We start from the raw sequence: 57671 nt of genomic DNA on the forward strand, positions 1-57671 counted from the left end.
CTGGATGGGGCGCTGCCCACCGCCAGCGGGTACCGCACCCTGCGCTCGGTGCCCCGCCAGGAGGTGCGCCAGCTGCTGGGGGCACTGGTGGAGCACGTGAACCAGCACCACAACGTGTCCTGGGTGGCGCAGCTGGCGCAGCAGGACGGGCGTTGGCGCGAACGGGTGGACCTGGTCCACCAGGCCGGGATCGATGCCCTGGTCCTGGACCCGGTGGGCCTGGATCATGCCGGCTGGGAGCGGGCCGCGGCGCTGGTCGAATCCGGGGGCCGGCTCTTCCTGCAGGTCCTGGAGCCCGGGCAGAAGCCGCCGGGGGTGGTGCAGGCGGTCAAGGACATCCTGCGTCCCTGGCGGATGCTGGGGCTGGGGCTGGAGCGGCTCGGGGCGCTGCGCCTGATGCCGCGCGGGGACTTCTCCGCCTCCGGGGCCGCCGAGGTGATCAGCTGCCTGCAGGCGCTGACCGGGTACGCCCAGGCGCTGGAGCAGACCCGTGTGGACGCCTAGGCCCGCACCCGGGAGTACACGCCCGGGGTGCGCCCTGACCGGGAGAAAGGCCCCGGAACTCATGTATCTTAAAGAGCAGCGGGTAAGTTTGCTGCCTGCCGTTTCGCTGGGCCGCGCCAGTAGCCGGCTTGTCGCTATTCAGGGGGAAATGTATGAAGGCTAAGATCCTGGTCGTCGATGACGATGAGGCGCTGTCGGAGATGATCGGCATCGTGTTGCAAAACGACGGGTTCGACCCGGTGTTCTGCTACGACGGTTCCGGCGCGCTGGAGGCCTTCCGCGAGGCGAACCCCGACCTGGTCCTGCTGGATCTGATGCTGCCGGGCATCGACGGCATTGAGGTGTGCAAGCAGATCCGCGGCGAATCCGATGTGCCCATCGTGATGCTCACCGCCAAGTCCGACACCGCCGACGTGGTGCGCGGGCTGGAGTCCGGGGCCGATGACTACGTGCCCAAGCCCTTCAAGCCGGCCGAACTGGTCGCCCGGGTGCGGGCCCGGCTGCGCCCGGCCGAAACCCACGCCCCGGAAATGCTGAACGTGGCCGATGTGACCATCGACGTGGCCGGCCACCGGGTCACCCGCGGGCAGAGCGTGCTGTCGCTGACCCCCCTGGAATTTGACCTGCTGGTCACCATGGCCCGCAAGCCCTGGCAGGTCTTCAGCCGCGAACAGCTGCTGGAGGCCGTGTGGGGCTACCGCCATGCGGCGGACACCCGACTGGTGAACGTGCACGTGCAGCGGCTGCGGTCGAAGATTGAGAAGGACCCGGAGAAGCCCACGATCATCCAGACCGTGCGCGGCGTCGGCTACAAGGCGGGATCGGCAAGTTGAGTCAGCGCACCACGACCGGAAGCGAACTTGTCCCGGTCGACGTGCGCGACTCGGCGGTTCCCAAGGCCCCACCCTTCTACCGGCTGCGGCTGTGGCTGCGCCGTCCGCTGGCGGCGGTGCGCCGACGCTGGAACCGCCACCTGATGTACCGCACCGTGGCCTCCACGCTGCTGTTTTCCTCCCTGGCGCTGCTGGCGGCCGGGGCGTTCCTGTCCAACCAGATCGCCAGCACCCTGTTCACCGAGCGCTTCAACCAGGTCGCCACCGAGTCCGAGCGCGGGCTGTCCCAGGCCCGGTCCATCTTCGAATCCGCGGCCACCACCGACCGGGTCTCCACCCAGTCGCTGGTCAACAGCACGCTAAGCACCCTGGAGGGCGACGGGGCCAGCGTGGTGCGCGACTTCGTGCTGATGCCCTTCCCGGGCGATGAGAACATCTATGTGGCCCCCACCGCCTCCGGGCAGCTGACCAGCCGGATCATCCCGGCGGACCTGTCCGAACGGGTCATGAACGATTCGGGGATCTACTGGCGTTCGGTGGAGATCCCCACCGCCGGCAGCCAGGCGCCGGGGATCATCTTCGGCACCAAGGTGCTGCTGCCCCCGGGCCGGGAATACGGCCTCTACCTGGTCTATGACCTCTCCAGCGTGCAAAGCACCCTGGAATTCATCAACCGCGCCATGGTGCTCACCGGCATGATCCTGCTGCTGGTGGTCGGGGTGATCTCCTGGTCGGTCAGCCGCACCGTGGTGCGCCCGGTCGCCGACGCCGCCTACGTTTCGGAGCGGATCGCCGCCGGGGACCTGGACCGGCGCATGCGGGTGATCGGCGAGGACGAGGTCGCCCGCCTGGGCACCGCCTTCAACCACATGGCCGCCTCCCTGCAGGACCAGATCACCCAGCTGAACCAGCTCTCGGCAATGCAGCAGCGCTTCGTCTCGGACGTGTCCCATGAACTGCGCACCCCGTTGACCACGGTGCGCATGGCCGCCGAGGTGATCCATGATGCCCGGGAGTCCTTCGACCCGCTGACCTCGCGTTCGGCCGAACTGATGTACAACCAGATCGAACGCTTCCAGAACCTGCTCAATGACCTGCTGGAGGTCTCCCGCTTCGATGCCGGGGTGGCGGTGCTGGACCGTGAATCCACGGACCTGAACGTGATCGCCCGCAAGGTCATCGACACCGCCACCCCGGTCGCCGACGAATACGGTTCGGTGCTGCGCCTCTCGGCCCCCGCCGAGGGCTGCGTGGCCGAAGTGGACCCGCGGCGGGTCGAGCGGATCCTGCGCAACCTGGTGCTCAACGCCGCCGAACACGGGGAGGGCAACCCGATCGACATCAGCATCGGCCAGGATGAGGACGCGGTGGCGATCTCGGTGCGCGACCACGGCATCGGGATGAGCGCCGAGGCAGCCTCCCACGTCTTTGACCGCTTCTGGCGCGCCGACCCGGCCCGCAAGCGCACCACCGGCGGCTCCGGGCTGGGGCTGGCCATCGCCAAGGAGGACACCGCGCTGCACGGTGGGCGCCTGGAGGCCTGGGGCGAGGAGGGGGTCGGGTCGAACTTCCGGTTGACCCTGCCCCGTACCGCCGGGCACACGATCTCCAGCTCACCGCTGCCGCTGGAGCCCACCGTGCTGCCGGATTTGGGTGCCGCCGGAATCCCGGAACACTTCCCGCTGACCGGGGAGCTGCCCAAGATCGGCTTCGTGCCGCTGCTGCTGGATGAACCGCTGGACGATGACGTCATCGACCCGCGCGGGGCCTTTGGCACCCAGAAACCGGGCAGTGAACGGCCCGGCACCGACAAGCCGGGCAGGGACCTGCCCGGCGCCGCCAACCCGGATGCGGGGGATCAGTCATGAGCACACCGGCACCCCGCACCCCGCGGCCGAGGGGCACCTTGAGGTTCCCCGTCGCCCGGCTGCGCTTCGCCCTGGGTCCGGCCCGGCTGCTGCACGCCCTGGTCCTGGCCCTGGCCGGGGTGCTGGTGCTCAGCGGCTGCGCCTCCATCCCGCGTTCCTCCCCGGTCCAGCAGATCCAGTCCCAGCCCGATGATGAAAGCGATGAGCACTACAGCTTTGACGCGCTGGGACCGCAGCCGGGCTCCAGCCCGCGCGGCATCGTGGAGGGCTTCTTAGAGGCCGGGGTGTCCCTGGCCCAGGACTACGCGGTGGCGCGCGAGTTCATGACCCCGCAGCTGCAAAACGCCTGGAAGGGCAGCAGCCGCACCCTAGTGTACGACGCCAGCTCGATCATCGAGGCGGGGGCGGAAAACCGCTACACCATCCAGCTGGAAATCACCGCCGAGGTCGACGCGAACGGGATCCGCACCGAATACCCCTCCCATTCCACCCGGGCGGTGGACGTGGAGCTCAGCGAAATCGACGGGGAATGGCGCATCTCCAAGGCCCCGGATGGGATCATGCTCGAAAGCAGCTTCTTCGAGCGGATCTTCACCCCGCGCACCCTGTACTTCTACGACGCCAGCTACAAGTACCTGGTCCCGGACATCCGCTGGTTCTCCTCCCGCAGCGGTGCGGCGACCTCCGTGGTCGAGGCCCTGCTGGAGGGCCCGGCCCCCTACCTGGAAAACGCGGTCGTCTCCGCGTTCTCCTCGGCCAGCTCCCTGGTGCGCCCGGCGGTTCCGGTCAAGGACGGCACCGCCACGGTGGACCTGAACGCCGAGACCTTCGTGGACAGCACCGACCTGGCCAAGCAGCTGATGCAGCAGCAGCTGGTCGCCTCGCTGGACGAACTGACCTCCGTGGAACGCGTGCAGATGCAGTCCGAGGAAGCGGACGTGAACCTGGAACAGGTGCCGCCGGAATTCGAGAAGGCCGAACGCAACCCCAGCACCCCGGACACGCTGATCGGCATCGACGAGGGGTCTCTGGTCTACGTCAAGGGCGGCAGCGTGATCCCGGTGGGCGGGGTGCCGGACCTGTCCGAATACTCGCCCCGCGGCCCGGCGATGTCGCCGGTGGGCAACCGCTACGCGTTCCTGAACGGCAAACGCAGCGCACTGATGACCGTGGATGAAAACGGCCGGGTCCGCCAGGTCGCCACCGGCACCAATTTGCTGCGCCCCTCCATGGATGTGGCCGGGTGGACCTGGACCGCGGATAATTCCGCCAAGACCCCCATCCTGGTGGCCCCCGCCGATCCGGCGGTCTCCGGGGAAACCCGGCCGATCAGCGTGGACTGGCTCAAGGGCCAACAGGTGCAGTCGCTGCGGATTTCCCGGGACGGCGCCCGGGCGCTGCTGGTGGTGCGTGATGGTTCACAGACCCGGGTTCTGGTCAGCGGCGTGGTGCGCGACGCCGACGGGGTGCCCCGGGGACTGAGTGAGCATCCGATGGAGATCTTCCCCAGTGTTCCGGTGAACACCGCGCTGTGGAACTCGGACCAGTCCATCATCGTGGCCAGGTTCAGCCGCACCGAATCGGTGGAAGCCGAGCTGCTGACCTTCTCCTCGGGCTCCGAACCGTTCTCCCCGCTGCTGGGCATGGTGTCCCTGGCCGCCGGCCCCGGCGATCGCCGCCCGGTCTACGCCGGAACCCCGGAGGACCTGCACACCCGGGTGGGCAACACCTGGCGCAAGCTCGATGACTTCGCCGCCGACGTGTCCTACCCCGGCTAGCATCCCCAACCGGCCGCCGTGCTGGCACCTGCCGTGCCCGGGCAATGCACACTGGGCGCCATGGGTTCCCCGTTGGCGGCCTGGGTGGACCGGGCCCTGTCCTTGACCCCGGCGCGCGCCGCCGCCTTTGGCCTGCGCGAGCTTGCAGCCCTGCTGCTGCCCACCAGCTGCGCACTGTGCCAAGCCCCCGATCACCGGCTCTGCCCGCGGTGTGCCCGGCAACTGGTCGCCCAGCTGCATTTGCCTCCGCTGGGCCCGGCACTGCGCTGCCGGCTGGAACTGCCCCAGCACCAGGAACTGTTCCTGGTCTGCGCCGCCGGGCTCTACGCCAACGAGCTGGCCCAGGCGATCCTGGCGTTCAAGAACCGCCAGCGGGTGTTCCTCGCCGCGCAGTTCGCGCCCTACCTGGCGGCCGTCGCCGCCGCGCTGAGCCCACCGTGCGTTCCGGGGGAGCAGGTGTGGCTGGTGCCGGTTCCCTCCTCACCGGCCGCCCGGACCCGGCGCGGATACTGGCCGGTGCAACGAATCCTGTGCCGGGCCCAGGCCGACGGGCTGATCCCCGCCCGGCTGAGCTGCCGGCCGATCCTGCGTCACCGGTTCTCCCTGCGTCCTGCCGGGGCCCAGAAGGGCAAGAGCCGCTCCCAGCGGCGCAGCAGCGGTGGGGCACTGTACGCCTTCGACGCCGCCCGGCCGGGACAGCAGGTGCTGCTGGTGGATGACGTGGTCACGACGGGCGCCACCCTCATCGCCGCGGCAAACGCCTGCCGGGCGGCCGGGTACCGGGTGATTGGAGCGGTCGCCCTGGCCTTGACACCGCCACCGAGCACCGAAACGAAGTAGCCGCTGAAGCGTCGGTTTCGCTGAACGCGATAAGAAATCTGGGCAGTAAGTAGTGGAATCCACACGAAGTGGCATATGGTGAAGTATGGGTTGCATCGCAGATGCAGCGTAAGGCCCATCTTCAGTCCAGGGGCTGGAAAATCCCTGGATTGTTGTGTCACCCGACTCTATTTTGGAGGACACCATGGAGCTGAACTACAGCGGCCGTAACGTCACCGTTTCCGATCGTTTCCGCGAATACGTGGACGAGAAAATGGTCAAGATCGAGCAACTGACCAACAAGGTGCAGCGGATCGACGTCAAAGTCGTGAAGGAACCCCACGCCCGCAACCAATCCACCGCCTTGTCCGTGGAATTGACCGTGGTTGGCCGAGGACCGGCGATTCGCGCCGAAGCCACCGGCGCAGAAAAGTTCGCAGCATTCGACGTGGCCTTCTCCAAGCTGCTGGAGCGCCTGCGCAAGGCGCGGGACAAGCAGAAGGTGCACCGTGGGAATCACACCCCGGTCGCCGTCCACCAGGCCACCAGCGGCTTGCCGACGATAGGCGCCGGAAAGACCCTGGTCGAACAGGCCATGGAAAACCAGGCCGCCGAGGAAGCCGCGCAAAACAGCGAGGATTCGCAGTACACCCCGGTGGTGATTCGCCGCAAGGTCTTCCCTGCCGAGGTCATGAGCATCGACGACGCCGTGGACCGCATGGAACTGGTGGGACACCCGTTCTACCTGTTCATCGACGAAGCCAACGGGTCACATTCGGTGGTGTACCGCCGCCACCAGTACCAGTACGGCGTGCTCACCCTGGATCCGTCACTGAACGAAGACGATGAGCTGCCGACCGAGGTCCGCGGCTACCGTGACTCCGAAGTGTCCACCGACGCCTAGCAGGCGGTGGAACACCACGTCATTATGACCATGGGCGGCCACAACGACCTGAGCCTGCAACAGGCTCGACGGATCGCCGTGGCCGCCCAAGGCCTGTCCGGGACACGTAGCCCCGCACGCAGCGGACGGGCAAAAATCCTGCAGGTCTACCAGCAGATCGCGCAAACCCAAATCGACTCGGTCAACGTCGTGGCCCGCGCCCACTACCAGCCGGTGTTCGCCCGGCTCGGGGACTACAGCCGCACCCAATTGGACCGGCTGGTGGCCGGAGCGGCCAGCCCGGTCACCGAGTACTGGTCCCACGAAGCCAGCTACGTGCGCAGCGACCTGGTGGGGGACCTGCGGCGCTGGCGTCCGCGGCACTGGGCCGACGCCTCCCACCGCTTCACCCCCGAACAGCACCAGCTGGTCGCCCCGGTCCTGGAATTCCTGGACTCCAACCCCGGCTCCTCTGCCCGCCAAATCAGCCAGGCCCTGGATATCCCGGCCACGACGGACAAGGACCACTGGGGATGGAACTGGAACGACACGAAACTGGTCACCGAATCACTGTTCTGGCAAACCCGGATTCTCTCGCTGGGGCGCAACCAGCACTTTGAACGGCGCTTCGCCCCGGCCAGCACCGTCATCCAGGCACAGTACCTGGAGCCAGCCCATTCGGCGCAGGAATCCCTGCGGCGCCTGGTGCTCGCCGCCGTGGACGCGTTGGGGGTGGCCAGCCTGCACTGCGTCAGCGAGTATTTCCGGCTCCCCGCCGCCCCGGTCAAAACGATGGTCCACGAACTGTTGCATGCCGGTGAGCTGCAACGCTGCCGGGTTGAATCGCTCACCGAAGACTTCTACCTGCGCCCCGGGCTGGTGATTGCCTCCCGCCGGTCACGTACCACCCGCATCCTTTCGCCGTTTGACTCCATGATCTTCAACCGGCGCCGACTGCAGAAGCTGTTCGGATTCCATTACCGCATCGAGATTTATGTGCCCGAACCCAAACGCCGGTACGGCTATTACGTCTTTCCCATTCTGCACGGCGACGACCTGGTGGGCCGGGTGGATCTGAAGGCGGACCGCAAGCTCGGGGAGCTGCAGGTGAAATCCGTGCATTTCGAAGCGGCCCCCACCGAATCGGTGTTGCAGGGGACCGACGCCGAACTGTGGCTGATGGCACGGTGGCTTGGACTCTCATCGGTTACCGTGGGAACTGAGCGGGTGCTGTGCAGCCCATGGCGGTTGTCCGCGAAACACCAGGCCTCGGTCTGAAATGAGTTTGCAGTTCAAATTACTCACGTAGACTGTAAACCGCCAGAATTTACTGTGCTTGAGATATTGGGAGCTACCACGTGGCATCATTGCTAGAACGTATTCTGCGTACCGGCGACAAGAAGACCCTGAAGAAGCTGCGGGTCTACGCCGACGCAATCAATGCGTTGGAAGGCGAATTTCGCGACATGTCCGATGAGGAACTGCGCGGGGAAACCGATAAGTTCCGGGCACGGTACGCCGAAGGCGAGACCCTGGATTCGCTGCTTCCCGAAGCCTTCGCCGCGGTGCGTGAAGCCGCCGACCGCGTACTGGGGATGCGCCACTTCGATGTCCAGCTGATGGGCGGTGCCGCCCTGCACCTGGGCAACATCGCCGAAATGCGCACCGGTGAAGGTAAGACCCTGGTCGCCACCGCACCGGCCTATCTCAACGCCCTGACCGGCCGCGGCGTGCACGTGGTGACCGTCAACGACTTCCTGGCCGAATACCAGTCCGACCTGATGGGCCGCGTCTTCCGCTTTTTGGGCATGAGCACCGGGTGCATCCTGGCCAACATGGATCCTGCCAAGCGCCGCAAGCAGTACGCCGCGGACATCACCTATGGCACCAACAACGAGTTCGGCTTCGACTACCTGCGCGACAACATGGCCTGGAGCAAGGAAGAACTGGTCCAGCGCGAACACCACTTCGTCATCGTCGATGAAGTCGACTCCATCCTGATCGACGAGGCCCGTACCCCGCTGATCATTTCCGGCCAGGCCTCAGGCGATGTCAACCGCTGGTACACCGAATTCTCCAAGATGGTCACCCGCCTGGAGCGCGAATCCGATTACGAGGTCGATGAGAAGAAGCGCACCGTGGGTGTGCTGGAGCCGGGCATCGAGAAGATCGAGGACTACCTGGGCATCGACAACCTCTACGAGGCGGCCAACACGCCGCTGATCGGCTTTTTGAACAACGCCATCAAGGCCAAGGAGCTGTTCAAGCGCGACAAGGACTACGTCGTGGTCAACGGCGAGGTCATGATCGTGGACGAACACACCGGCCGTGCCCTGCCTGGACGACGCTACTCCGAGGGCATGCACCAGGCCATCGAGGCCAAGGAAGGCGTGCAGATCAAGGCCGAGAACCAGACCCTGGCCACGATCACCCTGCAGAACTATTTCCGCATGTACGAGAAGATCTCGGGCATGACCGGCACCGCCCAGACCGAGGCGGCCGAGTTCATGGGCACCTACAAGCTCGGCGTGGTGGAAATTCCCACGAACCGTCCGGCGATCCGCGAAGACAAGTCGGATTTGATCTACAAGAACGAGATCGCCAAGTTCGACGCCGTCGTCGCCGACATCGCCGAACGCCACCAGAGCGGCCAGCCGATCCTGGTGGGCACCACCAGCGTGGAAAAGAGCGAATACCTTTCCCGGCTGTTGGCCAAGCAGGGTGTGCGTCATGAGGTGCTCAACGCCAAGAACCACGCCCGTGAAGCGGCCATCGTGGCGATGGCCGGTAAGAAGGGCGGCGTCACCGTGGCCACCAACATGGCCGGGCGCGGTACCGACATCATGCTCGGCGGCAACGCCGAGTTCATCGCGGTGGCCGAAATGGAACGCCGCGGACTGGACCCGCAGGAGAACTCCGAACAGTACGAGGCCGAATGGGACGAGGTGTTCGCCAAGGCCAAGGAAACCGTGGCCCGCGAAGCCAAGGAAGTCGCCGAGCTGGGCGGACTGTACGTGCTGGGCACCGAACGCCACGAGTCGCGGCGCATCGACAACCAGCTGCGCGGTCGTGCCGGGCGCCAGGGCGACCCGGGTGAATCCCGCTTCTACCTGTCGATGACCGATGACCTGATGCGCCGCTTCAATTCCGGCATGGCCGAGCGGATCATGAACAATCCCTCGATGCCCGATGACGTGGCCCTGGAATCCAAGATGGTCTCCAAGGCCATTGAATCCGCCCAGGCGCAGGTTGAAGGCGTCAACGCCGAACAGCGCAAGAACGTGCTGAAGTACGACGACGTGATGAACCGCCAGCGCGAGGCGATCTACACCGACCGCCGCCGCATCCTGGAAGGCGATGACATCCACGAGAAGGTGGAGCACTTCCTGGAGGACGTCGTCAAGGCGATGGTTGTCGAAGCCACCCAGTCCGGCAACCCGGATGACTGGGATCTGCGCCGGTTGTGGACCAACTTCAAGCAGCTCTACCCCATCTCGCTGACCGTTGATGAGGTGGCCGAGGAAGCCGGCGGCGTCTCCCACCTGACCCCGGCGTTCATTGAGCAGGAAGTCCTCTCCGATGCACGCCTGCAGTACCAGGCCCGCGAAGAGGCGGTCGGTTCGCAGACCATGCGCGAACTGGAGCGTCGCGTCGTGCTCTCGACCATTGGACGCAAATGGCAGGAACACCTGTACGAGATGGATTACCTCAAGGAGGGCATCGGGCTGCGTGCCATGGCACAGCGTGACCCGCTGGTGGAATACCAGCGCGAGGGCTACACCATGTTCCAGACCATGATGGAAGGCATCCGCGAGGATTCCATCGGCACCCTGTTCCACCTGGAACTGCCCGCCGGGCAGAAGGAACCGGAGGCGATCGGCGAGGCGCTGGGCACTCCGGCGCAACCGCAGAACCTGCAGTTCACCGGACCGGATGAGGACGGGGAGGCCAGCACCACCCGCGAGCAGGCCAAGTCCTCCAAGCCCAAGGCCGCTGCCGGGGCTGGGACCGGAAAGTCCAAGAAGAACAAGAAGCGCCGCTGACCTAGAGCACTTCCAGTTCCGTCACCTGCCAGCGTCCGTGCCAGGGCTCGATTCGAAGAGCCACGGCACGGACGCGGTGCTTAAAGGCCAGAACCGCAGCGCATTCATAGGCCCCGGACTGGGTTTGCTCCATCCGGATGGTGCGCACACAGCCGTGGGTGGTTCCCGGCTGCGCGGTGGTGGTGAAATTGCGGGTCTCGATGAGCATCTGCCGTTTAATCTTTTCAACACAGCCTGGCTCCATCGCGAAATTGAGCTGGCGGATGCTGCGGTACCCGGAAAGCACCTCGAAGACGGCACGGGCCACGGCGTGGCACAGCTGGACCGCGGCCATTCTGCCGGTACGCGGTGCCGGAGCCCGGTGGAAGATCCAGTTCATGGGTTTGGCAATGGCCTGCGGGCTTTGATGGCGCGTCGGATGTGGCAACGCCGGGCCCTGCAGGCGCACCGTCAGGTGAGCAGCGGGTCGTTGCAGCCAGCTCACCGAGGTGACGCTGGGGTGGAGGGTGGTGGTGGACATGGCGATGACCTTTCAAGAGGATCAACCCGTGGGGCCGGGGCTGATCTGGGTATCAGGGCGTGGGCAGGTGCAGCACCATGCCGACCTGTAGAAGATCCGGATCGGCACCGATCACGTCCCGGTTGCGTTGATGGATGCGTGGCCAGTAGGCGGCCACGTCACCGATGGAAGCGCTTTCGCCCAGCCGGGTCCGGGCGATGTCCCACAGGGTGTCTCCGTGCCGGATAATCACTTCCTGCACCACGGGCCGGGACTGCGCCGCGCCCGGGGGAGTACCCAGGGTGCGGCCGAGGGGAATTGCGGTGCGCTGCGCGTTCCAGGTGGGCACCGGTACGCGCGGTTCCCTCTGGTCATCCGATGTTCCTGCACCGACAGGGAAGCCGGGACCGGGGATGGTATTGGCGGCGGCCTGAGCGGTCACGGCCTGCCCGGCCACGGCAGCGGTCCCCAGCGGCAGGGCGGTCACCAGTCCAACCCCCAGCCCGGAAATGTAGAGGCGTCGCAAAAACCGCGGACCCACCCTTCCCAGCATCAGCGCCAAGCGCTGATGACCTCGACGGGCCGCCGTGCGTGAGAGCAAGTGCGCGAGCCAGCCCAGGCAGAGCCAGAGCAGGTAGCCAATGAGGAACAAGGTCAGTGCGCGCAGGAACAGGCCGCAGGAGACGGGCAGGTGCCAGCTGCTCCACCGTTGCGGCTCAACGCCAGAGAGCATCCGCTGCAGCCAGAGCAGGCTGATCAGCGCCGCCGCCACAGCCACGGTTACCAGCGAGGCAGCCAGCCGTTTCTGCCACATCCCAAACACATCCTTTGTTGTTTGATAGCGTTTGATGTTATTTGAATAAGATGATGACACTTGAAGCTGATTAAGGGAAGGCTCTTGTTGAAAATTGTGGAGGCCCGTAGGGTGTGGACATGCGATGGGAATCCTTGTTTGCGGATCTTGAATCCCAGCTGCAGGCACAGCTGGCAGAGGACCTGCGAGCGGAAATCGCCGAATCGGTTCGGGTGGAGCAGGCGCGGCAGACACTGGCCGAACGGCTGCTGACCTGCCAGGGCCGGCGCTTGTCGCTCCGGCTGGCCGGGGGCGAGGAACTCACGGCACGGCTGGGGCCGGTTGGCAATGACTACCTGTGCCTGGAAGAGTCCGCGACCCGCTGGCTCATCCGCGCCGCCGCCGTGCAGACGGTAGCCCTGCCGCCCAAGCCTTCCGCGCACAGCGAGACGGTGAAACTTGCGGCCGCAAGATTCGCGGCGGTGTTGCGTGCCCTGCTACGCGACCGGAACCCGGTCCAGGTGCACGGAATTGATGGCCAACTCCTGGGGGAGGGGACACTACTGCAGGCAGCCCAGGACTTCATCGTGCTAGGCACCCACGCGCGGGACGAATATGCCCGCCCGCGCAGCATTACCTCCGAACTGCTCATCCCGCACACCGCGCTGGGCTGGTTGATGCTGGAACACCGGCACTGAGGCCCCGCCAGGTTCCTGCCAGCGCCCACGAAATCCACAATCCTGGATTCGCCCCTTCACAGTTGCCCGTTCTTCCATTAGGCTCACCGCACAACATGCAGGTTCTCAAATGAGGTGAACGCCGTGGTTGCCGAGGCGCGCAGCAAGCACCAGCCGGTACCGGTCAGCCCCCGGGTGCGCCGTGCCAGATGGAAGGAACCGCGGCTGCTGCTGGGCCTGCTGCTGGTGGCGGCCGCCGTGACCGGCACCGTAGTGCTGGTCAACTCCATGGATGAGCGCACAGCGGTGTATGTGGCCAAGCAGGACATCACGCTGGGTGAGCCGCTGGGTGAAGAGAACCTGGAAGTTGCCCACGTGCAGCTGGGGGACTCCATGCAGCACTATGTGCCGGCCGAGGCGCAGCACCTGCAGGATGCGCGGGCGAACACCTTCATCGGCTCCGGGCAGCTGATCGCCCAGGACTTCGTCACCCGCAGTGAACTGGGTTCGCGACGGCCCATCAACATTGACCTGCCGGTGGACCTGTCCCCGGCCATCACCCCCGGCAGCAGGGTCGACGTGTGGATCGCCCAGCGGGAGCCGGGTACCGCCAGCTATGGAACCCCGGAACTGCTGGCGAACCTCGTGGAAGTTTCGGCACGCACCGAACGGGCCGCTGGACTGGTCGGGCAGAGTGCCGTCAACCTGGAGCTGCTGGTGGAACCGGCCTATCTTGAACCACTGCTGCAGGCATTGGCCAATGAATCACGGATCATTGTGGTGTACAACCCGGCCGGTGAATCCTCATGAGCATCTCGGTGGTGGTCCTTGGCCAAGACCCCGATCTGGTGCGCCGGATCGAGAGCTACCGCGGGGAGCTGATGGTGGTGCGGGTCTGCCAGGAGATCCCCGAGGCGGTTGCGGCCTGCACCTCCAATCGGGTGGACGTGCTGCTGGTTGCCGAACCGGGCCTGATGCCGGCCATGGAGCAGGTCGACTACGTGCAGGAACGTGACGTGGTGCTGGTGCTGCTGGACACCGAGGTCTCCCCGATCCCCGGGGTGATTTCCGCCGCCCCCAGCGGCAGCGCCGCCGAACTGGAAACCCTGATCGCCCAGGGGTTGCGCGAGCGGGAGCTGGACCGGCCCTCTGGCGGCGCCCTGGGCCAGGGCCTAATGGGAGCGGAGTCAGGGCGCGAACCGGGAAGGGTGAGCACCTTCTGGAGTGGGGCCGGCTCCCCGGGGCGCAGCACGCTGGCGCTGAATTTCGCGGTGGAGGCGGCAGCCGCCGGCGAATCGGTGGTCCTCATCGATGCCGATACCTACGCCTCATCCCTGGCCATCCAGCTGGGAATGCTCGATGAGGCGGCAGCGGTGGCACAGTTGTGCCGGGTTGTGGACACCGGGCACTTCGATGCTGCCCGCCTTGAAGCGGTGTTGACCACAATCCAGGTCGGATCCTCCACCTTGAAGGTGGCCAGCGGAATCCCGCGCGCCAGTCGTTGGCCCGAGGTGCGGGCCGCCTCGCTGCGCCGGGCCGTGGCGGTACTGAAGGAACACCATGACCGGGTCATTCTGGACGTGGCCGCCCCGGTGGAAACCGACGAACAGCTCAGCTTCGACACCTACGCCCCGCAGCGTAACGGGGTCAGCGTGGAGGCATTGCGCTTTTCCGACGAGGTGATCATGGTCGTGGCCGCGAACAGTGTGGGCATTCCCCGGGCCATCCGGGCCCTGGATGAACTGGCCGAGGCGCAGCTTCACCCACAGTTGCGGATCCTGTTCAACAAGGTCGGCTCGGCTTCCTCCGGCAGGGCCCCGCGCCGCGGCATTTCGGAGGCTTGGGAGCGCTTCGGGCCCTCCTATCCCATCCTCGGATTTTTGCCTGATGACCACTCGGTTTGCCAGGCTGCGGTGCTGGCCGGAAGCTCATTGTTGGAGTTGGCGCCACGTTGCGCACTACGCTCAGAAATCCGCGCCCTGGCCGGCAAGAAACTACCATTTCGGGCAACCACACCGAACCCGAAGCCGGGGCGCGAGAGAGTGTAGGAAAACGGCGGGAAAAACGCGATAGGCTGGTAGACATCGTGCATTCGCAATGGGGCGAATCGTTGATCTTCACTCTTGGAGGCGTTCAGTTGAACTCGTCGGAATCGGCCGTGTCAGAAGCATTTATGAATGCGACACTCACCAACGACCTGATCAGTGAGTACTATAGTCAAATCGCCAGGGAGGACTTTGCCGCCTACCAGCCCGGAGAGCTGGAGGAGCGGGTGGCGGCCCACCTGGATATCGGGTTCGTTAGGCAGCCGAAAACCGCGAATGTCGTGGTGAAGTCCACTGCCGGCAGCTCCGTGGTCTACATCGTCACCGACGACATGCCGTTCCTGGTCAATTCCGTGACCACCGAGCTGGTGCGCCAGAAATGCCCGATCCACCTGGTCGTGCACCCCACCTTCGTGGTTTCCCGCGATACCGAGACCGGTGAAATCAAGTCACTGACCCCCACCGACGCCCAGCATGTGGCCAGCGGCGACACTGCCGCGCTCGCCGACCTGAGCACCCTGAATCTGGCCGGGAGCAACACCGAGGTTGAATCCTGGATCTCCGTGGAACTGGACCACGAGATGAGCGAGGAGCAGGCCGAGGAAGTCACCACCGGCCTGCAGTCCGTGCTCAGCGACGTGCGCATGGCCGTCGAGGACTGGCCGAAGCTGATGGACCGTGCCCACGAAATCGCCGCCACGCTGCCCCAAACCGTGGGAGCCGAGGACATCCCGGACCTTGATCAGGCCGTGGAACTGCTGAACTGGATGGCCGATGGCCGCTTCACCTTCCTGGGCTACCGCGACTACGAGCTGGTCACCGAGCACGGCGAGGACGTGCTGCGCGCCCGCCCGGGCAGCGGCCTGGGCCTGATGCGCGACGCCGATGACCGCGGCCCGCTGCACCTGACCAAGCGCGGCCGGGCCACGGCACGCGACAAGCGCGCCCTGGTGATCACCAAGGCCAACGCCCGCTCCACCGTGCACCGGGGCACCTACCTGGACTATGTGGGTGTCAAGAGCTTTGACGCCAATGGGGAGGTCAACGGCGAACGCCGCTTCATCGGCCTGTTCTCCTCCAGCCTGTACACCTCCAGCGTCACCGCCGTGCCGCTGGTGCGCGAAAAGGTCGCCGCAGTGCTCAAGCACGCCGGCTTCGCCCCGGACTCGCACTCGGGCAAGGACATTGTCACCATCCTGGAAACCTACCCACGCGATGAGCTGTTCCAGATCTCCGTGGAGGACCTGACCAACACCGCCATGGGCATCCTGCGCCTGCAGGAGCGCCGCCGCACCTCCGTCTTCCTGCGCCCCGATGACTACGGCCGGTTCATGTCCGTGATGGTCTACCTGCCGCGTGACCGCTTCTCCACCCTGGTCCGCCAGCGCATCGAGGATGTGCTCAAGCAGTCCTTCAACCCGGATTCCATGGAATACGACGTGCTGATGAGCGACTCGGCTCTGATCCGCCTGTTCTACCGGATCCGTCTGCAGCGCCACGGCCTGGCCCCGGTGGTGGACCGCAAGCACCTGGAGACCCGCATCGCCAACGCGGTGCGTTCCTGGGGTGAAGCGGTGCACGATGCGGCCCACGAGCGCCTGGAAGCCAACGAGGCCCGCAACCTGGCCCGGTCCTGGTCCGAGGCCTTCCCCGAGTCCTACAAGGTCCAGTTCGAGATCGAGGATGCGCTGGCGGACATTGAACGCCTGGCCCAGCTCGATGAGCCGGCCCAGGAAGGCCCGGTCGTCTCCTTCTACGCCCCGACCGACGAGCATGAGGACAGCCCGGTCAGCGTCCGGATGAAGATCTACGTCAACCGTCCGCTGATGCTCTCGCGCATCCTGCCGGTGCTGCAGGACCTGGGCCTGGAAGTCGTGGACGAGCGGCCCTTCGAGCTGCAGCCGCAGGACGGCGAACAGCGCTACATCTACGACCTGGGCCTGAAGGTCGATGAGGACATCGACTTCTCCGCCGTCCAGGACCTGCTGGCCGAAACCTACTCGGCGGTGGTGCGCAACGCCGCCGAATCCGATGAGCTGAACGCCCTGGTGCTGCGCGAGGGACTGCACTGGACCGAAGTGGCCATGCTGCGCGCCTACGCCCACTACCTGCTGCAGCTGGGGGTTCCGAACTCCACCGACTTCATCGCCAGCACCCTGGTCTCCAACGCCGAGGTCACCCACGGGATCGTGAGCCTCTTCCACGCCATCTTCGACCCGAAGCTCTCGGCCGAGGAGTCCGAGGCGGCCCGCGAGGAAGCCCACCAGAAGATCAGCGCGGCCCTGGAAAGCGTGCCGACCCTGGATGCCGACAAGCTGCTGCGCCGCTTCGTGAAGGTCATCGAGGCGACCAAGCGCACCAACTACTATGCCGCCGGGCACGCGCTGGGCTTCAAGCTGGCCCCGAACGAGATCGACTTCGCCCCGTTCCCACGCCCCAAGCACGAGTTCTGGGTGTACTCCCCGCGCGTGGAGGGCGTGCACTTCCGCTTCGGCGCCGTCGCCCGTGGCGGCCTGCGCTGGTCGGACCGCCGCGAAGACTTCCGCACCGAGGTGCTGGGCCTGGTCAAGGCGCAGATGGTGAAGAACTCGGTGATCGTGCCCACCGGCGCCAAGGGCGGCTTCTACGCCAAGCAGCTGCCGAACCCGGCCGTGGACCGCGGCGCCTGGATGGAGGAGGGCAAGGCCTCCTACCGGATCTTCATCCGCACCATGCTGGACCTGACCGACAACGTCATCACCGATGAGCAGGGCCAGCGGGTGGTGCCGCCGGTGGACGTGGTGCGCCGCGACGGGGATGACACCTACCTGGTGGTCGCCGCCGACAAGGGCACCGCGAGCTTCTCCGACACCGCCAACGCAATCTCCGAGGAAAAGGGCCACTGGTTGGGCGACGCGTTCGCCTCGGGCGGCTCGGTGGGCTACGACCACAAGGGCATGGGCATCACCGCCCGCGGTGCCTGGGAATCGGTCAAGCGCCACTTCTTCGAAATCGGCGTGGACTCGCAAAGCGAACAGTTCACCGCCGTGGGCATCGGAGACATGTCCGGTGACGTGTTCGGCAACGGCATGCTGCGCACCAAGACCATCAAGCTGGTGGCCGCCTTCGACCACCGCGACATCTTCCTGGATCCGAACCCGGAGCCCGAGGCGGCCTTCACCGAACGCCAGCGGCTCTACGACCTGCCGCGCTCCAGCTGGGCCGACTACAACAAGGACCTGATCTCCGCCGGCGGCGGGGTATTCTCCCGGTCGCTGAAGTCGGTGCCGGTCAGCGCCGAAGTCCGCGCGCTGCTCGGCCTGCCCGATGACACCACCGCGATGGCGCCCAACGACCTGCTCAAGGCGATCCTCTCGGCCAAGGTCGACCTGCTGTACAACGGCGGCATCGGCACCTACATCAAGGCCAGCACCGAAAGCCACGGCCAGGTCGGGGACCGCGCCAACGACGCCATCCGCGTGGACGGACGCCAGGTGCAGGCCCGCATCATCGGTGAGGGCGGCAACCTGGGCATGACCCAGCGTGGCCGCATCGAGGCCGCGGCCAATGGGGTCATCCTGAATACCGACGCCATTGACAACTCGGCCGGCGTGGACACCTCCGACCGCGAGGTGAACATCAAGATCTTCGTGGACCGCCAGGTCAAGGCCGGGGCCATCGACCCTGCCGAGCGTGCGGACTTCCTGATCTCGATGACCGACAACGTCGCCGACCTGGTGTTGGAGACCAACTTCAACCAGAACGTGCTGCTGCTGAACGAAAAGCACGCGGCCAAGACCTGGACCCCGGCCTACGAACGGCTGATGGACTGGCTGGAGGAGCACGCGGATCTGAACCGTGAGCTGGAGTTCCTGCCCTCGAACAGCGAACTGGAGGCCCGGCGCGCTTCGGGCGGATCCATGACCACCCCGGAACTGGCAGTGATCACCGCGTACGCGAAGATCCAGTTGGCCCAGGCGCTGGCCGAATCGGACCTGACCGAGGACGACTACTTCTTCGCCACCCTCAAGCGCTACTTCCCGAGCCAGCTCTCCGAGCGGTTCGGGGAAGAACTGGACAGCCATCCGCTGCGCAACGAGATCGTGGCGACCGTGGTGGCCAACGAAATCGTGAACATCGGCGGCATCACCTACATCTTCCGCGCCATGGAGGAAACCGGGGCCACCGAGGCGCAGATCGCCAAGGTCTTCTGCGCGCTGCGGGAGATCTACGAGTACGAACGCTGGTTCCAGGAAATCAACCTGCAGCCGGCCGGGCAGGACATCGGTTATTGGTCGCGCCAGCACCACGACCTGCGCCGTCTGCTGGACCGCACCACCCGCTGGTTCCTGAACCATGTGGACCTGGAACTGAGCGTCGGGGAAATGGTGGAACGCTACGCCGCCAAGGTGCAGAAGCTGCGCGCCCAGCTGCCGCAGCTGCTGCGCGGGGTGGATGCCGCCCGCTTCGCCACCTGGCGTGAAGATGCCATCCAGCACGGGCTGACCGAGGAGCAGGCGATCCACTGGGCCGGACAGTTCGAGTCCTATGCCCTGCTGGACATCGCCGACTACATCTTCCGCAACGACGCCGACACCGAGCAGGTGGCCACCACCTACTTCGCGCTGTACGCCAAGTTCGAGGTCGACGCCCTGCTGAACCGGATCACCGCGCTGCCGCGCACCGACCGCTGGAAGGCACTGGCCCGTGCCGCGCTGCGCGATGACCTGTACTCCACGATCATTGACATGACCGGGGACGTGCTGGACGCGGCCGGAGACCTGCAGGACGCCGACGCGCGTGTTGCGGCCTGGGAGGAAGCCAACACGGCTAACCTTGATCGTGCGAAGAACATGTTCCAGGAGGTCAACAACCTGGAACGCGACGACATGGCCTCGCTGTCCGTCGCACTTCGCCTGCTGCGTTCCATCGTCCGGAGGAAGTAACACACCATGGCCCTCATCACCGAGCAACTGCGCGAAAATTCTCAGCTCGGGCCCGGTGATGAGGACTGGTTGCATCTGCTGGTGGGGGACTGGCAACTGGTCGCCGATCTTGCGTTCGCCGACCTGGTGCTCTGGTTCCCCACCGGGGACGGGTCCTACGTGGCCCTGGCGCACGTGCGGCCCTCCACCTCGCACACCGCGTTCCACACCGACTTCGTCGGGGAGCGGATCCGCAAGGACCTGCGGATCATGGTGGACGAGGCCTGGGCCACCGGGCAGTTACAGCGTTCCGTGCAGCACCCGGCCGACCTGGCCGGGCAGAGTACAGTCCAGGCCGTCCCCCTGGTCCGCCAGGGACGGAAGGTCGCGGTCATCACCTCCCACTTCGACCTGGCCTCCAGCCGCACCCCCTCCAACCTGGAACTGGTCTACCGGCAAAGCGCCGATGACCTGCTGACCATGGGCACCCTCGGGCTCTGGCCCGACTTCGCCAGCCCGACCGGGTCACGGCGCGGCGCCCCGCGGGTAGGCGACGGCTTCATCCGGATGGACGCCGCCGGGGTGGTGGAATACGCCAGCCCCAACGCGGTGTCGGCGTTTCGCCGGCTCGGAGCCGCCGAGGTACTGCAGGGCCAGTCGCTGTCGGACCTGACCATGGCACTGGTCAGCGACAGGCGGGTTATTGACGAAACCCTGCCGCTGGTGGTCCAGGGCAAAATGCCGTGGCGCACCGAAATGGAGTACCGCGGGGTGAACATTTCGCTGCGTGCCATCCCGCTGCGCGACGAACGCCGCCGCTGGGGATCCCTGGTTTTGTGCCGGGATGTGACCGAGCTGCGCCGGCGGGAAAAGGAACTGGTCACCAAGGACGCCACCATTCGCGAAATCCACCATCGGGTGAAGAACAACCTGCAGACGGTGGCCGCGCTGTTGCGCATGCAGTCCCGGCGCATGAACTCGGCCGAGGGCAAACAGGGTCTGGAACAGGCCATGCGCCGGGTCTCAACCATCGCCTCGGTACACGATTTCCTGTCCAAGGGTTTGAACGAAACCGTAAAATTTGATGACCTGATGGACCGACAGTTCCGGTTCATCGTTGAAATCGCCAGTCCGAGCCAGCGGGTTCGCACCGTGCGCGAAGGGGAATTCGGGATGCTGCCGGCCGAACTGGCCACCCCGTTGTCCCTGGTCATCAACGAACTGGCCACCAACGCAGTGGAACACGGGCTGGCCGGCCGTGACGGGGAAGTGCGGCTACTGGCCGAACGATACCTGGGCCGGGACGGCCACAAGTGGTTGCGAGTCACGGTCAGCGACAACGGCCATGGGTTGCCCGAGGGGGAGTACAGCGAGGGTCTGGGACTGCAGATCGTGCGCACCCTGGTTACCAGCGAGCTGCGCGGCGAAATCCACTGGAACCAAGCAGCGAACCAGGGCACCGAAGTGGTCATTGAGATGCCGCTGGACTTGCGCAGCAACGCCCACTAACGCTGCGAGCCGATACCGCGCATGACTAAGGCGGGTGAATCCATAATGGATTCACCCGCCTTAGTCATGCGGCGTGCCGGTTAGCCAGGCCCCGTGCCCCCGTTCTGGCAGAACACGGCACCCGGCCACCGACTAGCGGTACTGCTTCATCAGGGATTTGACGTTGGCGACATAAACCTTGGTGTCGGAATACATCCCGTACTTCCGCACCCCGCCCAGGCCCTGGTAGTACGCGGCGATGGCGTGGTCCAAGCTCTCGGCGTTGTCGAGGTTGTACTTGATGGTGGCAACGCCGGCCGCGACGTTGTCCCGCGGATCCAACAGGTTCAGCTTGCGCCCCACCATGCCCGACATCCATTCACCGGTGCTCGGGATCACCTGCATGGCTCCAATGGCGTTGGCGGGGGAGACCGCGCGCTGGTTGAAACCGGATTCCTGCTGGGCGTGGGCCAGGGCCAGGGCCGGGTCAACCCCCATGCTCTTGGCAGTGCTGCGGATCAGAGCCTGCATCTCGGAGCGGCTGGGAACCGAGATCGAATCCAAGTAGGCCTTGTTCTCATTGGCGCTGCGCACAGTGGCATCAGGATAAGTGCGCCCGGCGAAGGTGTTGCCGATCTTCTGTGTCGGCTTCACGCCCGCGTTCGGCTTTACCGAGGAACCAGAAATCTTCAGCTTCGTGTTGATCTGCAACGGAGTCTGGGTGCTGACCTCTGGGTTCAGATCCAGCAGACGGCTCAGCGAAATCCCGTGCTTGGCAGCAATGCCGCCGAGGGTATCGCCGGACTTGACGCTGTAGCTGCTGGTGCCGCTCGACTTCGGGGCACTATTCGACTGCGAGGTCGGCTTCGGCGAGGAGGACTGGGCCGAGCCGCTGAGCTTGAGCTTGTCACCAGGGAAGATCAGCGACTTGGAGGACAAGTTGTTCATGCTCATCAGCTTGCTCAGGCTGATCCCGTTGCGGGCCGCGATCGCACCCAGGGTATCCCCGGACTTCACGGTGTAGCTGCCGCCGGTGGTCTTGCCGCTGTCCTTCTTGGGGCTGCTCTTGGATGGTGTTGAGGAGCCGCCGAAGTTCAGCTTCTGTCCGACGTAGATGCGGTCGCCGGAGGGGTTTCCTGCGGCCTTGCGGACCTCGGGGAGGGAGATGTCCAGGCGGTGGGCGATGTGGCCCATGGTGTCTCCGGCCTTCACGGTGTAGCTTTCGCTGCTGGCCGCGCCGCGGGTGTTCTTCGCGGTCTTCTTCTCAGACGAGGAATTCTTGCCTGGAACCTTCAGCTTCTGGCCCTCGCGGATCAGGTCGCTGTCTAGGTCATTGATCTTCTTCAGTTCGGAGACCGAGGAATCGTATTCGCGAGCCAGGCTCCACAACGAAGCGCCCGACGGCACCTTAATCTCCTTGACCTGCCGTTGCGCGGGCAATCCCAGGGTAGGGATTCGCGAGGCCAACAGGTGGGCCTTGATGTGTTCTTCAGCGATCTTCACCGTCTGGGGGGAAACGCTCTTGGGCGTCAAGACGGAGGATTTGGTCAACTCTACTTGCGAGGCCTGGGCCGGGGCTGCGGCAAGGCTGCCCAGGACAACCGCCGGAATTGCTGCACCAGCGACGGCACTCAACGCATGCTTGGTGACACGAATCGAATCTTGGGGCATGTATTTTTCCTCAATTGAAGGAGTCGATGAGACCTGAGCAACCCTTTCCACGACGAGCATGATGTTGTTGTGGATTGTGTTGCAATTGTTATCAAAGTGATATCTGAAAATTTACACTACTAGTGGGGCGCAAGGAAACCAATGGGTCAGGTTTTCCTCAAGTTTTCATTATGCGAACACAACTCCCGTGGAGTGTGCGACCCTTAAAGCGTGAAAGAACTAGAGAATCTCATTGGGGAATGGCTGAACCTGCCGGACATGGCAGAGGCCTTGGACACCGATATTCGTCAGGTACACCGGCTCATCGACGATCGAAAAATCATCGCGGTTCGCATCGGGGAACCTCCGGTGCGTTCGGTTCCCGCAGAATTTGTCATGGACGGGCAAGTTGTAGACAGCCTAAAGGGAACCCTAACGGTGCTGCGCGACGCTGCCTTCTCGGACGAGGAAGCTCTCCGCTGGCTTTTTACGCCGGACGACACCCTGCCCGGGACGCCGATGGAAGCACTGCGTCAGGGACGCAAGACCGAAATTCGTCGTCGTGCCCAGGCCATGGCCTGGTAATCACGCCGAACAGAACAAAAATCCGTTGCCCCGAGGAGGGCAACGGATTTTTTATGCTCCTCAGGCATCCGTAGTTGTATCAGTCGGCCTTTATCGAATAGTAATCACTTGATGCGTTTGGTCACGGCATCGCTAAGCAGGGCCATGCCAGCGACCGCCAGGGGTGCAACCGGGATCCGCTCCATCGCGGTCAACGCGGTGGCGGTCAACTCCTCAATGCTCTGTTCGGTGGCCTTCAACGCACCGCATTCCTTGAGGATTGAGCTGATGTGCAGTACCTCATCGTCGCTGAGGTCGGGCGCGCCAAGGCGCTCGGTGATTAGTTGGCGTTCCGCATCGGAGGCCAGGAGCATGGCGTGCGCGATCATTTCCGTGCGCTTGCCCTCGCGCAGGTCGTCGCCTGCCGGCTTGCCGGTGATCGAGGGATCACCAAATACGCCCAGGACGTCATCCCGCAACTGGAATGCCTCACCCAGGGGTAGCGCGAAGGCCTGATAGGAATCCAACAAGTCCGGGCTGGCGCCGGCAAGAGCCCCACCCAGGAGGAAGGGATTCTCCGTGGAGTACTTCGCCGACTTGTAGCGCACGATCGTGCGCGCCCGCTTGACCGCTTCGGTCGGGTCGTAAGCCGACCCAGCCGATTCCTCCAGAATGTCCAGGTACTGACCGGCCATGACCTGGGTGCGCATCCGATTGAAAATGCGACGAGTATCGGCAGTTGCGGAGGCTACCGAGGCGAACACCTCTTCGCTTAGCGACAGACACAGATCTCCCGCCAGGATTGCGCTGGCCCCACCGTAATGGGCCGCATCACCGCTCAGTCCGGCCTCACGGTGCTGCGCCTCGAAGCGCTTGTGCACGCTGGGCTGTCCCCGTCGTGTATCGGAACGGTCAATTAGGTCATCGTGGATCAGCGCGGCCGCCTGAAAGAGCTCCAGCGAAACACCCACCTTCACGATGTCATCGTCCATCGCGTCCCCGCCAGCTCCAATGAATCCCCAGAAGGCGAAAGCCGGCCGCAGTCGTTTGCCCCCGCGGGTTAGGGCCTTAATGGCGTCAACCAAGGCCACGGCGCTGGCGGTAATGGAGCCTACCTCGGCCGCTTTGGCCTCAAGGAATGAGTCCAATTCTGCGGTTAACCGCTGCGTGTAAGTCCGGGTGAGCTCTTCAGCTTCAGGCGCTTGGGCAACAATGGACTGGGGCAGCGACATTCGGTTCCAATTCTCTGTATGACGAGGGAAAGAGATTACATCCACTCTACCGTCTCGCCGGGTTGGCGCACGTTGCGGGTGAGGAATTCACGGCCAGCGGAAAGATGCTGGACGGGCACCGGAAGAACTCGTCAATTTGTCGGTACGCACCGGTAAACTTAAGCCATGACTGATAAGGCTGAGCGGGCGATTTTGCACGTGGACATGGACGCCTTCTTCGTGTCAGTGGAACTGCTGTCTCGCCCAGAGCTAGCGGGCAAGCAGGTGATTGTTGGGCACCCGCAGGGGCGCAGCGTCGTGCTTTCAGCATCCTACGATTGCCGGGCCCTGGGAGTTCATTCGGCAATGCCGATGTCCCAGGCGATGGGCCTGGCCCCGAATGCAACCATCGTGGAACCGAACCATCACAGTTATTCTGCGATTTCCGCCAAGATCATGCAGTACTTCTCCACGATTACCCCTCTGGTCGAACAGCTGAGCATTGACGAGGCGTTCCTGGACGTGACCGGCAGCATGCGGCGCCTGGGCGGCCCGGTGCGGATCGCCCAGCAGATCAAGCAGTACCTCAAGGATGAGCTGGGGCTTCCGGCCAGCGTCGGGATCGCCCGCAATAAGTTCGTGGCTAAGTTGGCATCGGAGCATGCCAAGCCCAACGGCCTGGTGGTCGTGGCACCGCAGCGCACCGTTGAATTTCTGCATCAATTGCCGGTCTCTGCGCTGTGGGGCGTGGGGAAGCGTTCCCTGGAGCAGCTGCATCGGGCAGGGATTGAAACCGTGGAGCAGCTGGCCCAGTACCCGGAAAATGTCATGGTGCAAAAATTTGGCGAGCATGGCCGCAACCTGCACCGCTTGTCCCGGGGGGTCGACGACCGCGAAGTGGTTCCCGTGCGGCAGGAAAAGTCGCTCTCGGCCGAACACACCTTTGATTCGGACCAGAGCGAGTTAAAGCTTTTGGAAGATGAACTGGTGGTGCTCAGCCACAAGGTTGCCCAACGCCTGCGCCGCTCTGGAAAGCTGGCCGAGGCGCTGGCCATCAAGATCAAGTACCAGGACTTCACCACGGTTAATCGTTCCAAAACGCTGGCGGCAGCCACGGATTCTCCCTCGGCTCTGACTAACGGCGTGCTTGAACTGTTCCGCCGTCTGCTGCCACTGCCGCAAGCAGTGCGTCTGGTGGGGGTTAGGGCAGAACGGCTCGGGCAGGAAACCCAGGGAGTGCAGCTGTCCTTGGATCCGATTGACGAGAAGACCCGTGAAGCGGAAAAGATCGCTGACAGCATCGCGCTGAAGTTCCCATCCCAGCGGCTCACTCCAGCGCGGCTATTGCGACCCAAAGGCCCGTCTTCAACTGACTCATGACACCTGGACCGCATCGCTGAGACTAAGTCTTATTAACAGCGCAACGGCTGAACTAGCAGCCTCGAGTCTAAAAAGACTATCCTTAGAGATACGTAGGAGATTTCCCGCGGGGAACAAAATCTTGCGGTAAACCGTTCTACTGGGTGAGGACGGAGTCGGTCGTCACGCAGGGACTTGGAAGGAGAAGACGATGCCACTATCTGAGCATGAGCAACGTCTGCTGGAGCAGCTTGAAAAGCAGCTGCATGAAGATCGTCGCTTCGCTTCCAACATGAAAGCTCCCGGCAATAGCGGACGCCTGTCGACCCGCAACATCGCTCTTGGCGCCCTGATCTTCATTGTCGGATTGGGGGCGCTGATCTTCGGAATCTCCCAACAACTGATCGTGGTGGGCGTGATCGGTTTCGCGGTCATGTTTGCAGGCGTAGCCCTGGCACTGAAGAAGTCCGCCAAGGGTAAGCTGGGAGGAAATCCGCTGAAGAGCGGATCAAAGACCGCCAACCGCGGCAGCTCCCAGTTCATGAGCGGTCTTGAAGAAAAGTGGAACCAGCGTAAGCGGGACCAGCGGGATAGCTAGAGCTTCCCGAAGCAATTGGCACGATCCAATGGATCGTGCCTTTTCGTTTTAACCCTCTTGCTGGGCGGCTCTGACCAACTGCGCCGGCGAGGCTGCACAAACCCCAATGCCATGGCCGTTGCCGGCGCCGTGCCGGCGGTCCTGCGTCAGCTAGCGAGTAACGAACTCTAAGTAGATTCCAAGGTTGTCCTAACCCGCCGTGTTTCGCGTGTTCTGCACCACTCTCCACCGCTCCGGGTAATCTTCCCCCACTTTCCTCCACTGCTCCTCCGGGCCAGCGAATTTCGCGCGAAATCGGGGTGTGAGAGGGGATAGGAGCCACGCCCTGGGTCAAAACAGCCCAAATCCCTCCACCGTCCACCCCTGCGAAACTAGCCCGAAATCCCGCGGATTATTTCTCTATTACTGAGCTAAAACACTTCCGCTCGCGTTGACAGTGGGGAGTGGTGGAGTAAAGTGGAGGACAGTAGAGGAAGATGGCGGAATCACCACTTCATGCGAAAGGCGGTGTGTATGTTCCTTGGAACTTATACACCGCGTCTCGATGACAAGGGGCGGTTGATTCTTCCTGCTAAATACCGCGAGGAACTGTCATATGGACTGGTTCTGACCCGCGGGCAGGAACGGTGCATCTACGTCTTTAGCCAACGGGAATTTGAGAAGCAGCACGAGCAGCTCGCGCAGGCATCTCTTTCATCCCGGCGGGCTCGAGACTATGCACGTGTATTTCTGTCCGGGGCGTCGGACGAAGTGCCGGATAAGCAGGGCCGGGTCACCATTCCTTCGATGCTGCGTTCCTACGCCGGGCTGGACCGTGAGGTCACGGTCATCGGTGCAGGCAACCGCGTGGAGATCTGGGACACCACGGCGTGGCAGGACTACCTGCAGCAGCAGGAAGAGGCCTTCTCCGATACCGATGAAGACGAACTTCCAGGACTTGGATAAGTAGTTTTACGAACCATGGGGGCACAGCTGGGATGAGATCTCCAGCCATCTCAAGGCGGTTCGGCCCTGGCTTCACTTCCCCGGAGCCAGAACCGAACACCGGCTTTTGGGTTGGAGGGGGATCTGATCCCAGCACACGACACGGCGAAAGGGGGCACTATGCCGGTTAGCGGCGAAGAACGTCCAACATCCGAGCGGCATATTCCCGTCCTTAAGGACCGTTGCCTGAACTTGCTCGCTCCGGGTATTGAGCGGGCCAATGCGGAGAACCGCCGCGCCGTCGTCGTGGACTGCACGCTGGGCATGGGAGGGCATTCAGAGGCCATCCTGCAACGCTTCGAGAACGTACACCTCATTGGGCTGGACCGTGACGAACAAGCGCTGGCCTTGGCCGGAGCCCGTCTTGAGCCCTTCGCCGACCGCATCGACCTGGTCCACGCGGTCTACGACGAAATCGCGGACGTGGTCCAGGACCTTGGCTTTACCGGCATTGACGGGGTGCTCTTTGACCTCGGTGTCTCTTCACTGCAGCTGGACGAGCGGGAACGCGGATTCGCGTACTCATACGACGCCCCCTTAGATATGCGCATGGACACCTCTGTGGGACCCACCGCGGAGGACCTGGTGAACGACCTGGACCGCGGTGAGCTGCAGCGGATCATCCGCCAATGGGGCGAAGAGAAGTTCGCCGGGCGTATTGCCTCGGCCATTGTTCAGCAGCGCCAGGACGCGCGCATCAGCACGACAGCCCAGCTGGTGGAGGTCATCCGCTCAGTGGTTCCCGCAGCCGCTGCCCGCAACTCCGGTCATCCGGCCAAACGAACCTTCCAGGCGCTGCGCATCGCGGTCAACGAGGAGCTTGATGTGCTTGAGCGCGCCATTCCGGCCTCCATGCGCGCCCTGAACGTGGGTGGCCGAATTGTGGTCATGAGCTACCACTCGCTGGAAGACAAGATCATCAAGAGATTTTTTGTGCAGGGTTCAACGTCCTCGGCACCCCCGGGGTTCCCCGTTGAGCTCGAAGAGCACAAAGCGGAATTCAAGGTCCTCACCAAGGGGACCGAGAAGCCAAGTGAACAGGAAATCGCTGAAAACCCTCGCGCCGCCTCGGCCCGCCTGCGGGCCGTGGAGCGCATCCTGAAGAGGAGCTAGCATGAGCCAACGTGCCCCGCGGCGTCTGCCGAGGACCGCAGCTATGACTGCCCAACCCGTGGTTGAGGGCGCCACTGCCAAATCGGCGCGCCCCGAACCGGTGGCCGCCAGCGAAGTTCCGTTCGTTGATCCGAAACAGCGCACGACGTTGTCCCTGGTGCCCAATACCAGCCCGAAGCGCCGTCGCCCGCTGGTGGTCATGGTCTCGGCGCTCGCATTGCTGGCCTTCGCGGTGATCGTCACCCTGGTTCTGCTGAACACCTCAGTGGCCCAGCGTCAGTACGAAATGGTGTCGCTGCGTCATCAGGAACGCGAGCTGTCACAGGAAAATCAGGCCCTGCTGAAGGAAGCGCAGTCCCTGGCCGCCCCGCAGACCCTGGCCAAGCGCGCCAAGGAACTTGGGCTGGTGGCCCCGGCCGCCCCGGGTTTGGTTGACCTGGAAGACGGCAAGATCAGCAAGGAAGCCGAATCGGCCTCCAAGGACGCCGCCGCGCACGCCGACTATGCAAGCCTGCCGCTGCCGGGGGAGAACATCCGCTCCAAGGCCAGCGATGACGCCGAAAGCGCCCGCGTGGCCAAGGCGAACAAGGAAAAGGAAGCCACGGCCGGCTCCTCCAGCGAAGCGGAGGCCGGTGAAGCCAAGGCCGAATCCGACGCGCCACAGCAAAGCGAGCCCAAGGAATCCTCCAAGACCCCGGCCGCCGAGGAAACGGCACGTGAGAAGGGCAGCGACGGCCGCCCGGTATTCGAGGACAAGGAGCTGAACGGCGGCTCGATCCCGGCACCGTCGATCAAATCCCCGGCAAACTAGGAATCGCTTTCTAAGCTTGAATATGGCGGCAGGATTCGCTGTCGGAAATGAAGTTGAGGGGAAAGAGCTGGAGCGTGAACCCAACGAGCATTGATACAGCGAAGCGCCGGATGCGGCTGGTGCTCATCCTGTCCCTGGCCGCGCTGTTGGCCATCGCCGGTCGGCTGTTCTATGTCCAGGGCATCAATGCCGCACAGGTTGCCCAGACCGCGCAGGACAACCGCATGCGCGAACAGGTCATCACCCCGACCCGCGGCTCGATCGTCGACCGCAACGGCACCACGCTGGCTGTCAGCGTGGACCGCTACGACCTGGTGATCGACCAGCGCGAGCAGAAGGACATGATCTCGCGCAAGAAGCGCGACGGATCGAATGAGCGCGAAAAGATCACCTACGAGCAGGCCGCCAAGGAGATCGCCGAAATCCTGGACCAGGATGTCGAGCAGGTCTCCGATGCGATCCGTCCCGAGGACGGGGAAAAGCCCAAGGGGTACGTGGTTGTCGCCAAGGGCGTTACCCCCGAGATCAAGAACGAGGTCATGGAAGTCGGGGTTCCGCGCCTGATCTCCCAGCTGCGCAGTGAGCGCCAGTACCCGCAGGGTGTCATCGCCGGACCGCTCCTTGGCTTCGTGCGTAACTCCGAGGACCAGACGTCCGTGGTCGGTGCCGAGGGCCTTGAGTTGAGCCAGGAGCAGCGCCTGCGCGGCACCGACGGCAGCCGCAAGATTGAAGTGGGGGCCGACGGGGTGCGCATCGCCGTCGCCGACAGCGAGGAAGTCCCGGCCGTGGACGGCCAGGACGTGAAGCTGACCATTGACTCGGACATCAACTTCGTCGCCCAGCGCGAAGCCGAGAAGAAGCGCGCTGAATTCAACGCCGAATGGGTCTCGGTCGTGGTGCAGGAAGTCAAGACCGGCAAGATCCTTGCCATCGGGGACTCCGCCCAGCTGGATCCGAACAATCCGGGGGCCACCCCCGGGGAGTTCCGCCGCTCGGTGTCCATCACCCGCGCCTTCGAGCCCGGCTCCACCGGCAAGGCCGCCACCTTCGCCGCGGCCGTCGACGCCGGGAAGGTCAAGCCCACCGACGAATTCCGGGTGCCGAACAAGTACACGGTGAGCAAGGAGACCATCAACGACTCCCTGCCGCACGCCACCTATGACATGACTGTCTCTGGCATCTTCGCCCGCTCCTACAACACCGGCACGGTGATGGTCGGCGAAAAGATGAGCAACCAGGAACGCTACGAGTACATGCGCAAGTTCGGGCTGGGTGACGCAATCCAGCTTGGCTTGAACGGGGCCAGCAAGGGCCTGCTGGCCGAGCCCAAGGCCTGGGACCGCCGTCAGCAGTACACCACCATGTTCGGCCAGGGCTACTCGCAGACCGTTCTGCACACCGCCTCCATTTTCCAGACCCTGGCCAACGGCGGGGTGCGCATCCCGCCGAGCCTGATTGAGAGCTACGTCAACCCCGACGGCACCGAGGAGAAGCCCGAAGCCGGGCAGAACACCCGGGTTGTGAAGAAGTCAACAGCACAAGAGATGCTCAAACTCATGGAATCGGTCGTCGAAGAGGGCACCGGTACTAAAATGAAGATTCCGGGTTACCGCGTGGGAGGCAAGACCGGTACCGGTCAGGCCGCCGGCGAATCCGGGGGCTACGACGGCTACACTTATTCCTTCGCCGGGGTCGCCCCGCTGGATGATCCGCAGTTCGTGGTCGTTGCCACCATGTATCGGCCCAAGGGCAACTGGCGCAACTTCTCGGTGGCCGACACCTTCACCGAGGTCATGAGCCACACGCTGAACACGTTCAACGTGCCCCCGTCCTCCACGGAACCCGATACCTATAACGTCTTTGTCGGTAAGGAACAGAAGAAACCTTGGTAAACCACCAGCCGGAATCACCGCGCGAGCTCGAACGCCACCTGCGCCCCACGGCCCGCACGGCGATCTCCTGGGCCCGACTGTGCGCCGCCGTGCAGGCGCAGAGCACCTCCGGCGCCGGGCAGGACCTGGAACTGACCGGCGTGAGCCTGAACCCGCAGACCGTGCAGCCCGGGGACGTGTTCCTGGCGATTTCCGGGGCCAAGCGCCACGGTGCCCAGTTCCTCCCCGACGCCCTGGCCAATGGGGCGCTGGCGGTCATCACCGACGCCGCCGGGCAGGAGCTGATCGGCAGCCAGGCCCAGGTGCCGGTGGGCATCGTCCCGGACGTGCGGGCCATCGCCGCCACCGCAGCCGCCGCCGTCTACGGCACCGATGCCGGCACACCGGAGCTCTTCGGGGTCACCGGCACCAACGGCAAGACCACCACCACCTTCATGATCCGCTCCCTGCTGGAGGCCCTGGGCCGCAACACCGGGCTGATCGGCACCATCGAAATGTCCGTTCGCGGGCGCATTATCCCCAGTGTGCTCACCACCCCCGAATCCACCCAGCTGCACGGCCTGCTGGCCCGGATGGGGGAGCAGGACGTGCAGGCGGTGGCCATGGAGGTCTCCAGCCACTCGCTGAGCTACAACCGGGTGGCCGGGCTGAAGTTCGCCGTCGCCGGGTACACCAACCTCACCCAGGACCACCTGGACCTGCACGGGTCCATGGAAGAGTACTTCGCCACCAAGGCCCGGCTCTTTGAACCCGAACGCTGCGAGCAGGCCGTGGTGCTCGTCGATGACCAGTACGGCCGCAAACTGGCGGAGAACGCCCGCGTCCCGGTGACCACGCTCAGCCTGGACGCCGCAAGCCCGGCCGCCCAGTGGGTGGTGGAGGAGCTGGCCCCCAGCGGGCTGGGCCACGCCTTCACACTGCGCCACCGGGACGGACAGCGCCTGGCGCTGCGCACCGGGCTGCCGGGCCTGTTCAACGTCGCCAATGCGGCCCTGGCCGTGTGCATGGTCCTGGCCAGCGGGGTCGACCCCCAGCGGCTGCAGCAGGTGCTTGACGCCCACGACCCGCTTTCCCTGTCGGTGCCGGGGCGGATGCAGGTCATCAGCGAGCAGCCGGTGGCCGTGGTCGACTTTGCCCACAACTCCGATGCGCTGATCAAGGCGCTGGGTTCACTGCGCCCGGGCGACGGGGGACGGCGCATCATCGTCTTCGGGGCCACCGGGGAACGGGACACCACCAAACGCCCGGACATGGGCGCGGTGGCGGTACGCAACGCCGACATCGTCATCGTCACCGACGACGACCCGCACGACGAGGACCCGGCGCAGATCCGCGAACAGGTGGCCGCCGGCGCTCAGGCGGAAATCGACGCGGGCGGCCACGGCGTCAAGCTGTACAACGTCGCGCCACGCGATGCCGCCGTGGAGTTCGCTGTGAGTTTGGCCAACCCGGCCGACGCCATCCTCGTGGCCGGGCGCGGACACGAAGTTAGCCAAGAAGTCGCCGGAATCGACGTTGCGCTGGATGACCGCCAGGAGCTGGCCCAGGCGCTGTCGAAACACGGATTCACGCCCCTTTCGCCGATCGCACAGACGATTGACTAACCCGCCTGAGTGTAAAGTCCTAAATGCCATGATTGAACTGTCCATCCAACAAATCCTTGATATCACCGGCGGTCGGGCGAGCCAGAGCCTGGACCCGGCCGGGGTCATCAGCTCCGTCACCACCGACTCGCGCGAGGTCGGCGCTGGGGCGCTGTTCGTTGCCAAGCCCGGCGAATTCTCCGACGGGCACGCCTTCATCGACCAGGCGCTGCAGGCCGGGGCGATCGCCGCCCTGGCCGAACGCGAAACCTTGACCGAACAGCGTCAGCCGCACCCGGCGATCATCGTGCCGGACGCGGTGGAGGCGATGGGCCTGATTGCCGCCCACATCGTCGAGTTCCTCAAGGAACGCAACGACGCGGTCGTCGTGGGCATCACCGGTTCGGCCGGCAAGACCACCACCAAGGACCTGCTGGCGGCCGTGCTGTCCACCTCCGGCCCCACCGTTTCACCGATCGGCTCCTACAACGGCGAGGTCGGGGTCCCGCTGACCATCTTCAGCGCCACCGAAGAGACCAAGTACCTGGTCGTGGAAATGGGCGCCACCGGGATCGGACACCTGACCTACCTGACCGGCATGGTCAAGCCGCAGCTGGGCGTGGTGCTCTGCGTCGGCAGCGCCCACGCCGGCGAGTTCGGCGGGGTGGAGAACATCGAGAAGGCCAAGGGCGAACTCGTTGAGGCGCTGCCCGCCAACGGGACCGCGCTGCTGAACGTCGAGGACCCGCGGGTGGCCCGCATGGCCTCGCGCACCGAAGCCGAGGTGCAGTACTTCGGTGCCGCCAACCAGGCCCCGGCGAATGCGGCCGTGTGGGCGAGCGAGGCCGACACCGACGCCAACGGCCGGCTCAGCCTGGTGTTGAACTTCCCGGACGGCTCCACCCACCGGATCACCAGCGGGCTGCTGGGCAGGCACCACGTCACCAACATCACCGCCGCAGCCAGCGCCGCCTACGTGCTGGGCCTGGCCCCGGCGCAGATCGCCGCGACCCTCGACGGCCTGCAGGCCGGCAGCCGCTGGCGCATGGAGCGCATTGAGCGCGCCGACGGGGTGAGCATCATCAACGATGCGTACAACGCGAACCCCGACTCGATGCGCGCCGCCCTGATCACCCTGGCCGAACTGGGTCTGCCCAACGAGCAGGGGGTGGCCCGGCGAACCTGGGCCGTGCTTGGCTCCATGCTGGAACTGGGCCCGGATTCGGTGCTGGAGCACGACAAGCTCGGACGCCTGGCCGTGCGCATGAACATCAAGAAGCTGGTGGTCGTGGGCCGTGAAGCCAAACCGGCCTACAACTCGGCGGTCCTGGAGGGCAGCTGGGGAGAGGAAGCCTACTACGTTGAAGACCTCGACGAGGCACGACAGCTGCTGAACGAGCAGCTGGAACCCGGAGACATTGTCTTGTTCAAGTCATCAAACGGTGCGGGGCTGCGTTTCCTCGGAGATGAGATTGCCGCAGAGGTAAAGGAAGGCCGCAAAGCGTGATCGCATTAATTTTGGGGGCAGGCATCGCCCTGGTGCTGACCATGGTGGTCATGCCGCTGTACATCCGCCTGCTGACCAAGAAGCAATACGGCCAGGTCGTCCGCGACGACGGACCGAACTCACACTCGGTCAAGTCCGGCACCCCCACCATGGGCGGTGTGGTGATCGTGCTGAGCGTGTTCATCAGCTACTTCGCCACCCACGGCATACTGGCCCTGCTGGGCCGGGCCAGCGCCGGCATCACCCCCAGCGGTCTGCTGGTGCTGCTGCTCTTTGGCGGGATGGGCCTGGTCGGCTTCCTGGATGACTTCATCAAGATCGCCAAGAAGCGTTCCCTGGGGCTGCGCGCCTGGCAGAAGATCGTGCTGCAGGCCGTGGTGGGCGTCAGCTTCTCCGTGCTGGCCCTGCAGTTCCCCAACGACAAGGGCCTGACCCCGGCCTCTACCGCCATCTCCTTCCTGCGCGACACCAACATCGACCTGGCCTTCGCCGGCCCGATGCTGGGGCTGGTGCTGTTCGTGATCTGGTCGAACTTCATTGTCACCGCCACCACCAACGGCGTGAACCTCACCGACGGGCTGGACGGGCTGGCCACCGGCGCCTCCATCATGGTTTTTGGCGCCTACACCCTGATGGGCATCTGGCAGCAGAACCAGGCCTGCACCATCCCCACCCCCGCCCAGGTCTGCTACACCGTGCGCGACCCGCTGGACCTGGCGCTGCTGGGCGCCACAATCTCCGGCGCCCTGGTCGCCTTCCTGTGGTGGAACGCCAAGCCGGCGAAGATCTTCATGGGGGACACCGGTTCGCTAGCCATTGGCGGCGCGGTCGCCGCGATGGCGATCCTCTCGCGCACCCAGCTGCTGCTGGTCATCATCGCCGGGCTGTTCGTGATGATCGCCCTGTCGGTGATCATCCAGGTCGGCTACTTCAAGCTCTCCGGCGGCAAGCGCGTCTTCAAGATGGCGCCGCTGCAGCACCACTTTGAGCTCTCCGGCTGGTCCGAGGAGAACGTGGTGGTCCGTTTCTGGATCTTGGCCGGGCTGTTCGTCGCCGCCGGGCTGGGGCTCTTCTACTCTGAATGGGTTGTGGCACTGTGAGTGAACGTCTGGACGAATTAACCAGCTGGGATGCGAACTGGAAGGGCCTGCGCGTGGTCGTGGCGGGCCTGGGCCTGTCCGGCTTCTCCGCCGCCGACACCCTGATCGAACTCGGCGCCCTGGTCACCGTGGTGGACGGGCGCGAGGACGCGGTGAACGTGCAGCGCGCCGACACGCTGAAGATCGTCGGGGCCCAGCAGGTGCTGCTGGGGGCCGAGCACGTCACCGGGCTGCCGCAGGTGGACGGGCAGCAGCCCGAGCTGGTCATCGCCTCCCCTGGCTGGAACCCGCGCCACCCGGTGCTGGCCGAGGCCGCGGAAGCCGGCATCCCGATCTGGGGCGACGTGGAACTGGCCTGGCGGGTGCAGACCCGCGCCGGCCGCCCGGCCCCGAAGTGGCTGGCGGTGACCGGCACCAACGGCAAGACCACCACCGTGGGCATGACCGAATCGATCCTGCTGGCCGCCGGCAAGAAGGCGATTGCGGTGGGCAACGTGGGCACCCCGATCCTGGACGCCGTGCGCGACCCGCAGGGCTTTGAGGTCCTGGTGGTGGAGCTGTCCAGCTTCCAGCTGCACTTCACCCATTCGATCTCCCCGCTGGCCTCCGTGGTGCTGAACCTGGCCGAGGACCATGTGGACTGGCACGGCAGCTTTGAGGCGTACAAGGCCGACAAGGCCAAGATCTACGCGCGCACCCAGATCGCCGCGATCTTCAACGTGGAGCAGGAAGAAACGATCGCCATGGTGGAAAACGCCGAGGTGATCGAGGGCTGCCGCGCCATCGGCTTCACCACCAACACCCCGGCGGTGTCCATGGTGGGCATCGTCGAGGGGCTGCTGGTGGACCGCGCCTTCATCGAGGAACGGCACAGCTCCGCGGTGGAACTGATCGCCCTGGAGCAGATCGGGGAAATTGTTCCCCGGCACACCGCCGCGAACGCCGCCGCCGCCGCGGCCCTGGCCCGCGCCTATGGGGTGCCGGCCGAGGCCGTGGCCCGGGGGCTGGGCGGCTTTGACGCCGGGGCGCACCGCATCCAGGCGGTCGCCCGGCGCGAGGACATCCTGTGGATCAATGACTCCAAGGCCACCAACCCGCACGCCACCGACGCCTCGCTGAGCGCCTTCACCAAGGTGGTGTGGATCGCCGGGGGAGTCTCCAAGGGCGTGGACTACCACCAGCTGGTGGCCAAGCACGCCGCGCGGCTGCGCCACGTGCTGCTGATCGGCACCGACAACGACGCCCTGCGTCAGGCCCTGGCCAAGCACGCCCCGGCGGTCCCCGTCGAGGACATCACCGCGGCCGCCACCGCTGCGGACGGAACCCTGCCGGCCGGGCCGGCCGTGATGACCCGAGCGGTGCGCCGGGCCCACACCCTGGCCACCGCCGGGGATACGGTGCTGATGGCCCCGGCCGCGGCCTCCATCGACCAATTCACCTCCTACGCGCAGCGTGGCAACGCGTTCATCAGCGCGGTCAGTGATCTGATGGAACACGACCCGCTCACCACCGATCCGGCAGCCCCGGACCCGGCAGATGAGAGCGGAGAAGGCAACTAACCAGGCAACAGGCAACGGGGGAGGACACCGGTGAACAAGCGCACCTCAACACCGCGTAACGGCACCAAGCCCAGGCCCCCGTGGCCGCAACGGGTACTGGGGCGCATCGAGTCCGGCAGCCGCACCAGCGCATCGATCGACTACACCCTGGTGATGGTCTCCACGATCGCGCTGGCCGTCTTCGGGGTGCTGATGGTGCAGTCCTCCGCCTCGGTGGAGGCCATCGCCCGCGGGCAGGACGGGTTCACCGTCGCCCTGAACCAGGCGGTCTTCGCCGGGGTGGGCATCGCCGCGATGCTCGCCATGCAGTTCTTCAAGCCCGCCACGCTGCGCAAGGCCGCCGTGCCGGCGATCCTGCTGGCCGGGGTGGCGCTGTTCGCGGTGGCCTTCACCCCGCTGGGGCACACCGTGCTGGGCAACCGCAACTGGCTGCGCGTGGCCGGAATCGGCATGCAACCCAGTGAGTTCGCCAAACTGGCGCTGGCCGTGTTCTCCGCCTACATGCTGGAGAAGAAGCAGTCACTGCTGCACGACTACAAGCACATCATGATCCCGGTCGCCTTCCCGGTCGGGGTGGTCATCCTGGGCCTGGTGCTGGTCGGGCGCGACGTGGGCACCGGCCTGGTGCTGATCATGATCATCGCCACCGCCATGTTCATGGCCGGGCTGCGGATGAAGCTGCTGCTGGGCATCGGGGCGGTCGGGCTGGTCGGCGTCTCCGGGATGGTCATGCTCTCGGAAAACCGCCGTGCGCGCATCCTGGCCTGGCTGGGCATCGACTGCGGCCCGGGGGACGCGATCTGCTACCAGTCCTCCATGGGCATCCAGGCCTTCGCCTCCGGCGGCTGGTTCGGGGTCGGCCCGGGACAGTCGCGCATGAAGTGGTCCTATGTGCCAGAGGCGCAGAACGACTTCATCTTCTCCATCCTGGGCGAGGAGTTCGGCTTCCTGGGGGTGCTGCTGGTGCTGATCCTCTTCGGCCTGCTGGCCCTGGCCATGTACCGGATTGCGGTGCGCGCCACCGACCTGTACACCCGCATCCTGATGGCCTGCCTGATGGCCTGGGTCATTGGCCAGTCCTTCATCAACCTGGGCACCGTGAGCGGGTTGCTGCCGGTGATCGGCGTGCCGCTGCCGTTCATTTCCTCCGGCGGTTCGGCCATGCTCGCCGTCACCCTGGCCATGGGATATGTGCTCTCGGCAGCGCGCGACCAGAAACGCGCCGAGCCCAAGGCCCCGCTTTCCGCGCCAAAGACGGCAGAATAGAAGGCACAGCCCCGGGCGGGGTGAAAGCCGCCGCCCGGCCGGTGCGCCATCCGGCCCATCCGGGCAGTGCGCGCACTGCCTCCACCAAGCACAAGGAGTTAGCCCAGCATCATGAGTGAGCCCATGAAACTTGTGGTCGCCGGCGGGGGGACCGCCGGACACATCTCACCGATGCTCGCCATCGCCGACGCGATCCGCGATGAGCGTCCCGACGCGCAGATCACCGCGATCGGCACCGCCGGGGGCCTGGAAACGCGGCTGGTGCCCGAGGCCGGCTACCGCCTGGAACTGATCCCCAAGGTGCCCATGCCCCGCTCGATCTCCCCGAGCCTGTTCCGCTTCCCGTTCGCCTTCCCGGCCGCCGTGCGCCAAGCCGCCAAGATCCTGCGCGAGCAACAGGCCCAGGGGCTGATCGGGGTGGGCGGCTACGTGTGCACCCCGGCCTACCTGGCCGCCCGGCGCCTGAAGCTTCCGATCTTCGTGCACGAGGCGAACTCGGTGGCCGGCATGGCCAACAAGCTGGGCGCCAAGACCGCCAAGGTCGTGGCCACGACGTTCGCCGGCACCGGGCTGCCCAACGCCACACAGATCGGGATGCCGATGCGCTCGAACGTGGCCCGCATGGACCGTGCGGCGCTGCGCGAGCAGGCCCGGCAGCACTTTGGACTGAACACCCAGGCCCCGGTGCTGATGGTCACCGGCGGCTCCTCCGGGGCGGTGAACATCAACCGGACCATCGCCGCCGCCCTGCCGGCGCTGGCCGCGGCCGGGATCCACACCGTGCACATCACCGGGCGCGGCAAGCCGGTGCTTGATGACTCCGGGCAGCCGCTGCGCGCCGAAGGGTACACGCAGGTGGAGTACGTGGACCGCATGGACTACGCCTACGCCGCCGCGGATTTGATGGTGTGCCGTTCCGGCGCCGGAACGGTGTGCGAGCTGGCGGTGGCCGGGGTGCCCTCCGTCCTGGTGCCGTTGCCCATCGGCAACGGCGAGCAAAAACTCAACGCCCGTGAACTGGTCGCCGCCGGCGGCGCGCTGCTGGTCGAGGATGCCAACTTCACCCCCGACTACGTGCGCCAATCCGTGCTGCCGCTGCTCTCCGACGCGACGCGGCTGCAGGAGATGGCCCGGGCCGCGGCGGGGCAGGGCCGGCGCGACGCGGCCGAGGTGATGGCCCGCCTGGTCATCGAGGAAATCGCAGCGGGCGCGGCCGGGCAGGACACCACCGGCACCGCCGGCGGGCAGAACACTGAGGAAGGGTAGCAATGGCGCAGCAAATGCAGCACAAGGTCTCGGATTTGGGCAAGGTCCACCTGATGGGAATCGGCGGGGTCGGGGTCTCGGCCGTGGCCCGGCTGCTGCTGGATGCCGGCGTCACGGTCTCCGGCAGCGACGCGAAGGACCTGCCGGTCCTGCGGGAGCTGGAAGAGCGCGGGGCGCGCGTGCACGTCGGCTACGACCCACAGAACCTGCAGGACGCGCAGACGGTGGTCATCTCCTCGATCATCAAGCCGGGCAACCCCGAATACGATGAGGCCGTCGCCCGCGGGCTGCGGATCCTGCACCGCTCCGAGGGACTGGCCGCCACCATGGCCGGACACCACACGGTCACCGTGGCCGGCACCCACGGCAAGACCACCACCACCGCGCTGACCGCGCACATGCTGCGCACCGCCGGGACCAGCCCCAGCTTCGCGGTCGGCGCCAACATCGCCAGCCTCGGGGTGAACGCCGAACTGGGCCAGGGCTCGATCTTTGTGGCCGAAGCCGACGAATCCGACGGCTCGTTCTTGAACTACCGGCCCGACGTCATCGTGGTCACCAACATCGAAGCCGACCACCTGGACCACTACATCACCGCAGAGGCCGTGCACCGGGCGTTCGAGGACTTTGCCCGGCTGCTGCCCGAGGACGGGCTGCTGATCTGCTGCGCCGATGATCCCGGCGCCGCCGCGCTGGCGCGCACCATGCGCCGCGAGCGGCCCGGACTGCGGGTGCAGACCTATGGTTTCTCCGACACCGCCGACCGCCGGCTCAGCGACGCCCACCCGGTCGGGGAACGCTTCGTGGCCACCGTGGAATGGGGCAGCGGGCAGGAGCACGAGCTGAACCTGGCCATCCCCGGCGAGCACAACCTGCTCAACGCCGCCGCCGCCCTGGCCGTGGGCATGCACGTGGGGCTGGAGGTCGAGGAGGCGCTGGACGCGCTGGCCAGCTTCACCGGAGCGGCCCGCCGCTTTGAATTCAAGGGCGAGGTCGCCTCCATCCGCGTCTACGACGACTACGCCCACCACCCGACCGAGGTGGCCGCGGCGCTGCGCGCCGGGCGGGCCGTCGCCGACGAGGGGGAGCTGCATGTGATTTTCCAGCCACACCTGTTTAGCCGCACCTACGAGTTCTATCGGCAGTTCGCCGAGGCGCTCTCCCTGGCCGACACGGTCAGCGTGCTGGACATCTATGCCGCCCGGGAGGATCCGATCGAGGGGGTCACTAGCGCGCTGATCGCCGACCGCATCGAGGTGCCCAGCGCGGTGCTGGACAACGAGCAGGCCATTGTGCGGGTCGTGGAATCCGCGGCTCCCGGGGACGTGATCATGACCATCGGCGCCGGGGACGTAACCCACCTGGGCCCGCGCATTGTCCAGGCCATGCGCGAACAGCAGGACTAAGCGGCGGGAGGACCATGAACCAAAGCGCAAAAGTCCTGCCGCTGCCCGAACCGCCGGAGAGGAAACGCCGCCGGGTGATGCTGATCGTCGCCGGAGCGGTGGTGCTGCTCAGCCTGGCCGCGGTGTTGGTGCTCAGCTTCAGCCCGGTGCTGGCGGCCAAGCACATCCAGGTCACCGGCACCAAGCTGATTGACGAGCAGAAGGTCACCGAACGCCTCTCCAGCTTGGAAGGCACCCCGTTGCCGCGGATCTCCGAATCCAAGGTGATGGAGCTGATCGGGCAGGAACCGGCGTTGGATGAGGTGGTCGTGCGCGCCCAGATGCCCGACACCCTGAAGGTGGAGCTCGTGGAGGCAGAGCCGGTGGCGGTGCTCATCGAGGGCAAGGACCGCTACCTGGTGGCCGCGGACGGGCGCAAACTGAAAAAAGTGGGCAAGGACGCAAAATATAAATTACCGGGCATCACGGCCTCGGAACGCACCAAGGATCCCGAAGCCTTCAAGCTGTTGACCGGTGTTTTGAGCACCATCGACAACAAGGTTCTGGAACAGGTGAGCTCCGCGACGCTGACCCAGGCCGACTTCGTGGAACTGAACCTTCCCAAGAAACGCACGCTGATCTGGGGTGAGGGAGACAAGCCAGAGCTGAAGAACGAAGTCGCCCAGATTTTCCTAAAGGAGCTATCGGCGTCCAGCAACCCGCCCAAGGTGGTGGACATCTCCAATCCGGAAAATCCGGTGACCTACTAGGCGTCGCCGATTGCCCGCATTAACTGGCGCGCCGTGGGTGTGGGAGAAGCAACTTGGGCGAAAATTCTGGAAAGATGGAACGTAGTAGAAAACGACACGCCCCCAAGCGGTCGTTGCACTAGACCGGCGCGACTCATAGCGTTCTTATAACGATAGCTTGACAGAAGCCAAACCTTAAGGCTAAGGGTGAAGGTTTCGCGCTGGTTTCGTGATTCATGTAGCACAACTAACAAGGGAAGCGGGACGTGGCAGCTCCACAGAATTACCTCGCGGTCATTAAAGTCGTCGGCATCGGCGGTGGCGGTGTAAACGCGGTCAATCGAATGATCGAAGTCGGGTTGAAGGGCGTTGAATTCATCGCCATCAACACCGACGCCCAGGCACTGCTCATGAGCGACGCCGACGTGAAGCTCGACGTGGGACGCGAACTAACTCGCGGCCTGGGTGCCGGCGCCAACCCGGATGTTGGTCGTCAGGCGGCCGAGGACCACGTCGAGGAGATCGAAGACGTCCTGCGCGGTGCGGACATGGTCTTCGTGACCGCCGGCGAAGGCGGCGGCACCGGCACCGGTGGCGCCCCGGTCGTGGCCCGCATCGCCCGCTCGCTGGGCGCACTGACCATTGGTGTGGTCACCCGTCCGTTCACCTTCGAAGGCCGCCGCCGTGCGAACTCCGCCGAGGCCGGCATCGAGGCGCTGCGCGACGAAGTCGACACCCTGATCGTCATCCCGAACGACCGACTGCTGTCCATCTCGGACCGCAACGTCTCGGTGCTCGACGCCTTCCGCCAGGCCGACCAGGTGCTGCTCTCCGGTGTGCAGGGCATCACCGACCTGATCACCACCTCGGGCCTGATCAACCTCGACTTCGCCGACGTGAAGTCGGTGATGCAGGGTGCCGGCTCGGCGCTGATGGGCATCGGCTCGGCCCGCGGTGAGGACCGCGCGGTCAAGGCCGCCGAACTGGCAATCGCCTCCCCGCTGCTGGAAGCCTCCATCGACGGCGCCCATGGCGTGCTGCTGTCCATCCAGGGCGGCTCGGACCTCGGCCTGTTCGAAATCAACGAGGCAGCCCGCCTGGTCCAGGAAGTGGCCCACCCCGAAGCCAACATCATCTTCGGTGCCGTCATCGACGACGCCCTGGGCGATGAGGCACGCGTAACCGTGATCGCCGCCGGCTTCGACTCCGTGGATGCCACCAGCAAGCCGATGGCGAAGCTGCCGGCCCAGTCGATCACCACCCCGCCGCCGGCTGAAGCGGCCGCGGAGAGCGTCTCGGCCAAGCCAGCCGAGAAGCCCGTCGCCGCCGCCATCCCCGAGCGCAAGCCCGAACCGGAATCCTCCAGGGACTTCCAGGACCTTCCCGACGTTGTCGATTCGGACCTGAACGGCTCCAACGACGATCTGGACGTGCCGGACTTCCTGAAGTAGTCCGCACCGGAACCTGAACGCAGTGCTACATTACGCATCGAACCTCGATCCGCAGATCCACCTGGCATTCACCTCACAGGCCGAGGGCAACCTCGCCCTGCACGTGAATGACGACCCGCAACAGGTGCGGGCCAACCGCGCCAGGCTGGAGGAGCGGATCGGGGTTCGAAGCTTTTCCCTGACCTTCATGAACCAGGTTCACTCGGCCACCGTGCTAAACGCCGAACAGCGTGCCGAACAGCAAGGCGCGGAAAGCGCGGCGGCCACCTGTGACGGGCTGATCAGCCCCACGGGGACAACGCCCTTGGCCGTCATGGTCGCCGACTGCCTGCCGGTGCTGTTCGTTGGGCACAACCCGCAGAACAACTCCAGCGCCACCGCCGCGGTTCACGCCGGACGCCGGGGACTACTGGACGGAATCCTGCCCGAAACCGTCAAGCAGCTCACCGAGCTGGGCGCCACCCGCATTGAGGCCGTTATCGGCCCGGCGATCTGCGGGCGCTGCTACGAGGTGCCGCAGGAAATGCTCGAGGAGTCAGAGGCGCGGGTGCCGGGCATCGGCAGCATCACCAGCTGGGACACCCCGGCCTTGGACCTGCCAAGGGCCGCCGCGGGGCAACTTCGCGATCTGGCCGTCCAGGTGCGCAACAGTGGGATATGTACCCTGGAAAATCCGGAGTACTACTCCTACCGTCGGGACCGTCACAGCGGCCGTTTCGCCGGCATCATCTGGCGAGAAAACTAGCTCCCTGCGACACACCGCAGAGAATTGAACAGATTTACGTTGCTACCCGAATCCAGTGCGGTAGCGTCGAACTAGCGGAATCATGCACTGGGGTTGCATGTACGGGAAACGAGGAGAGTATCGTGGCGGACGGACTACGTAAAGCAATGGTCTACCTTGGCTTGGCCGATGCGGTCGAGCACGAGGAAGCTCCTGCCCGCGAGCCTGAGCAGCGCGCCCAGGTGCGAGTCGTGGAAGAGGAAGCTCCCCAGCGACCGACCGAAGCAGCAGGCCCAACCCCTGCTGCCCGAGCAGCGATTCCGCAACCAGATCAGTATGAGCAGGAAACCGAGTACCGGGCTCCTGTCACTCCCATCAAACGTGCCCCTTCGGTTAGGGATGAGGATTCCGAATTGCGTCAGATTACAACCGTGCACCCTCGTTCTTACAATGATGCCAAAATCATTGGTGAGAACTTCCGTGACGGTATCCCGGTGATTATGAACGTCACCGACATGGGCGAAACCGATGCCAAGCGCCTCGTAGATTTCTCCGCAGGACTGGTTTTCGCCCTGCATGGCTCCATCGAACGCGTCACCAATAAGGTGTTCCTTCTCTCACCGGCTACTGTAGAGGTGCTGGGCGAGGACCGTAAGCAGTCCGAAGCCCAGGCAACTTTCTTCAATCAGAGCTAACCGCCAAGGAGCGAGAACGCCACGATGCTATTCGGGATTCTTTATCTCGCGCTGAGTATTCTTCAAATTCTGCTGTTAATGAGAATTGTGTTGGATGTTACTGAAAGTTTTGCCCGGCACTGGAGCCCGAAGGGAATTGCTCTGGTCGCAGCCACGGTCGTGGTAACGATCACCGACCCGCCACTGCGTTGGCTGCGCAAGCGTATTAAGCCTCTTGACTTGGGTGGAATACGTTTGGACCTGTCTTTCCTGGTGCTGTTCATCGTCGTCGTGATCGCCAAGGCGATCGTCGGCAATCTCGGGTACAGCGTCGGAATTTAGTGTTTGTCGAACCTGTTCGCAGATTGTCCTTACGGGGCTGACGCGGTAGGTTCAAAATGAATGACACGGCCACTAGATGTCGTTTTCGTGTTTAGTGACCAAAACGTTATATCCTTTAAAAAATGGTGCTTCGACTACACCGGTCGTAGTATTGAACAAGGTAAGTGTTTCGCAGGGCAACCTAGGTCGTGCGGAAGAGATCCCAGTATTGAGGTGACCCAATGGCTTTGACGCCAGAAGACGTAGTCAATAAGCGGTTTCAGCCGACCAAGTTCCGCGAAGGCTACGACCAGGACGAGGTAGATGATTTCCTCGACGAGATCGTCGTAGAACTGCGTCGCCTGAACGCTGAGAACGACGAGCTCCGCCGCCGCCTGTCTGCCCTGGGCGAGGATGTTTCCTCTTCCAAGGAGCAGTCCGTGCCGGCCCCGGTGGCAGCAGCCCCGACTGCCAAGCCCACCGAGGAGAAGAAGGCCGACGCACCTGCTGCCAAGCCTGCCGAGGAGAAGAAGGCCGACGCAGCTGCAAAGCCTGCCGAGCAGAAGAAGGCCGAGGCACCTGCTGCCAAGCCTGCCGAGGAAAAGAAGACCGAGGCTCCGAAGGCCGCTCCGGCAGCCGAAACCGGTGCTCGGACCGACACCGCGGAATCCGCAGCCAACGTGCTTGCCATGGCACAGCGTCTGCACGATGAGTACGTGGCCTCCGGTGTGGAGCAGCGCGACAAGATCATCGCTGATGCCAAGACCGAAGCCAACACCATGGTCACCGAGGCCGAGGAGAAGAGCCGCAAGACTCTCTCGGCCCTGGAGCAGCAGAAGTCCGTCCTGGAACGCAAGCTGGAACAGCTGCGAGGCTTCGAGCGCGACTACCGTGCCCGCCTGAAGACCTACATCGAAGGCCAGCTGCGTGACCTGGAGTCCCAGGCATCGATCGACAGCACGACCAAGAACAGCTAACCAACCGGTTTTGCTGACTTGAAAAGCTAGTCAGTACAGTTGACGGTGGTGACCGGACATCCGGTCACCACCGTTGTCGTTTAACACGTCGTTGACAAAGGGTACGAATGGAAAACAACTCACCCGCGGCCGCCCCGGATCCCCGCCGCTACGCCGGCAGGTTCCTCGCACTGGGCTTCGGTCTGGCCGTACTGGCCTTGATCCTGGATCAGGGAACCAAGCTCTATATCGAATCAACGATGCAACTGGGCGAGTCGATTCCGGTGATCCCCGGGATCCTGAACATCCACTACATCCTGAATCCCGGCGCCGCATTCTCCTTCGGAGAGAACTTCACCATCGTCTTCGCGCTGCTGCAGGCCGCCGTCTTCTGCTATGTGATCTACCTGCTGATCCGCAAGGTGCGCACCCTGTCGTGGGCGCTGACCCTCGGCGCGCTGCTGGGAGGAGTCGGTGGAAACCTCATTGACCGGATCTTCCGTGCTCCCGGCCTGGGCTTCGGACACGTCGTCGACATGATTTCCGTACCGGGCTTTGCCATCTTCAACGTCGCCGACTCCTTCATCGTCTGCTCGATGATCGTGGTGGCGATCCTGCTGCTGCGTGACGTCCCGATGAACGGAGCCGGCAAGAATACCCAGACGGCCACGGGAACGGATCAACCACAATGAGCCAGGACCGCCCCGCCGCAGTGCACCGACTGCAAGTCGCTGACGAAGACCAGGGAAGCCGGGCCGATGTCTTCATCGCCCGGCAGCTGCAAATCCCACGGGCCGAGGCCACCGAACTGTGCCGCAGCGAACAGGTGCAAGTCAACGCAAGGACCATCAGCAAATCCCCGAAGCTCAAGGCGGGCGACCAGCTGGTGGTCCACCTGCCGGCCAAAGAAGACCCACTGAAAGTGAGGGTGGAACGGGTGGAGAACCTAAAAATCATCGCCGATGACGAACACTTCGTGGTGATCGACAAGCCGGTGGGCGTAGCCGCCCACCCCTCACCCGGGTGGGTCGGACCCACCGTCGTCGGGGCCTTGGCCGCCGAGGGCTACAACATCTCCACCTCCGGTGCCCCGGAACGGCAGGGGATTGTGCACCGGCTGGACGTGGGGACCAGCGGCCTGATGGTGGTGGCAAAAACCGAGCTGGCCTACACGGAGCTGAAGCGGGCGTTCAAGGAACGCACCCCAAAGAAGATCTACCATGCCGTCGTCCAGGGTCTGCCCGACCCCCTGGAAGGGACGATCGACGCGCCCATCGGCCGGCATCCGGGTTTCGAATGGAAGTTCGCGGTCCTTGATGGCGGGCGCAACTCGGTCACCCACTACAAGGTGGAGGAGGCCTTTGGCCGGGCCAGCCTGGTCGAGGTCGAACTGGAAACCGGACGAACCCACCAGATCCGTGTGCATTTCTCCGCGTTCGGTCATCCGTGCGCCGGGGACCAGACCTACGGCGCCGATCCAAAGCTCGCGGCCGCGCTGGGCCTGACGCGTCAATGGCTGCACGCCCATCAGCTGGGGTTCGCCCATCCGGCTACCGGGCAATGGGTCGAATTCGTCAGCGAATACCCGGCAGACCTGGCGGGGGCCCTGGAGCTCTTACGCGAAGGCACCTACTAGTTTTTGTTGCCACACCCAGCGGTTTCCGTATGCGGAGCGTGCCGGGTCCATGGCAAAAAACCGCGCCTGCGAGTGTGGCTTTTCCCAACCCGCGCCCGAGCTGATTCCGCGCGGGCCGAGGGCTAGACTGGATGCGTGAGTGCCACACGCGACGGATTTGTTCATCTTCATACCCACACCGAATACTCGATGCTCGACGGGGCGGCCCGTCTTGGCGAGCTCTTCGAGGAAGCCAACCGGCAGGGCATGGAAGCCATGGCCATCACCGACCATGGCTATCTCTTCGGTGCCTTCGACTTCTGGCGCCAGGCCACCGGGGCCGGCATCAAGCCCATCATCGGGGTCGAGGCCTACGTGACGCCGGGAACCGCGCGCGATGACAAGCAGCGCGTGAAATGGCGCACCGAGGAGAAGCAAAAGGGAGATGACGTCTCCGGCGGTGGCCTCTACACCCACATGACGCTGCTGTCCTACAACAACGAGGGCATGAACAACCTCTTCAAGGGCAGCTCCATCGCCTCCCTGGATTCGGTCTTCGGCAAGTATCCGCGCTGGGACCGCGAGCTGCTGAACAACCACTCCAAGGGCCTGATTGCCACCACCGGCTGCCCCTCGGGTGAAATCCAGACGAAGCTGCGCCTGGGACAGTACGAGGCCGCAAAGGCGGCCGCCGCCGAATTCCAGGAGATCTTCGGCAAGGAGAACTACTTCTGCGAGATCATGGACCATGGTCTGGAGATTGAACGGCGGATCACCAAGGACCTGCTGCGCCTGGCCAAGGAACTGCAGATCCCACTGGTGGCCACCAACGACCTGCACTACACGCACGAAGCCGACGCGAAGGCCCACGAGGCGCTGCTGGCCATCAACTCCGGTTCCACCCTTGATGAACCCACCTACGACCAGGGCGGCAAGCGCTTCGCCTTCTCCGGCTCCGGCTACTACCTCAAGAGCGCCCGGGAAATGCGTGAACTGTTCCGCGAGTTCCCCGAGGCCTGCGACAACACCCTGCTCATCGCCGAACGGGCCGAGGTCTCCTTCGACACCAACGCCAACTACATGCCCAAGTTCCCCACCCCGGAAGGGGAGGACGAAACCAGCTGGCTGATCAAGGAAGTCGACAAGGGCCTGCACTACCGCTACCCGGATGGCATCCCCGATGAGGTGCGCAAGCAGGCCGATTACGAGCTGGACGTCATCATCAAGATGGGCTTCCCCGGCTACTTCCTGGTGGTGGCCGACTTCATCAACTGGTCCAAGGACAACGGCATCCGCGTCGGCCCCGGCCGTGGTTCCGGTGCAGGTTCCATGGTCGCCTACGCCATGCGCATCACCGATCTGGATCCGCTGCAGCACGGACTGATCTTCGAACGCTTCCTGAACCCGGAGCGCGTTTCCATGCCCGACTTCGACGTCGACTTTGACGATCGTCGTCGCCCCGAAGTGATCAAGTACGTCACCGAGAAGTACGGTGACGAGCGCGTATCCATGATCGTCACCTACGGTTCGATCAAGACCAAACAGGCGCTGAAGGACTCCTCCCGAGTGCTGGGGTACCCCTTCTCGATGGGTGAAACGCTGACCAAGGCGCTGCCTCCGGCGGTGATGGCCAAGGACATCCCGCTGAACGACATCGAAAACCCGCAGTCCAAGCGCTACTCCGAGGCCGCGGATTTCCGCAACCTGGTCGCCAACGATCCCGAAGCGGCGCGCGTGTTCGAAACCGCCAAGGGCCTGGAGGGGCTCAAGCGCCAATGGGGTGTGCATGCGGCCGGGGTGATCATGAGCTCGGATCCGATCATTGACGTCATCCCGATCATGCGCCGCCTGCAGGACCGTCAGGTGATCACCCAGTTCGACTACCCGACCTGCGAAGGCCTGGGGCTGATCAAGATGGACTTCCTGGGCCTGCGTAACCTGACCATCATTTCCGACGCAATCGAGAACATCAAGGCCAACACCGGGGACGACCTGGATTTGGAGACCCTGCCACTGGATGACCCGGCCACGTACCAGCTGCTGGCCCGCGGCGACACGCTGGGCGTGTTCCAGCTTGATGGCGGTCCGATGCGTTCGCTGCTGAAGCTGATGCGCCCGGACAACTTCGAAGACATCTCCGCGGTGCTGGCGCTCTACCGCCCGGGACCGATGGGCGCGAACGCCCACACCAACTACGCACTGCGCAAGAACGGGCTGCAGGACGTGGTGCCGATCCACCCGGAGCTGGCCGAACCGCTGGAGGACATCCTGGGCGGCACCTTTGGCCTGATCGTCTACCAGGAACAGGTAATGGCGATCGCCCAGAAGCTGGCCGGCTACTCGCTGGGCCAGGCGGACATCCTGCGTCGTGCGATGGGCAAGAAGAAGAAGTCCGAACTGGACAAGCAGTTTGTCGGCTTCAAGCAGGGGATGAACGACAACGGGTACTCCGATGCCGCGGTGCAGACCCTATGGGACATCCTGCTGCCGTTCTCCGACTACGCGTTCAACAAGGCGCACTCGGCGGCCTACGGGGTGGTGTCCTACTGGACCGCCTACCTCAAGGAGCACTACACTGCCGAATACATGGCGGCCCTGCTCACCTCCGTGGGTGATGACAAGGACAAGCTGGCCATGTACCTGAACGAATGCCGGCGCCTGGGCATCACGGTGCTGCCGCCGGACGTCAACGAATCCGCCCTGACCTTCACCCCGGTCGGCAAGGACATCCGCTTCGGAATGGGTGCGGTGCGCAACGTGGGCACCCACGTGGTGGAGGGCATGGTCGAGGCCCGCACCGAGAAGGGCGCCTACACCGACTTCAGCGACTTCCTGCGCAAGGTCCCGGCCGTGGTGTGCAACAAGCGCACCATTGAATCGATGATCAAGGCCGGCGCGTTCGACTCCATGGGCCACCACCGCCGAGCCCTGGTGGCGATCCACGAAGAGGCCGTGGACTCGGTGATCACCCTCAAGCGCAATGAGGCCGCCAACCAGTTTGACCTGTTCAGCGCGCTGGGCACCGAGGATGCCTCCGACTCGATGAGCGTAAGCATCCCGGACCTGCCGGACTGGGACAAGAAGGAAAAGCTAGGATTCGAACGCGAAATGCTGGGCCTCTACGTCTCGGACCACCCGTTGCAGGGGCTGGGCCAGGCCCTGGACCAGTACGCGGACATGTCGATCACCCATGTGATCTCCGATGACGGTCCCTCCGACGGGCACATCATCTCCATCGCGGGCATGATCACCGGCCTGCAGCGCAGGATTGCCAAGAAGTCCGGCAACCCCTACGCCCGCTGCGAGCTGGAGGACCTCTCCGGTTCGATGGAGGTCATGTTCTTCGGCCAGGCCTACCAGCCGATCGCCGAGGTGCTGGCAGAAGACTTGATTGTGGTCATCAAGGGACGCGTGCAGCGCCGTGACGACGGTTCAATCACCCTGAACGCGCAGGAAATGATGATCCCGGAGCTCTCCGACGCCACCGGCACCGGGCCGGTGGTCATTGCGATCCCCACCCACAAGGCCACCGAAACCCTGGTCTCCCAGCTCGGTGACGTGCTGCGCACGCACCGGGGCAACACCGAGGTGCGGGTCAAGCTCTCCGGCTCGCGAGGCACCTCGCTGATGCGCCTGGGCATGAACTACCGGGTGAACCCGAACCCGGCACTGTTCGGAGACCTGAAGGTGCTGCTCGGTCCGGCCTGCCTGGATGCCTAGGTACCCGGCCTGATCCTGTGTGACCGGGCCGGGTAACCATTGCCGCACCCGACCGCGGGCACGGTTAAACTGGACGGGTGACTTCCTCAGCTCAGAACCCCTTCCCGCAACTGGCCACCATCGACTGGCGGGCACGCCGGCTGGAGCGCGCCGACCTGAAGGCGCAGCTGCCACGGCCGGTGGTGAACTCGCAGACCGCCGCCGAATCGGTGCAGCAGATCATCGACAAGGTGCGCGGTGAGGGGATGCCCGCGCTGCTGGAACTGTCCGAGAAGTTCGACAAGGTGCGCCTGGAGCATACCCTGGTCCCGCAGGAGGAGCTGCAGCGGGCCCTGGATGAACTGGATCCCAAGGTACGGGCGGCGTTGGAGGAATCCATTGAGCGGGCCCGCGCCTTCGCCGCGGCTCAGGTACCCCAGGACGCGGTCGTGGAGTATCCGCACGGAGCCCGGGTCACCCAGCGCTGGGTGCCGGTGCGACGCGTGGGCCTGTACGTTCCTGGGGGACTGGCCGTCTACCCGTCCTCGGTCATCATGAACACCGTGCCCGCCCAGGCCGCCGGTGCCCAGTCACTGGCCCTGGCCAGCCCGCCGCAGCGCGAGTTCGGCGGCCTGCCCCACCCCACCATCCTGGCCGCCGCGAAACTGCTGGGCATTACCGAGGTGCACGCGATGGGCGGGGCCCAGGCCGTGGCCGCCTTCGCCTACGGGGTGCCGGCCACCGCCGATCCCCGCGGCGGCATTGAACCGGTCGACGTGATCTCCGGCCCCGGCAATGTTTTTGTCGCCACCGCCAAGCGTCTGGTCAAGGGCGTGGTGGGCATCGATGCCGAAGCCGGGCCGACCGAGATCGCGATCCTGGCCGACGCCAGTGCCAACCCGGACTTTGTTGCCGCCGACATGATTTCCCAGGCCGAGCACGACGAGAACGCCGCCGCGGTGCTCATTACGGATTCCGCGGAACTGGAACAGGCGGTCCGGGCCAGCCTGGAACGCCAGGTGGCGGCCACCAAGCACACCGAACGGGTCGGCGTGGCCCTCTCCGGCAGCCAGTCGGCGATCATCCTGGTCGCCGACGTGGAGCAGGGAATCGAGGTGTGCAACACCTACGCGGCCGAACACCTGGAAATCATGACCGAATCCAGCGCATTCGTCGCCTCGCGCATTACCGCCGCTGGCGCGATCTTCGTGGGGGACTACGCCCCGGTCAGCCTCGGGGACTACTGCGCCGGATCCAACCACGTGCTGCCGACCTCCGGGACCGCACTGCACGCCTCGGGCCTGAACGTGAACACCTTCCTGAAGGCCATTCAGGTCATCGACTATCCGCAGGCGGCGCTGGGGGAGGTGGCCGAACACGTCATCAACCTGGCCAACGCCGAGGACCTGCCCGCCCATGGTGACGCAGTCCAAATACGCCAGCGTAAATAGACGATAAACTGTTAGGTGACATCGGGTAACCGTGGCCGCAATGAGGGCCAGGGGGACCGTGTCCCGGAAACATCCTGGAGGTGCAATGAACTGTCCCTATTGCCGCAACCCCGACTCCCGCGTCGTCGACAGCCGTGTGGCCGACGATGGGGTGTCGATCCGCCGGCGCCGCCAGTGCACCGCCTGCTCCCGCCGCTTCACCACCCTGGAAACCACCAGCCTGAACGTGATCAAGCAGTCCGGGGCCGCTGAACCGTTCTCCCGCACCAAGGTCATCAACGGTGTGCGCAAGGCCTGCCAGGGCCGCCCGGTCACCGACCACGACTTGGCCGTGCTCGCCCAGGAGGTGGAGGAGACCGTACGGATGTCCGGGGCCGCGGAGATCCCGGCCCACCAGATTGGCCTGGCAATCCTGGAACCGCTGCAGCGCCTGGACGAGGTCGCCTACCTGCGCTTTGCCAGCGTCTACCAGGACTTCACCTCGTTGAGCGACTTTGAGTCCGCCATCGCCAAGCTGCGTGAGGAGCGCAGCGACCTTCCGCGCGGCAACCAGCGGCCACTGACCGCCGAATAGGGCCGCGGCTTGACGTCCGTGAGGCGGCTTAAGCAACAACAACCTCGACCAGTAGTTACTGGTCGAGGTTGTTTGTCTTCCACGGTACGTGCGCGGTGCTTTTCCTTGCGGGTCAGCGGATGCGCGAGGCCTGCAGGGCCGCGCCGATGATACCGGCGTTGTTCGCGTTGGTGGCCACCTTCAGCTCGGTGTCGATGTCGATCATTGGCACGAACCGCTCCGGGTTCTTGGAGATCCCCCCGCCAAGGATGAACAGCTCCGGGGAGAACAGGAACTCCAGGTGGCGCAGGAAGGCGCTCAGACGCTGGGCGTACTGGTCCCAGGGCAGCTCCTCGCGTTCGCGTGCCGCGGCGCTCGTGGTGGCCTCGGCCTCGGCCCCATTGAACTCCAGGTGGCCCAGCTCGAAGTTCGGCACCAGCTGTCCGTTGAACAGCAATGCCGAACCGATCCCGGTACCCAGGGTCAGGGTCATCACGCTGCCGGGCACGTTCCGCCCGGCACCGTACTCGCCCTCGGCCAGTCCGGCCGCGTCGGCGTCGTTGAGCATGACCACATCTCGGCCCAGCGTCTTTCCGAACAACTGCACCAGGTCGGTGCCGATAAAGGACTTGTCCACGTTTGCCGCGGAACGCGCCACCCCATGGTGCACAATGCACGGCACCGCGATCCCCAGCGGAGCATCATCCAACGGCGCGCCCTCCCGGCTGCGCAGCTCGGAGTAGATCGCGGCGGCCACCTCGGCGACAGCCTCGGGCAGTGAAGGCTTCGGCGTGGGCATCCGGAAACGCTTGCCCACCAGTTTCCCGGTGGTCAAATCAACGATGCCGCCCTTCATTCCGGTACCGCCAACGTCGATGCCGAACCCGAGGCGCTCCTGCTGTGAGGCGCGTTGCTGAACCATGAGGCTCCTTTCAGCCTTTAAAACACGGAAGGAAAATAAACCTCAGCTACGGCAAGGTCAGAATTTCGGCGCCATTGTCGGTGACCAGCAGCGTGTGCTCAAACTGGGCGGTTCGCTTCTTGTCCTTCGTCGTGACAGTCCACCCATCGGCCCACATGTCCCACTCGATCGTTCCGAGTGTCAGCATCGGCTCAATGGTAAAAACCATACCCGGTTCAATCAGCTGGTTGTAAGCCGGGGCCGCGTCATAATGCGGAATGATCAGCCCGGTATGGAACGCCGGGCCGACCCCATGGCCGGTGAAGTCACGCACCACGCCGTAGCCAAAGCGCTTGGCGTAGGCCGAAATGGTGCGCCCGATGACGTTGATTTCGCGCCCCGGCATGACCGCCTTGATGGCGCGCTTCAGCGAGTTCTCGGTGCGCTCCACCAGCAGGCGTGATTCCTCATCCACGTCTCCCACCAGGAAGGTGGCGTTGTTGTCGCCATGCACGCCGTCAATGTAGGCGGTCACGTCGATGTTGATGATGTCCCCGTCCCGCAGCACGGTGTCATCCGGGATGCCGTGGCAGATGACCTCGTTGATCGAGGTGCACACCGACTTCGGGAAGCCCCGGTAGCCCAGGGTGGAGGGGTAGGCGCCATGATCGATCATGTACTCGTGCCCGATCCGGTCCAGTTCCGCCGTGGTCACCCCCGGCTGGCAGGCCTTGCCCACCTCGGCCAGCGCCTGCGCCGCAATCCTCGAAGCGACACGGATCCGCTCAATCATCTCCGGGGTGTTGACGTCCGGGTGGCGGTGCGAGGTCGGCTCCGGCTTGCCCACGTATTCGGGGCGGGCGATATCCGCCGGCACCTTCAGTTGTGGGCCGACGACGCCTGGAGTGAGGTTTCCAATGGGGGCTGTTGCGGCAGTAGTCATATTTTTATTCTAGCCATGGCGCCCCGGCAGAATCTGCCTGCTGCGGCACACCCGTCGGGCTGGGAACGGTGCCACACCCGCTGGGGCGCGCTTCAAGGTTCAATGACAGCAACCCGACCGGGCACTAGGCTGGCGGTGAGAGCGGTGACTGTTCCACGCCACCAAAGGGGGGTGATGGGCGCGCCGCTGCGCCAAGAGCGGGCAACAAGGAAGGAAGAGACCATGAGCGAAGGCCAGTACTGGTACAACGTGGAAACCGGGGGCATCGAAAAAGGCCCGCAGTCCGATTGGACGAAACTGCTGGGTCCCTATGCCACGGAGGACGAGGCCCGCAACGCGATGGCCAAGGTCCAGGCGCGCAATGAGGCCTGGGACGCGGAAGACGAAGAGGACGAATAGCCGTTAAAACCGGCAGCGGCCGCCTCAGGGGGCGGCCGCTGCCGGTTCCGGACGCGCCGGGTAGGTTTTGTGGCTACTTGTCGAATTCGTACTGCGCGCTGGGGAAGCTGCCATCGGCCACATCCCGGTGGTACTGGCCCACCGCCCCGGAAACGATTTCACGCAGGTTCGCATACTGCTTCACGAAACGCGGGGTGCGCCCGGAGCCCAGGCCCAGCATGTCCTGCCACACCAGCACCTGCCCGGTGGTCGAGTTCCCGGCGCCGATGCCGATCGTGGGCACGCGCAGCGCCGCCTCCACCTTCGCGGCGGCCGGGCTGGGCACCATCTCCAGCAGCACCGCAAAGGCGCCAGCATCCTGCAGCGCCACCGCGTCCTCAAGCAGCGCATCGGCCGCGTCCCCGCGGCCCTGCACCCGGTAGCCGCCCAAGGCGTGCTCGGACTGCGGGGTGAAGCCGATGTGAGCGATCACCGGCACCCCGGCTCCGACCATGGCGTGCACGTGCCCGGCATGGCGGGCGTCGCCCTCCATCTTCACCGCGTGCACCCCGGCTTCCTTCATCAGCCTGACCGCCGATTCCACCGCCTGGGCGGGGGACTGCTCGTAGCTGCCAAAGGGCAGGTCGGCCACGACCAGCGCCCGCCTGGCGCCGTTGACCACCGCCTTGGAGAAGGTGATCATCTCATCCATGCTGATGCGCAGGGTCGAGTCGTAGCCCAGGACCGTGTTCGCCGCCGAGTCGCCAACCAGCAGGATCTCGATGCCGGCCTCGTCGAACACTTCGGCCAGCATCCGGTCATAGCAGGTGAGCATCGAGAACTTCTCGCCGCGTTTCTTCGCTTCGGCCAGGTGCCCGATGCGGATGCGTGCAGGGCGCGTGGCAGGGTCTGAGAGATAGGGTTGAGGCATAGCAAGACCTTAGCGCACTTGGGCCCGGCAATGCCCGCTGGCATGGCCGCTTGCACCGGCGTCGCGGTGCAAAAACGTATAGTCTTGCAACAGAGCAGAAATGGCCGCGGCGAGTCAGGCCCGGCGCACGCACCCGACAGGCAAGGCGGTAAGAGATGGATCGTCAGCAGGAATTCGTACTGCGCACCATTGAGGAACGCGACGTCAGATTCGTGCGGTTGTGGTTCACCGATGTGGTCGGTTCACTGAAGTCCGTGGCACTGGCACCGGCCGAGGTGGAGGACGCGTTCGCCGAGGGGCTGGGCTTTGACGGTTCCTCCATCGAGGGGCTCTCGCGCATCTACGAATCGGACATGCTGCTGCAGCCGGATCCCTCCACCTTCCAGCTGCTGCCCTGGCGCGGTGAGGTGGAGCCGACCAGCCGCATGTTCTGCGACATCCTCACCCCGGAGGGCACCCCCTCCACCGCGGACCCGCGCCACGTGCTCAAGCGCCAGCTCGACGAGGCCTCCAAGCTCGGCTTCACCTGCTACACCCACCCGGAGATCGAGTTCTACCTGCTGCAGTCCGCCGAGCTGGGACCGCACGGGCGCCCGGTGCCGATCGACAACGCCGGCTACTTCGACCACGTCCCGGACGGGGTTGGCCAGGACTTCCGCCGGCTGTCGGTGACCACCCTGGAGGCGCTGGGCATCTCCGTGGAGTTCTCCCACCATGAGACCGGCCCGGGGCAAAACGAAATCGACCTGCGCTACGCCGATGCCCTGCAGACGGCGGACAACATCATGACCTTCCGCACCGTCATCAAGGAGATGGCCATGCAGAAGGGGCTGTACGCCACCTTCATGCCCAAGCCCTTTGCCGAACACCCCGGCAGTGGGATGCACACCCATTTTTCACTCTTCGAAGGCGACTCCAACGCCTTCTTCGAGGCCGGGCGCGAATACCAGCTCTCCGATGTGGCCCGCTCCTTCATTGCCGGCATCCTGCACCATGCCAAGGAGCTGACCGCGGTCACCAGCCAGTTCGTGAACTCCTACAAGCGGCTGTGGGGCGGGGGCGAGGCCCCCAGCCACCTGTCCTGGGGTCACAACAACCGCTCCGCGCTGGTGCGGGTGCCACTGTACAAGCCCGGCAAGGGCCAAAGCGCCCGGGTGGAATACCGCGGCATCGACTCCGCCGCGAACCCCTACCTGGCCTACGCGTGCCTGCTGGGCGCCGGGCTGAAGGGCATCCACGAGGGCTACGAGCTGGAGGACCCCACCGAGGATGACGTGTGGAGCCTGTCCACCGCCGAACGCCGCGCCTCGGGACATGACCCGCTGCCCGGCTCGCTGCACGAC

46 protein-coding genes and 1 pseudogene (1 of these 47 running past the window's edge) are annotated in these 57671 nt (G+C 64.8%); 40 read left to right on the top strand and 7 right to left on the bottom strand.

Annotated elements, in window-relative coordinates; all coding sequences use genetic code 11:
* From RCJ92_RS00005 to secA, 8 genes and pseudogenes are all read left to right on the top strand, one after another.
* Positions 1-504 (top strand): annotated as a pseudogene (locus tag RCJ92_RS00005) (hypothetical protein); the annotation flags it as partial.
* Between the two features lie 152 nt (positions 505-656).
* Positions 657-1337: an MtrAB system response regulator MtrA gene (mtrA, locus tag RCJ92_RS00010; RefSeq protein ID WP_138177519.1), complete on the top strand. Its 681-nt coding sequence runs from the start codon at positions 657-659 to the stop codon at positions 1335-1337.
* Entirely contained in the window at positions 1334-3205 is a 1872-nt protein-coding gene (mtrB, locus tag RCJ92_RS00015; RefSeq protein ID WP_446753382.1) for an MtrAB system histidine kinase MtrB, read from the top strand. The genes mtrA and mtrB overlap by 4 nt, the downstream gene beginning before the upstream one ends.
* A gap of 38 nt (positions 3206-3243) precedes the next feature.
* Positions 3244-4983, top strand: coding sequence for an LpqB family beta-propeller domain-containing protein (locus tag RCJ92_RS00020; protein WP_446753383.1), 1740 nt, complete (start codon positions 3244-3246; stop codon positions 4981-4983).
* 60 nt (positions 4984-5043) lie between these two features.
* A complete protein-coding gene (locus RCJ92_RS00025; protein ID WP_446753384.1) occupies positions 5044-5823 on the top strand; it encodes a ComF family protein in 780 nt (259 codons plus the stop codon).
* 184 nt (positions 5824-6007) lie between these two features.
* Positions 6008-6706 (top strand): ribosome hibernation-promoting factor, HPF/YfiA family, encoded by a 699-nt coding sequence (gene hpf, locus RCJ92_RS00030; protein ID WP_138177527.1) that lies wholly within the window; start codon positions 6008-6010, stop codon positions 6704-6706.
* Positions 6707-6712: 6 nt separating this feature from the next.
* Positions 6713-7963, top strand: a complete 1251-nt coding sequence (locus RCJ92_RS00035; protein WP_446753385.1) for a winged helix-turn-helix domain-containing protein — start codon at positions 6713-6715, stop codon at positions 7961-7963.
* Positions 7964-8043: 80 nt separating this feature from the next.
* Complete coding sequence (gene secA, locus RCJ92_RS00040) at positions 8044-10728, top strand: preprotein translocase subunit SecA (RefSeq protein ID WP_446753386.1); 2685 nt, start codon at positions 8044-8046, stop codon at positions 10726-10728.
* Position 10729: 1 nt separating this feature from the next.
* On the opposite strand, the gene RCJ92_RS00045 is transcribed toward secA, so the two are convergent.
* Both RCJ92_RS00045 and RCJ92_RS00050 read right to left on the bottom strand, forming a co-directional pair.
* Positions 10730-11248, bottom strand: coding sequence for an Rv3235 family protein (locus tag RCJ92_RS00045; protein ID WP_054820954.1), 519 nt, complete (start codon positions 11246-11248; stop codon positions 10730-10732).
* A 52-nt stretch (positions 11249-11300) separates the two neighbouring features.
* Positions 11301-12041 carry a LysM peptidoglycan-binding domain-containing protein gene (locus RCJ92_RS00050; protein ID WP_446753387.1) on the bottom strand — a complete coding sequence of 247 codons (741 nt, stop codon included), beginning with the start codon at positions 12039-12041 and terminating at the stop codon, positions 11301-11303.
* Between the two features lie 119 nt (positions 12042-12160).
* Between RCJ92_RS00050 and RCJ92_RS00055 the strand changes: the two genes are divergently transcribed.
* The 5 genes from RCJ92_RS00055 (at position 12161) to RCJ92_RS00075 (ending at position 21155) form a co-directional block, all read left to right on the top strand.
* Positions 12161-12718 (top strand): hypothetical protein, encoded by a 558-nt coding sequence (locus tag RCJ92_RS00055; RefSeq protein WP_446753388.1) that lies wholly within the window; start codon positions 12161-12163, stop codon positions 12716-12718.
* Between the two features lie 114 nt (positions 12719-12832).
* Complete coding sequence (locus tag RCJ92_RS00060) at positions 12833-13507, top strand: hypothetical protein (protein ID WP_054820958.1); 675 nt, start codon at positions 12833-12835, stop codon at positions 13505-13507.
* Positions 13504-14745 (top strand): AAA family ATPase, encoded by a 1242-nt coding sequence (locus RCJ92_RS00065; protein WP_138177541.1) that lies wholly within the window; start codon positions 13504-13506, stop codon positions 14743-14745. Before RCJ92_RS00060 ends, RCJ92_RS00065 begins: the two co-directional genes overlap by 4 nt.
* A gap of 125 nt (positions 14746-14870) precedes the next feature.
* Positions 14871-19667 (top strand): NAD-glutamate dehydrogenase, encoded by a 4797-nt coding sequence (locus tag RCJ92_RS00070; protein WP_446753421.1) that lies wholly within the window; start codon positions 14871-14873, stop codon positions 19665-19667.
* Positions 19668-19673: 6 nt separating this feature from the next.
* A complete protein-coding gene (locus tag RCJ92_RS00075) occupies positions 19674-21155 on the top strand; it encodes a sensor histidine kinase (protein WP_138177543.1) in 1482 nt (493 codons plus the stop codon).
* A 132-nt stretch (positions 21156-21287) separates the two neighbouring features.
* Here the strand turns inward: RCJ92_RS00075 and RCJ92_RS00080 are convergent, their stop codons facing one another.
* Complete coding sequence (locus RCJ92_RS00080; protein WP_446753389.1) at positions 21288-22805, bottom strand: LysM peptidoglycan-binding domain-containing protein; 1518 nt, start codon at positions 22803-22805, stop codon at positions 21288-21290.
* A gap of 210 nt (positions 22806-23015) precedes the next feature.
* On the opposite strand from RCJ92_RS00080, the gene RCJ92_RS00085 reads away from it, so the two are divergent.
* Positions 23016-23369 (top strand): Rv2175c family DNA-binding protein, encoded by a 354-nt coding sequence (locus RCJ92_RS00085; RefSeq protein ID WP_246049511.1) that lies wholly within the window; start codon positions 23016-23018, stop codon positions 23367-23369.
* 104 nt (positions 23370-23473) lie between these two features.
* On the opposite strand, the gene RCJ92_RS00090 is transcribed toward RCJ92_RS00085, so the two are convergent.
* A complete protein-coding gene (locus tag RCJ92_RS00090) occupies positions 23474-24580 on the bottom strand; it encodes a polyprenyl synthetase family protein (protein WP_446753390.1) in 1107 nt (368 codons plus the stop codon).
* Between the two features lie 165 nt (positions 24581-24745).
* Here RCJ92_RS00090 and dinB point away from each other — a divergent pair, with 165 nt between their 5' ends.
* The 24 genes from dinB (at position 24746) to nrdR (ending at position 53196) form a co-directional block, all read left to right on the top strand.
* Complete coding sequence (dinB, locus tag RCJ92_RS00095; RefSeq protein WP_446753391.1) at positions 24746-25939, top strand: DNA polymerase IV; 1194 nt, start codon at positions 24746-24748, stop codon at positions 25937-25939.
* A 190-nt stretch (positions 25940-26129) separates the two neighbouring features.
* Positions 26130-26516 (top strand): DUF3040 domain-containing protein, encoded by a 387-nt coding sequence (locus RCJ92_RS00100; RefSeq protein ID WP_054820652.1) that lies wholly within the window; start codon positions 26130-26132, stop codon positions 26514-26516.
* Between the two features lie 513 nt (positions 26517-27029).
* A complete protein-coding gene (mraZ, locus tag RCJ92_RS00105) occupies positions 27030-27461 on the top strand; it encodes a division/cell wall cluster transcriptional repressor MraZ (protein WP_054820651.1) in 432 nt (143 codons plus the stop codon).
* A 159-nt stretch (positions 27462-27620) separates the two neighbouring features.
* Positions 27621-28613, top strand: a complete 993-nt coding sequence (gene rsmH / locus RCJ92_RS00110) for a 16S rRNA (cytosine(1402)-N(4))-methyltransferase RsmH (RefSeq protein WP_446753392.1) — start codon at positions 27621-27623, stop codon at positions 28611-28613.
* Positions 28614-28656: 43 nt separating this feature from the next.
* Positions 28657-29424 (top strand): hypothetical protein, encoded by a 768-nt coding sequence (locus RCJ92_RS00115; RefSeq protein ID WP_446753393.1) that lies wholly within the window; start codon positions 28657-28659, stop codon positions 29422-29424.
* A gap of 74 nt (positions 29425-29498) precedes the next feature.
* The gene (locus RCJ92_RS00120; protein WP_446753394.1) at positions 29499-31316 is read left to right on the top strand and encodes a peptidoglycan D,D-transpeptidase FtsI family protein; all 1818 of its coding nucleotides are present in this window, start codon (positions 29499-29501) and stop codon (positions 31314-31316) included.
* A complete protein-coding gene (locus RCJ92_RS00125) occupies positions 31310-32920 on the top strand; it encodes a UDP-N-acetylmuramoyl-L-alanyl-D-glutamate--2,6-diaminopimelate ligase (RefSeq protein WP_446753395.1) in 1611 nt (536 codons plus the stop codon). The genes RCJ92_RS00120 and RCJ92_RS00125 overlap by 7 nt, the downstream gene beginning before the upstream one ends.
* Positions 32921-32948: 28 nt before the next feature.
* A complete protein-coding gene (locus RCJ92_RS00130; RefSeq protein ID WP_446753396.1) occupies positions 32949-34406 on the top strand; it encodes a UDP-N-acetylmuramoyl-tripeptide--D-alanyl-D-alanine ligase in 1458 nt (485 codons plus the stop codon).
* Positions 34403-35506 carry a phospho-N-acetylmuramoyl-pentapeptide-transferase gene (mraY, locus tag RCJ92_RS00135; protein ID WP_138178069.1) on the top strand — a complete coding sequence of 368 codons (1104 nt, stop codon included), beginning with the start codon at positions 34403-34405 and terminating at the stop codon, positions 35504-35506. Before RCJ92_RS00130 ends, mraY begins: the two co-directional genes overlap by 4 nt.
* Positions 35488-37065, top strand: a complete 1578-nt coding sequence (gene murD, locus RCJ92_RS00140; protein WP_446753397.1) for a UDP-N-acetylmuramoyl-L-alanine--D-glutamate ligase — start codon at positions 35488-35490, stop codon at positions 37063-37065. The genes mraY and murD overlap by 19 nt, the downstream gene beginning before the upstream one ends.
* Positions 37066-37095: 30 nt before the next feature.
* On the top strand, positions 37096-38331 hold the full coding sequence (locus RCJ92_RS00145) for an FtsW/RodA/SpoVE family cell cycle protein (RefSeq protein WP_446753398.1): 1236 nt from the start codon (positions 37096-37098) through the stop codon (positions 38329-38331).
* Positions 38332-38442: 111 nt separating this feature from the next.
* Positions 38443-39597: an undecaprenyldiphospho-muramoylpentapeptide beta-N-acetylglucosaminyltransferase gene (gene murG / locus RCJ92_RS00150; RefSeq protein WP_446753399.1), complete on the top strand. Its 1155-nt coding sequence runs from the start codon at positions 38443-38445 to the stop codon at positions 39595-39597.
* Between the two features lie 2 nt (positions 39598-39599).
* Entirely contained in the window at positions 39600-41003 is a 1404-nt protein-coding gene (gene murC, locus RCJ92_RS00155) for a UDP-N-acetylmuramate--L-alanine ligase (RefSeq protein WP_175419381.1), read from the top strand.
* A 14-nt stretch (positions 41004-41017) separates the two neighbouring features.
* A complete protein-coding gene (locus tag RCJ92_RS00160; protein WP_138178063.1) occupies positions 41018-41752 on the top strand; it encodes a cell division protein FtsQ/DivIB in 735 nt (244 codons plus the stop codon).
* A 245-nt stretch (positions 41753-41997) separates the two neighbouring features.
* Positions 41998-43182 carry a cell division protein FtsZ gene (gene ftsZ, locus RCJ92_RS00165; protein WP_138926468.1) on the top strand — a complete coding sequence of 395 codons (1185 nt, stop codon included), beginning with the start codon at positions 41998-42000 and terminating at the stop codon, positions 43180-43182.
* A 22-nt stretch (positions 43183-43204) separates the two neighbouring features.
* Positions 43205-43927, top strand: coding sequence for a peptidoglycan editing factor PgeF (gene pgeF, locus RCJ92_RS00170; protein ID WP_138926467.1), 723 nt, complete (start codon positions 43205-43207; stop codon positions 43925-43927).
* A gap of 122 nt (positions 43928-44049) precedes the next feature.
* On the top strand, positions 44050-44601 hold the full coding sequence (locus RCJ92_RS00175) for a cell division protein SepF (protein WP_138178057.1): 552 nt from the start codon (positions 44050-44052) through the stop codon (positions 44599-44601).
* A gap of 24 nt (positions 44602-44625) precedes the next feature.
* Entirely contained in the window at positions 44626-44922 is a 297-nt protein-coding gene (locus tag RCJ92_RS00180) for a YggT family protein (protein WP_138178055.1), read from the top strand.
* A gap of 221 nt (positions 44923-45143) precedes the next feature.
* Positions 45144-45878: a DivIVA domain-containing protein gene (locus RCJ92_RS00185; protein ID WP_446753400.1), complete on the top strand. Its 735-nt coding sequence runs from the start codon at positions 45144-45146 to the stop codon at positions 45876-45878.
* A gap of 107 nt (positions 45879-45985) precedes the next feature.
* Entirely contained in the window at positions 45986-46549 is a 564-nt protein-coding gene (lspA, locus tag RCJ92_RS00190) for a signal peptidase II (RefSeq protein WP_446753401.1), read from the top strand.
* A complete protein-coding gene (locus RCJ92_RS00195; protein ID WP_343832701.1) occupies positions 46546-47493 on the top strand; it encodes an RluA family pseudouridine synthase in 948 nt (315 codons plus the stop codon). Before lspA ends, RCJ92_RS00195 begins: the two co-directional genes overlap by 4 nt.
* 135 nt (positions 47494-47628) lie before the next feature.
* The gene (gene dnaE / locus RCJ92_RS00200; protein WP_138178047.1) at positions 47629-51192 is read left to right on the top strand and encodes a DNA polymerase III subunit alpha; all 3564 of its coding nucleotides are present in this window, start codon (positions 47629-47631) and stop codon (positions 51190-51192) included.
* A 77-nt stretch (positions 51193-51269) separates the two neighbouring features.
* Complete coding sequence (gene hisD / locus RCJ92_RS00205; protein ID WP_138926464.1) at positions 51270-52622, top strand: histidinol dehydrogenase; 1353 nt, start codon at positions 51270-51272, stop codon at positions 52620-52622.
* An 85-nt stretch (positions 52623-52707) separates the two neighbouring features.
* Positions 52708-53196, top strand: a complete 489-nt coding sequence (gene nrdR / locus RCJ92_RS00210; RefSeq protein ID WP_054821459.1) for a transcriptional regulator NrdR — start codon at positions 52708-52710, stop codon at positions 53194-53196.
* 112 nt (positions 53197-53308) lie between these two features.
* On the opposite strand, the gene ppgK is transcribed toward nrdR, so the two are convergent.
* A complete protein-coding gene (gene ppgK / locus RCJ92_RS00215) occupies positions 53309-54097 on the bottom strand; it encodes a polyphosphate--glucose phosphotransferase (protein WP_138926463.1) in 789 nt (262 codons plus the stop codon).
* A 46-nt stretch (positions 54098-54143) separates the two neighbouring features.
* Positions 54144-55019, bottom strand: a complete 876-nt coding sequence (map, locus tag RCJ92_RS00220) for a type I methionyl aminopeptidase (protein ID WP_138926462.1) — start codon at positions 55017-55019, stop codon at positions 54144-54146.
* 222 nt (positions 55020-55241) lie between these two features.
* Between map and RCJ92_RS00225 the strand changes: the two genes are divergently transcribed.
* Complete coding sequence (locus tag RCJ92_RS00225; protein WP_138926461.1) at positions 55242-55418, top strand: SPOR domain-containing protein; 177 nt, start codon at positions 55242-55244, stop codon at positions 55416-55418.
* 73 nt (positions 55419-55491) lie between these two features.
* Here the strand turns inward: RCJ92_RS00225 and panB are convergent, their stop codons facing one another.
* A complete protein-coding gene (panB, locus tag RCJ92_RS00230; RefSeq protein WP_138926460.1) occupies positions 55492-56328 on the bottom strand; it encodes a 3-methyl-2-oxobutanoate hydroxymethyltransferase in 837 nt (278 codons plus the stop codon).
* 155 nt (positions 56329-56483) lie between these two features.
* Between panB and glnA the strand changes: the two genes are divergently transcribed.
* Positions 56484-57671: the 5' portion of a type I glutamate--ammonia ligase gene (gene glnA, locus RCJ92_RS00235; RefSeq protein ID WP_138178035.1), read on the top strand. The gene runs 153 nt beyond the window's last position; the window shows 1188 of its 1341 coding nt (coding positions 1-1188); it begins with the start codon at positions 56484-56486; the stop codon falls past the right edge of the window.

This window comes from Glutamicibacter sp. BSL13 (genome assembly GCF_052928425.1).

What these genes read in the sequence shown, in the direction of transcription:
- RCJ92_RS00055 (WP_446753388.1), top strand. Translation starts at nt 12,161, where the DNA reads ATGCGATGGGAATCCTTGTTTGCGGATCTTGAATCCCAGCTGCAGGCA.
- RCJ92_RS00080 (WP_446753389.1), bottom strand. Translation starts at nt 22,805, where the DNA reads ATGCCCCAAGATTCGATTCGTGTCACCAAGCATGCGTTGAGTGCCGTC.
- RCJ92_RS00225 (WP_138926461.1), top strand. Translation starts at nt 55,242, where the DNA reads ATGAGCGAAGGCCAGTACTGGTACAACGTGGAAACCGGGGGCATCGAA.
- RCJ92_RS00160 (WP_138178063.1), top strand. Translation starts at nt 41,018, where the DNA reads ATGAACCAAAGCGCAAAAGTCCTGCCGCTGCCCGAACCGCCGGAGAGG.
- lspA (WP_446753401.1), top strand. Translation starts at nt 45,986, where the DNA reads ATGGAAAACAACTCACCCGCGGCCGCCCCGGATCCCCGCCGCTACGCC.
- RCJ92_RS00070 (WP_446753421.1), top strand. Translation starts at nt 14,871, where the DNA reads ATGAATGCGACACTCACCAACGACCTGATCAGTGAGTACTATAGTCAA.
- RCJ92_RS00130 (WP_446753396.1), top strand. Translation starts at nt 32,949, where the DNA reads ATGATTGAACTGTCCATCCAACAAATCCTTGATATCACCGGCGGTCGG.
- hpf (WP_138177527.1), top strand. Translation starts at nt 6,008, where the DNA reads ATGGAGCTGAACTACAGCGGCCGTAACGTCACCGTTTCCGATCGTTTC.
- ppgK (WP_138926463.1), bottom strand. Translation starts at nt 54,097, where the DNA reads ATGGTTCAGCAACGCGCCTCACAGCAGGAGCGCCTCGGGTTCGGCATC.
- mtrA (WP_138177519.1), top strand. Translation starts at nt 657, where the DNA reads ATGAAGGCTAAGATCCTGGTCGTCGATGACGATGAGGCGCTGTCGGAG.
- murD (WP_446753397.1), top strand. Translation starts at nt 35,488, where the DNA reads ATGGGTTGTGGCACTGTGAGTGAACGTCTGGACGAATTAACCAGCTGG.
- murC (WP_175419381.1), top strand. Translation starts at nt 39,600, where the DNA reads ATGGCGCAGCAAATGCAGCACAAGGTCTCGGATTTGGGCAAGGTCCAC.
- RCJ92_RS00180 (WP_138178055.1), top strand. Translation starts at nt 44,626, where the DNA reads ATGCTATTCGGGATTCTTTATCTCGCGCTGAGTATTCTTCAAATTCTG.
- dinB (WP_446753391.1), top strand. Translation starts at nt 24,746, where the DNA reads ATGACTGATAAGGCTGAGCGGGCGATTTTGCACGTGGACATGGACGCC.
- nrdR (WP_054821459.1), top strand. Translation starts at nt 52,708, where the DNA reads ATGAACTGTCCCTATTGCCGCAACCCCGACTCCCGCGTCGTCGACAGC.
- RCJ92_RS00025 (WP_446753384.1), top strand. Translation starts at nt 5,044, where the DNA reads ATGGGTTCCCCGTTGGCGGCCTGGGTGGACCGGGCCCTGTCCTTGACC.
- mraZ (WP_054820651.1), top strand. Translation starts at nt 27,030, where the DNA reads ATGTTCCTTGGAACTTATACACCGCGTCTCGATGACAAGGGGCGGTTG.
- RCJ92_RS00045 (WP_054820954.1), bottom strand. Translation starts at nt 11,248, where the DNA reads ATGTCCACCACCACCCTCCACCCCAGCGTCACCTCGGTGAGCTGGCTG.
- RCJ92_RS00115 (WP_446753393.1), top strand. Translation starts at nt 28,657, where the DNA reads ATGACTGCCCAACCCGTGGTTGAGGGCGCCACTGCCAAATCGGCGCGC.
- RCJ92_RS00050 (WP_446753387.1), bottom strand. Translation starts at nt 12,041, where the DNA reads ATGTGGCAGAAACGGCTGGCTGCCTCGCTGGTAACCGTGGCTGTGGCG.
- RCJ92_RS00090 (WP_446753390.1), bottom strand. Translation starts at nt 24,580, where the DNA reads ATGTCGCTGCCCCAGTCCATTGTTGCCCAAGCGCCTGAAGCTGAAGAG.
- rsmH (WP_446753392.1), top strand. Translation starts at nt 27,621, where the DNA reads ATGCCGGTTAGCGGCGAAGAACGTCCAACATCCGAGCGGCATATTCCC.
- panB (WP_138926460.1), bottom strand. Translation starts at nt 56,328, where the DNA reads ATGCCTCAACCCTATCTCTCAGACCCTGCCACGCGCCCTGCACGCATC.
- murG (WP_446753399.1), top strand. Translation starts at nt 38,443, where the DNA reads ATGAGTGAGCCCATGAAACTTGTGGTCGCCGGCGGGGGGACCGCCGGA.
- RCJ92_RS00185 (WP_446753400.1), top strand. Translation starts at nt 45,144, where the DNA reads ATGGCTTTGACGCCAGAAGACGTAGTCAATAAGCGGTTTCAGCCGACC.
- RCJ92_RS00075 (WP_138177543.1), top strand. Translation starts at nt 19,674, where the DNA reads ATGGCCCTCATCACCGAGCAACTGCGCGAAAATTCTCAGCTCGGGCCC.
- RCJ92_RS00195 (WP_343832701.1), top strand. Translation starts at nt 46,546, where the DNA reads ATGAGCCAGGACCGCCCCGCCGCAGTGCACCGACTGCAAGTCGCTGAC.
- map (WP_138926462.1), bottom strand. Translation starts at nt 55,019, where the DNA reads ATGACTACTGCCGCAACAGCCCCCATTGGAAACCTCACTCCAGGCGTC.
- RCJ92_RS00065 (WP_138177541.1), top strand. Translation starts at nt 13,504, where the DNA reads ATGAGCATCTCGGTGGTGGTCCTTGGCCAAGACCCCGATCTGGTGCGC.
- RCJ92_RS00100 (WP_054820652.1), top strand. Translation starts at nt 26,130, where the DNA reads ATGCCACTATCTGAGCATGAGCAACGTCTGCTGGAGCAGCTTGAAAAG.